Below are 57,671 nucleotides of genomic sequence, written 5' to 3'. Positions count from 1 at the left end.
GAGAGCGCGCTGCGCGAGCGGGTCAGCGACACGCTGCGCTCGCTCGTCGACCGCGGGTTCGTCGAACGGGAGGACATGCGCCTCGAACCCACCGCGCTCGGGCGGCTGGCCTCGAAGTTCTACCTGCGGCTCGACACCGCCCGGGAGTTCGCCGATCTAGCGGAGCGGGCGGACGAAGACGGCCTCGACCAGGACGGGATCCTGCGAGCGGTCGCGACCGCGGCGGAGTTCGACAGCGTCAGCGCCCGCTCGGACGAACGGGACGCCGTCGCGGCGGTGCTGGGCGAGACCGAGGACCTCGACCCGGGCGGCCGGAAGGTGCTGGCCATCCTCGAGTCGCGGATGCGCGGGACGACGCCCGGCGAACTCCAGAGCGATGCGTGGGTCATCACCCAGAACACTCTGCGCCTGCTCGCCGCGCTCAGGGCCTTCCTCGACCGGCTCGCGGGCGCCGGGGCCGCCAACCTCGCCTGCCGCATCGAGGCGCGCATCGAGAACGGCATCAGCGACGACGCGGTCGGGCTCACCGCCATCGACGGCGTCGGCTCCGGCCGCGCGAGCAAGCTCGCCGCCGAGGGGATCACCACGCCCGCCGAGGTCCGCGAGGCCGGCGTCTCCGGCCTCGTCTCCGCGGGCCTCTCGGAGGGCGTCGCCGAGCGCGTCGTCGAGAGCGCCGGCGACCTCCCGAACGTCGTCGTCGAGTGGGGCGAGTTCCCCGACAGCGTCGCCACCGGCGAGAACGACATGCGGGAGGTCACCGTGCGCAACGTCGGCGGCGACGCCCGCGCGGGCCTGCGCGTCACGGTCAACGATGTCGAGATGACGGCGAAGAACCGCTATCTCGGCAAGGCCGACCTCCCCGTCGGGGTCTTCGGCGGGACCGCCGACGAGATGGAGTACGCCGTCGAGGTCGCCTTCCCGGAACTGCCGCTCCACCCCGTCGTCGAGACCCGTACCGTCCGGGTCGAGTGACCGTCCGGCGCGCCCGCCCAGGCGCCGCGCCCTCGACTCGTCGGACTGCGCGGACCACCCACCCGACTCCGCGGGCCGACCGCGCCGACCGCCCGACCACCCCTCGAATTCGACCCGAGACGTGGTGTGCGTCGACACCTGTCGAAAGCATACAGGAACTGTCTTTTCACCACTCAGATTCGGTTTTAAATCTTCTAAGCGATTCTGGTTAGGTCGTAAAACGTTAGGCGGCCAACTGAAAGGTCGGTCCGGGAGGGGTAAAATCGGGTTGATCGGGAGAAATGGCGCGAAATCACCCTAGCGGTCGTCCCTTTATATGGGGTATCCGATGCAAGTGGGAGGTAGGTGACGAACGATGTCAAGCGCCTCCCCCTTCCGTCGGTCCGCCCCCGAGTTCCCCACGACCAGCGGCGTACAGCGTCTCCAGTCGCTCGCGGTCGGTTCGGCCCGGTTCGCCGGCTTCTGGTCGGCGGTCGTCCTCCCGTTCGCGATGCTCGCGATGGTCGTCTCCGGGTCGGTCGCCCAGCAGGCCCCGCTGTTCGTCGGGTTGCTGCTCGCCAACGTCGTCGCCCTCCGCGTCGGCCACGGTCACAAGCAGGAGTGAGCGAGCCCACGGTTCCCCTCCCGACACCGAATCGCTCCCTCCGCCCCCGAGAGACCGACGGTCCGGTCCCCGCGGTCACCTGCCGCCTCCCCACCGGCCACACCCGCCGCCCCTCTCGCACTGCCGCTCGCTCCTGAACTTTAAGTCCGAAAGCCGGGCCACGCCGACCCATGCACGACGAGGTGCGCGTCGTCGCGGGCGACTGCACGGCGACGTTCGACGGGCGAACGGATCGCGAACACCGCGGCGACGTGGTCACGGTGGTCAAGCCGGACAACACGGTACTGGTCCACGACGCCGACGGCTACCAGCCGGTCGCCTGGCTCACGCGAGCGGAGAGCGTCCAGTTCGTCGACGGCGTCCTCGACGCCCGCGAGGGCGACCAGCACCTCCGCGTCGAGGTCCACGACGAGCACGGCGCAGCTCGCCACCCCGTCTCGCCGGCGGGCGTTCCCGTCGGTGACTGCCCGACCTGCGAGGGGCGGCTCGTGCTCGCGGGCGGCTCCGTGCTGTGTCGCGACTGCGATGACGAGTACTCGGTCCCACGGGACGGCGCGGTGCTGGAGGAGACCTGCCCGGTCTGCGGGCTCCCCCTGCTTCGAGTCGAGCGAGGCGACACGTTCGAGGTGTGTATCGACCGCGACTGTCAGTCCATCGACGACCGGGTGGCCGAGCGCTTCGACCGCGAGTGGGACTGTCCGAACTGCGACGGCGACCTGCGGATCCTCCGCCGCGGCGGGCTCATCGCCGGCTGCGAGCGCTACCCGGAGTGTGACACCGGCTTCGGGATCCCCACCGGCGTCGTCGACGGGACCTGTGACTGCGGGCTCCCCGTCTTCGAGACGCCGTCCGGACGGCGCTGTCTGGACACCGACTGCGCGGAGACGTAGCGGCGGACCGGGTCACGCGGATTCGCCGTCGGCGCGGGCCAGCAGGTGCTCCCGGAGATCCGTGGGGGAGTTCGCCACGTAGTCGGCGCGGCTCCGGTCGGTCTCGTCGGCGGCGCCGTGGCGGAAGCCGACGACGTGCATCCCCGCGCGGCTCGCCGACTCGATCCCGTGGACGGAGTCCTCGACGGCAACCGCGTCGGCGGGGTCGACGCCGATCCGGTCGGCGGCGTGTTCGTAGACCGCCGGCTCCGGTTTGCCGGGCCCGTCCAGCGCGTCGGCGCTGACGACCGCGTCGAACGCCAGGTCGAAGCGGTCGAGCACCACGTCGATCCAGTCGTGGGGCGACGAGGAGACCAGCGCGAGCGTGACCCCGCGGTCGCGCAACTCGGCGAGCAACTCGTCGGTGCCGTCGAGCAGGCGCACGTCCTCGCCGTAGACGGTCGTCGCCGTCTCCTCGTACCAGCCGAGAAACGCTCCGCGGTCGATGTCGATCCCGTAGGTCCCGTCGAGGTACTCGTAGATCTCCCGGTAGTTCATGCCCGTGATCTCGTCGAGATCCAGGTCTTCGAGGCCGACCAGCGACAGCAGTTCCTCGCGCTCGTAGGGGTGCCAGTAGTCCTCCGAGTCGACCAGCACGCCGTCCATGTCGAAACAGACCGCGTCCATGCCCCGTGGTCATCCGGCGGTGTGGTGTGTCTTTTGGATACCCCTCCCAACCCGTGATCGCAGGTGCTTTCCGCGCCGGCAGGTTGCTCTCGTACATGCACGCGACGCTCTCGGGGGACGTGGTCAGGGCGGGCGAGCGGGCCCGCGAGCGGTTCTACGACTCCAGCGGCTACGGCCACCCGGTCGACGGGGGCGCGCTCGAACTCGCGCCCGTCGAGGCGGCCCACCTGCTCTACCGCGGCGACCTGGCGGCCGTCGAGGGGCCGGACGGCGCCGCGATGGACTTCCGCGCCTTCCTCAGCTCCGCCGCAGTCTCGGAGATCGCCTTCCTCGTCTACAAGGACCTGCGCGACCGCGGGTTCTACCTCTCGCCCGCACGCGAGGGGTGGAGCGACGCGCCGGCCGCCCGCGACGCGGTCGACGACCCGGCAGTCGACTTCGTGGTCTACCCCCGTGGTTCGGGCCCGTGGGACGACGAGGTGGCCCACCGCGTAGCCGTCGTCAGCGAGCGCGAGGCGGTGCCGGGGACTGACCTCGGGAACCTGGTGCTGGCCGTCGTCGACGAGGAGAGCGCGCTCACCTACCTGGCGACCGAACACCGCGACGTGTCGGGGACCAGCGAGACGGACCTGCCGGCGGGCGTCGAGGGCGACCTCCTCTCGGATCGGCTGTTCCTCTGGGACCCGCCGGCCGCACTCTACGACGAGGGGTTCTACGGCCAGCCGCTCGACGACCAGGCGGGCGACGTGATCCAGCTCTCCCTGCTCGAAGCCGCCTACCTCGCCGGCGAGGGAGTCCTCGACGTGGAGGGCGGGGCGGAGGCGGTGGTCGAGCGCGGTCGCGAGGTCGAGGGCGAACGGTTCGACCGCCGCCTGCGGGTCTACGAGTCGCTGCGCGAGCGCGGGCTCGTCCCGAAGACCGGCTACAAGTTCGGCGCCGACTTCCGGACGTACGCCGACGTGGCGTCCGTCGACGACCTGGGCCACTCCGAGTTGCTCGTCCGGGTGCTGGAACGCGGTCACACCTTCTCTCCCCGCGACCTGGCGCTGGACGTGCGGCTCGCCCACGGCGTCCGCAAGGAGATGGTGTTCGCGCTGGTCGACGGCGAGGACGCCGAGAACGCCGAGGACGCCGGCGACCCGGACGGTGTCGAGTGGCTCTCCGTGACGCGGCTGACCCCGTGACTGCTTTCGGCCGCTGAATTGGGACTTGGACCCGGACCCGGACTCGAACCGTCCCCTGCGGGGCCGGGCTACAGCGCGACGCGGTCGAAGTCGCTCCAGACCTCGAACGACGAGGCGTCGTCGAGTTCGTCGGTGTGGCGTTCGAGCATGTGTTCGGAGACGTTCGTGGCGACGACCCGGTCGGCGTCGAAGCGGCGGGCGCCCGCCCGGAGGTCGTCGGCGTCGCCGTGGAACTCGGCGCCGAGCACCGACCCGTCGAAGAAGAGCAGATCGGCGCCGGTGCAGAAGTCGGGCACCGAGTCGACGCTGTCCACGTCGGGCGCGTAGACGACCGTCGAGTCGCCGGTCGAGACGGCGTAGCCCTGCGTGGGGAAGGTCTTGGTGCCGTGGTCGATGGCGAACGCCCGCACGTCGAACGCGTCGGTGCGGACCGCCTCGTCGGGGTCGAGCGGGACGTACTCGACGTGGTCGAGGATGTGCGGGAAGGTGTCCTCGGTGAACGTCCGGACCGGTCGCGACCCGTAGACGGTGACCTCCTTGCCGAAGGTCGGGTGGTCGAACTCGGCCTCGTTCCGGACGTGGGTGTCCATCGCGGCCTGGTTGAGCTCGTTGATCCCCCAGTAGTTGTCGAAGTGGGCGTGCGTCGCGAAGAAGCCGTCCACGTCGTAGACCTCCATCTCGTGGAGCTGGTCGGCGATGTCGGGGCCGATGTCGAGGACGAGCCGCCGGTCGTCGACCTCGACCAGCACCGCCGGGCGCCGGCGGCGCTCGCTGGCGGCGCAGTACTCGCAGTCACAGAGCGGAGCGGGCACGCCGACCGCGTCCCCGGTTCCCATGAGGGTGACGCGCATGCACCCGTTTGGGCCGACCCGCCGAAACCCGTTTCGTGTATCAGATCCCGAACCGGTCCGGACCCCGACGCCGCCGGGAGCGCCCGGCCCGGCGACGGCGGTCGGTCTCTCCGCGGACACCGACGTTCGGTACCGATCCGCACGGTTCGAGGATTTTATTACGAACCGCAATCGATCGTCGACCGGAATCGGGGGCGTCAGCGACGGCGTCGTCCGCTGGCGCCCGTTCTCGTCGCAGTCGGTTGCGGGCCGCGGTTCTGCGTGCCCGCGGCGGATCCGCAGACAGTCACGCATCGGCGGACGTGTCCCGCACCGGCGCGACAGCCGCGGGTCGCGTCGTCCGCGGTGACGCCGGACCCCGCAGTCCCGGGACGTGACGCCGTTGCAGTTCGGACGTGACGCTGTCCGCAGTTCGAACGCGATGTCGTTCGCAGTTCGAACGTGACACCGTTCGCGGAGGTGACGACAGTGAACGTGCTCCTCGGACTCGCGGTCGCGGTCGCGGTGTTCGTCGGCGTGAACATCGGCGGCTCCTCGACCGGTGCGGCGTTCGGGCCGGCGACCGGCGGGGGCGTCGTCTCGATGCGCCAGGCGTCGACGCTGATGGCGGCCTTCGCGCTCGTCGGCGGGTTCACCGTCGGGACCAACGTCGTCGACACGCTCGGGACGGGCTTCGTCCCGGGGTCGTACTTCACGCCCGCAACGTCGGCGGTCGTGTTGCTGTTCGTCGGCCTGGGCATCCTGCTGGGCAACGTCCTGGGCGTCTCGACGAGCACCAGCATCACGGCCGTCGCGACGGTCGTCGGGATGGGCGCCGCGCTGGGCGGGCTCGACTGGGCGACCGTCGGCACCGTCGTCGTCTGGTGGCTCGTCGCCCCGGTCGTCGCCTTCTGGGTGTGTGCGTTCCTCGGCCGGTACCTCTACGACGACGTGGTGGGCCGCCTCGACAGCCTCGCCGGCGACCGCGACGGGCTGGTGGAACTGCTCGTGACCGGGATCGGCTGTTACATGGCGTTCTCGGCGGGCGCGAGCAACGTCGCCAACGCCGTCGCGCCGCTGGTTGGCTCGGGGGCGGTCGGGATGCTCCCGGGCGTCGCGCTCGGCGGCGCGGCCATCGGCGCCGGCGCGTTCCTGCTGGGCCCGCGGACGATGGAGACGGTCGGCGACGACATCACCGACCTGTCGCTGGAGGCCGCGCTGGTCGTCGAGACCGTCGCCGCCACGGTCATCACCGGCCTGAGCTGGGCGGGCATCCCGGCGAGCCTGGCGATCATGCTGACGACCTGCGTGATCGGCCTCGGGTGGGGCCGGGCCAGCCGCCGGGTCCCGCTGTCGGCGCTGGTCCGCCCGGAGGGCCTCGGCGAGGCCGAGCGCGCGACGTGGGCCAGCGACCAGCTGGACCTGTTCGACCCGCGGACGGTCAAGCGGGTGGTCGCCACCTGGGTCGCCTCCCCGACGGTCGCGGGGCTGGTCTCGTTCGCGACGTTCGAGGCCGCCCAGCGGCTCCACCTCGTCGGGTGAACCGCACTCCCGTCACGACCATGACCGGGTTCCCCTCACGACGCGACGAGCGCACCGAGCGCGAGACACAGTTCTACGTCGAGCTGGCCTACGGCCTGCTGTTCGTCGGCGGGTTCGCGTTCCTCGCGGTCCGCGTCGACCCGCGCGTGGCCGCCTTCGAGGGCGGGCTCGTCGTCGGCTACCTCCTGCGGGTCTACGAGAAGATGGCCATCTACGAGCGCGTCCTCGAATCCGCCGTCTCCGCCGAGGCCGAGAGTCAGGTCGCCGACGCCGTCGACGACCAGGTCGGCGACGCCGTCGCGGACGAACTCGACGACCGCGTCGAAACCGAGGTCGCGGCCGAAGTCGACGACGCCGTCGCCGAAGAGGTCGAAGACGCCGTTGCGGCCGAAGTGGAGGACGCGGTCGAGGCCGAAGTGGAAGAGACCGTCGAGACCGAAGTCGAGGACGCCGTCGCGGCGGAGGTCGACGCCGAACTCGACGACGCGGTGGAAGCCGAAGTCCAGGCGGAACTGGACGACGCCGTGGCCGAGGAAGTCGAAGCCGAACTCGACGATACGGTCGCCGAGGAGGTCGAAGCGGAGCTAGACCGGCGCGACATCGACGGCGACGGCGATGGCGACGCGGTGGACGCCGGCGGGAACGGCGCCGAAGCTACGGCCGACGGCGCGGAGAATGACGGGTAGCTCAGTCGCCGAACGGGCCGCCGCCACCGCCGCCGCCCATGCCGCCCATACCGCCCATGCCGCCGCCACCGCCGCCGCCCTGCATCTGCTTCATCATCCGCTCCATGTCGGCGTCGCCCATGCCCTGGAACTGGTCGAGCATCTGGCGCATCGCGTTGTACTGTTCGAGCAGCTCGCGGATCCGCTCCTCGGGCTTGCCCGAGCCGCGGGCGATACGCTCGATGCGGCTCTTGCCGACGACCCGCGGGTTCTCCAGTTCCTCGTCGGTCATCGAGTCCATGACGACCTCGAAGTCGTGCAGACGCTCCTGGGTCACGTCCATCGCGTCGTCGGGCAACTGGTCCATGAGCCCGCCGCCCATCCCCGGGATCATGTCCATCACCTGGTCGAGCGGCCCCATCTTGTTCATCGTCTCCATCTGCTTGCGCATGTCGTGGAGGGTGAACTTCCCCTCCATCATGTCCTCGGGGTCCCAGTCGTCCTCCTCCTCGCCCGTCTCCTCCATCGCCCGCTCGACGCGCTCGGTCAACTGTTTGAGGTCGCCCATCCCGAGCAGCCGGGAGATGAACCCGGAGGGCTCGAAGCGCTCGATGTCCTGGACGGTCTCGCCGGTCCCGAGGAAGGCGATCGACGAGCCGGTCTCGTTGACGGCCGCCAGCGCGCCCCCACCCTTCGCCGTCCCGTCGAGCTTCGTGATGACGACGCCGTCGATGCCGATCGAGTCCTCGAACTCCTGGGCCTGGTCCTTGGCGGACTGGCCCATCGCCGCGTCGAGGACGAGCAGGTCCCGGTCCGGCTGGACCTCCTCCTCGATGTCCTCGATCTGGTCGATGAGCTCCTCGTTGAGGCCGTCCCGACCCGCCGTGTCGACGATGCGCACGTCGGCGTCCTCGGTCGCTTCGAGCCCCTCGCGGGCGATCTGCACGGGGTCGTCGGCGTCGGGGTCGCCGTAGAAGTCGACCTCGGCGCGCTCGGCCATCTCCTTGGACTGGTCGTAGGCGCCCGGTCGGTCCGTGTCGGTCTGGATGATGGCCGGCCGGAGGCCCTTCTTGGAGAACCACCACGCCATCTTGGCGGAGGTGGTGGTCTTCCCCGACCCGTAGAGGCCGGCGAGCATGATGGTCTGCGATTCGAGGGGCAACTCGGTGGAGTCGCCGACGAGGTCGACGAGTTCGTCGTAGACGACCCGCAGCACCCAGTCGTGGGCGGAGGTGCCGGCGGGCGGCTCCTCCTCCAGCGCGCGGGTCTTGATGGAGTCCGACAGCTCCATCACCAGGTCCACGTCCACGTCGGCCTGCAGCAGCGACCGCTGGATGTCCTTGACGACCTCCTCGACGTCCTCCTCGGAGATGCGGGACTGTCCCCGGAGGTCGTTGAGCGTGCTCCGGAGCGACGTTCCCAGATCGTCGAGTACCATTTGCGAGCGAGTACGCGGCCGGCCCGGTAAAGGCTTCGCCCTCGGCGGCGCCGACGATCCGTCCCCGCCCGGCCGGCCCGGTCGTGACTTCGAACGGACACGTCCGTGGGTTAATGTGTGCTCGATAATAGCATACGATCCAGAACGTACCGATGGCTGTCATCAATCTGGACGGGGTGACCAAGACGTACCGCGGGACGACGGCGGTCGAGGACCTCGACCTCGAAGTGGAGGCGGGCGAGGCCTACGGCTTCCTCGGTCCGAACGGCGCCGGCAAGTCGACGACGATCAACGTCATGCTGGGGTACGCCACGGCGACGGAGGGCAGCGCGACGGTGTTCGGGCTGGACGCTGGGCGCGAGTCGACGGCCGTCCGCGAGCGGACCGGGATCCTCCCGGAGGGATACGCCCTCTACGACCGGCTGACGGGCCGCGAGCACATCGAGCTGGCGAACGACCTCCAGGGCGCCGACGACGACCCCGATGCGGTTCTGGAGCGGGTCGGCCTGGACGCCGAGGACAGGGACCGGCGCGTCGGCGGCTACTCGACTGGGATGACCCAGCGGACCGCCCTCGGGATGGCGCTCGTGGGCGACCCCGACCTGCTGGTGCTCGACGAACCGTCGTCGGGGCTTGACCCCAACGGGATGGTCGACCTGCGGGGAATCGTCCGCGAGGAACTCGACCGCGGGACGACCGTCTTCTTCTCCAGTCACATCCTCGACCAGGTCGAGGGGCTCTGCGACCGGGTGGGCATCCTCCGCGACGGCGAGCTCATCGCCGAGGACTCCCTGGCCGGGCTGCGGGGGTCGCTGGGCGCCGAGTCCCGGGTCGCGGTACACGTCGACGAGGTCAGGCCGGTCGAGTTCGACGACATCGAGGGCGTCACCGGGCGGGCGACCGACGACGGCACCCTCCGGGTACGCTGCCGCGACCCGGCCGCGAAGGCGGCGGTGATCCGCCGGGTCGAGTCGGCGGGCATGACGGCCGAGGACGTGACCGTCCGGGACCCGTCGCTGGAGGACCTGTTCGCCGCCTACACGGACCGGGAATCCGGGAGCGGGACCGCGGTCGCGGAGGGACGGCCGTGAACGCGCTGACGGTCGCTCACAAGGAGGTTCGCGAGGCCCGACGGTCGCGGCTGGTGTGGGCGCTGGTCGGGCTGATCGGGGTCGTCACCCTCCCGCTGGTCGTGCGGGCTTCGGAAGCGCTGTTCGCGAACTCATCGGCGGACCGCATGGCGCTCGTGTTGCTGAACGGCTTCGAGCGGCCGGTGGCCCTGGCGGCGATACTGGTCGGCGCGCTCGCGGTGGCCGCCGAGCGCGAGCGCGGCAGCCTGCGCGTCCTCTCGGGGGTCTCGCTGGCCCGGCGCGACCTGGTCGTCGGGAAGGTCCTCGGCCGGGGCCTCGTCCTGGCGGCGGTCGTCCTGGCCGCGAAGGCGCTGGCCGTCGCGGTGATCGTCGTCCGCCTCGAAGGGGTCACGCCGTCCGCGCTCGGGCTCGCGACCGTGCTGACGCTCCTGTTCGCGCTCGCGTACTTCGGTATCGCCGTCGCAGCCTCGCTGGTCACTGGCACGCGCCTCCGCGCGCTCGCGCTGGCGCTGGGCGTGTACGTCTTCTTCGCGAACTACTGGGAGGGGGTCGTCGTCCGGCCGGCCTTCCGGTTCCTGAACGGCCGCCCTCCAGTTCAGGGAGAGCTTGATTTCGTCATCGCGACCGACCCGGGGGCGATCCAGTACCTCCAGGTGCTCAACCCGAACAACGCCTACACCGGCGCGAACCACTTCCATGGGGCTATCGACTGGCTCTCGCTCGGCGTGCTGGTCGCGTGGGGCGTCGTCCCGGTCGCGGTCGGCTACCTCCGGTTCCGGAACCAGGACCTCGACGCCGGAGCGGGCGGCCGACTCGCGGCACTCCGCCGGCGGCTCGACGAAGTCTCCGTGCCCCGGCCGCAACTCCCGACGCCCTCGCTTCCGGTGTCGGTCCGGGACCGCCCGGCGCTGAGCTACGCGCTGGCGGACCTGGCCGCGATCGGACGGTCCTGGCTGGTCCCGGCACTGGTGGTCGTGCTGGTCGGCGAGTTCGTCCTGGCCGCGCTGCGCGTCCCGGGCTCGAGCGCGGCGGGGGAGGCGTCGCTCTCCGCGCTGGGGACGGCGTACGGGCCGCTGTTCGGCGAACTCGGGACGCCGTATCCGGTCGTCATCGCGACGGTCCTGCTCGGTGCGCTCGCCGTCGTCGACGAGACGGAGACCGGCCGCCTCAAGGTCGTGACCGAGTATCCGGTCACCCGGCGGGACGTGATCGTCGGGAAGCTGGCCGGCCGAGCCGCGCTCTACGTCGCCGCGGTGCTCGCCGGCGCCCTCGCGGCGGTGACCATCCTGTGGGTCCGGCCGACGACGGTCGACCTCGGGCCGCTCGCGCTGGGGGTCGCCGCCATGGTCGGGGTCGGCCTCTCGCTGTTCGGGATCGCGGTCGGCATCTCCGCGTTCGCTGGCGGGCGGATCACCGCCATCGGGGCGTCGTTCGGCGCGATCCTGCTGATCACCAGGCTGTGGCGGACGCTCGTCGGCGTCCCCTACTGGCTGGTCGAGGGGGAGTTCCCGCGGGGCGGCGACCTCGCGTTCGCCCCCGGGTCGCCGGCGGAGTGGTACCACTACCTCCAGTGGGCAAACCCCGCGAACGCCTACGGCTCGCTCGGGCTCGTCTCGGGCCCGCGCCGCCTGTTGCTGGCGGGCGTGCTCGCGTTCTGGTTCGTCGTCCCGGTCGCCGTCGGCTACTGGCGCTTCCGGTCTCGCGACATCGAGTGAGCGCGGCCCCGCCGGAGTGCGAGGTGGCGGACCGGTGACGAGCCGCGACCCGCTTCACTCGCCCTGGCACCCCGGGGACTGGCCTGTCACTGCGACGGACCGGACGGCGCGACCGTCCTCAGAGGTCCGCGGCGTCGAAGCGGAAGTACCCGACCGCGAGCGGGACGACCAGCCAGGCGGCGAGGACGGCGAAGCCGATCTCGGGGACGGCGTAGAAGGCGTCGATTCCCTGGCCGGTGAACGTCTGAGTCGGCAGCGAGTCGGCGACGCCGGGCAGCAGCGCGGTGAGGGCGGCGGTGTAGGCCGTCGACGGCGGCACCTGCATCACGAGGAACGTCCAGTCGGGCATCTGCCGGGGGAGCGCGAAGCCGTTGGCGACGTAGACGGCGGCGATGGGCACCACGTCCCAGAGGAACTCGAAGACGACGAAGAAGCCGATGGCCAGCGTCGTCGCCCGCGAGGTCGAGCCGGTCGTCGCCGAGATGCCGACCACGACCGAGACGTACACCGCCGCAAAGAGGAGGGTCACGGCCAGGAAGACGAGGACGGTCGCCACGTCCAGCGAGCCCAGCATGGCGAAGGCGAACCCGAAGCCGACGGCCAGTCCGACCGCCAGCGCCAGCGAGAGGACCGCCGTCCGGCCCAGTAGCTTGCCGAAGAGTACGTCCCGCCGGCGGTGGGGAAGCGCGAGCAGGAGCTTGACGCTGCCGATCTCCCGCTCGCCGGCGATGGCCTTGTAGCCGATCACGATGGCCGACAGCGAGACGAACAGGCTGACGATCCCCGCCGTGAAGAAGACCAGCCCGCCGAGCGACGGTTCGACCCCGGGGCTGACCAGCGCCGGGAACTCGACGTAGGCGTACGTGAGCGCGACCGAGAGGACGACGAAGACGGCCAGTAGCCCCCACAGCGCCCGCGACTGGACGGCGTCGCGGAAGTCCTTCTTCGCGATGGCGAGCGTGCTCACTGCGGAACCTCCTGTGTCTCGGTCGTGTACTCGGCGAAGAGGTCCTCCAGCGAGGACTCGTCGATCGCAAAGTCGCGGATCTCGACGCCGCGCTCGTCGAGGGCTTTGAGTACCTCGAACTTCGAGCCGTCGCGGGTCAGCGTCACCTCCAGCCGGTCGCCCGCCAGCGCCGCGCTCGTGACGTAGATGCGGTTGCGGATCGCCTCGGCGTCGTCGGCGTCGGCGCCGCCAACGTCGATTTCGAGCGTCGTCACCGTCTCGGTCTGGCCGCGCAACCCGTCGATGGAGTCGACGGCCACGAGCCGCCCGCGGTTGATGATCGCCACGCGGTCGCAGATCGCTTCGACCTGCTCCATGATGTGACTGGAGAAGAAGACCGTCGTCCCGCGGTCGTTCTCGGCCTCGATGATCTCCCGCATCTGCCGGGCGCCGTTGGGATCCAGCCCGGTCGAGGGTTCGTCGAGGATCAGGAGATCCGGGTCGCCCAGCAGCGCCATCGCGAGGACGAGCCGCTGGCGCATCCCCTTCGAGTAGCCGCCGGCCTTCCGGTCGGCCGCCTCGGTGATCGACACCCGTTCCAGGATCTCGTCGATGTCGGCCCCGGCGATGTCCTTCGAGTCGACGACGAACTGGAGGTGCTGGCGCCCGGTGAGGCGGTCGTAGACGTGGTAGGCGTCGGGGAGGACGCCGATCCGTCGGCGGACCGCCAGGCTGTCGGCCTGGGCGTCCAGCCCCAGCACCGTCGCCGACCCCGACGTGGGCCGGACGAAATCCAGCAACACGTCGATGGTCGTCGACTTCCCGGCGCCGTTCGGACCCAGGAAGCCGAAAATCTCGCCCTCCTCGACTTCTAGGTCGAGGTCGTCGACCGCCAGCACGTCGCCGTAGCGCTTGGTCAGCCCGTCGAGGTCGATCGCCGCCATCAGCCGCCGCCCTCCGCGCCCGCCGCGCCGTCCGCGCTCGTTGTCCCGTTCACACCACTACTCCACCACCGGGTACGATAAGTATTATTGAATTATTTACATATAACAAGGCGCTTACTCAAAGATCTTCGAGCGGTAGTGGGGCCCATCGGTACCGTCCTCGGGTGAATTGCCGCCGGTGTCAGGACGGGTCGAGCCGGTCGACCGGCGTGACGCCGAACGACTCGTCCATCGCGAGCGCCAGCGCGTCGCCGTCCAGGTCGATCTCGAAGCGGGCGTCGAGCGGGTCGGTCGAGCGCACGTCGGTCGTCCACGCCCCGGAGACGAACAGTTCGAACAGTTCCCACAGTGGCGTATCGAGCGGGGCGAAGCCGTGCTCGTCCAGCAAGGCGCCCGCCCGCGGGTGGAAGACCGCGGGGACTTCGATGGGGAGGTGGATCGTGAAGTCACAGGTCCGACAGACCGCGGCGAAGGTGTATCGGCCGGCGTCTCCGGGCGTCTCGTGACCCTCGTGGGCGTCCACCCGGCGCTCGACCCGGCCGTAACACTCCGGGCACACGTCGCCGCGGATCAGGAGGTAGGTGCTCCAGATCCGGTAGCCGAAGCTCTCGGCGACCTCGGCCGGCGAGCGCTCGCTCGCCTGACTCCGCGGGAACGAGTCCGACAGCAGCGCGCGGTCGCAGGCGCGACAGCGGACGACGAACCGCTCGTCGTCGAGGCGCGCTTGCAGGTCGCTCTCGCCGCAGCCGACGCAGGCACCCGGGATCGGGACCGGGTCGAACGACGGCGTCGTCTCGTACAGTCCCGACCGGACGGCGCGGACGATCTTGTCGCCGGGGTAGGTGAGGTGGTAGCCCTCGCCGGTCTCGGCGACGAACGGCCCCACCAGCTGCGAGAGGTGATAGGAGAACTGGGACGTGCTCTCGACGGGGACGGCGTCGTACAGCTCCGAGAACGTGAGTTCGAGGCCGTTCGTCCGCGTCGCGGACTCGCGGTCGCCCAGCGCGAGGAGGATCGCCAGGCGGTGCTCGTTGCCCAGCGCGGCCAGCGCGTCGGCCTGTTCGTCGGCCGGGCGGGACGTACGAGTCGCGTCCACTGTGTCGGCATCCGGATCGATTCCGTCGGCGTCGTCCTGCCCCATGGCGTTCTACCGCCGAGGACGCCGTCCGCCCGGTTAAGCGTGCGGGCCGTTCGATACGCTGTGTTTTCCGGGCTATATTGAGGTCCTCGTGCCGGGTCCCCTCGGATACGATCTCCACTGTGAGCGCTGTCGATTCGGGGTTCTACTGCAGAAGCGGCCACAGCGGACAAAAGCTCTGGGCCTTCGGTTGAACGACCAGTCGCACTGGACCCCCACCGACAGTCTTTTCAATATTCCGCGGAAAACAAAATACATGGCTGAATCGGCTGTTTCCAACGACCACCCGCTCGACATGATGCTGGCCGTGTCGGACCTCCTCCAGAGCGAGCGGCTCGCATCACTCTATGCCCGTGTCTTCGAGCATGGCTCCCCGACTGTCGAAGAACTCGCGGACGGAGTCGATATCTCTCAGACGACAGTGTACGAAGACGTACACCACCTCGTGGAAGTCGGCGCTCTGGAACGAGTGACTGAGAAACAGCCACATCGATACCAGATTCGACAGGTAGACGTGAACGTCACGGTGGGCGAAGAATCCGTCCAGATCACACCGACGCTCCTGGTCGCTCTCGGCAATCGTGACTCCAACGAGAACATCGATGTCTATCTCGACCGGCACGGCATCAGTGGCCTCGCGACCGCTGTCGAGTACGCCCGTGCCTACGTGCAGGACCGTATGAACGCCCGAATCATGGCTCGAGAGCAGGACATCACGGTCCTCGAAGCCGAGACGATTCTGCAAGAACTCCAGGAGATAATTCACGAGGTCGAACCGGAACTTCCCTCGACTGTCGATATGGACGAGCTCGACGCCGCCGTCGACGAGACGTAATTCAGCATGCCGTCCCCACTATTTCCAGCTACCGAGAGACATGTGGTCGATACGAATCTGTTCGTCCGATTCGAACGCTACGACACCGTCGATCTTCTGAGACGGGCCGTTGCTGAATACGATATCACCCTTCACATCCCGCCGCGAGTGTACGAGGAGTTGACACCGGACTTCCATCCCTACGATGTTCCACCCGTCAAGCGAGCTATCGAGGACGGATGGGTCGAAGTTACAGACGAAGTCGACTACTCGAACCCTGTCGTTTCGGCGACGATGGATATGGTTCGCAAATACATCGCCACCGCTGACGAACGACCCGAGCACGAAATCGAACAAGCGGACGCAGCACTGGGCGGTGTTACGGCGACGCTTCTCGAACACGGGACGGCGGAGTCGGTGGCGATATATACGAACGATATTCCGGCGTTTCGCGGACTCGAGCGTGCACTCTCCGAACACGGATACGAGAGTCACGTCCAGCTCGTGAAAGCATTCGAGTTCGCCCAGACTATCGAAGATCGCTACCAATTCTCCGAATGACCACGTACGGTCGCTGCACGGGACGTAAAGTTGCTGGGTTTTGACTCTCCGTCGTGAGGAAGAGTACTATCCTTTGCCGGTCTCGGCGACACCGTGGTTCGTTATCCAACGCCGCGCCGAGGCGGAGTCCTGATCTACGGATTGGCTATCTGTAGAGCGATATTCTGAGTCGAAATCACGGGGACGACACTCATATCGTTAGATGCGATACCGATACCTAGCGATGATGAAGTACGTCGACGAGACGGCCGCGAAAATCATGTTGGCGGCTCGGCCGGGCGACTCGATCCGTCGGGTCGCCCAGAAGATCGACGGCTCCTACTCGTGGGTCTACGACTGGATCGAACGGCTGGAGGAAGCGGGGTTCGTCCGACGTGACGACGGGGTATACGTCGACGACTACACCGTTCGAGACCGCTACCGCGAGCTGATCGCGGCTATCTCTCGGTCGGTAGCCTCGATCGACGAGGCCTACGTGATTCCACACTTCGCCGGAATGCCGTTCGCGTATACGAAGATCGACAGTGTCTACGTCTGGACACACGGGGGCTATCAGATTGCCCGCGGCCACGACGACTACCCGATCTTCATCCAGGTCGCTACTCAGGATGTCGACCGGTGGACGGCGTTTTTCGACGAATTCGGGCTGCCCTGTACGATCGAAGACCGGCCTGACCCAACCGACCATGACGGGACCGTTTCGTATGTCTTGTTCCCCACCTCGGGCGGTATCACTCGTGAGTGGCTCGACGGCAACCCGGTCATTCCGTTAGATGAGACGATCGAGCACATGATGGAGTATCGGGTAAATTACGAACCGGCACTGGAGATGATCGCCGACGAGTACGACCGCGATATTGATGCATCTCACGACGATCCACGTCTCAAATCAGGAGTCTCGGCGTGCGTGTCCGTCGTTTGAGCGACCTGAGCGGAGTCGGTAGCGTGCTCGTTCTCCGCGCGGGCCGTCGTGAGAGAACAGTCGCCGTTCGATAATCCGACCCTATCGCTCCGCTCGCGGCCGTCCCACCCTGGGGGGCTACACTCATAGCGTGGGGGGTCGCCCAGGGGTAACAGGCATTGAAGGGATACTTACCCCCGAACGGATCCTACCCGTATCTGAAGCGCTCACGGGGCGACCACCCGTGACTGTCCCCTCGATCACAATGACCGACACGACACACCACGACGCGACGCACGACCACGACGAACAGGGCCCCCAGCGGTACATCACGACCCAGTACGGCCACGGCGACGACGAGATCACGCTCGTCCACGACACCGAGAACGACCAGGCCTGGCTCCAGTCCGACGCCGCGGTCGCCGTCGAGCGGTAACCCGCCGCTACGGCCACCCCGGCACCCCTCCACGATTTTCGTCGCCTTCGGGGCGATTTTCTCGGCTTTCTCCCAGCAGCGACAGTTTGGAGGCGATCCGGCACGTCGAACTACGGCCGCGGGCGCGACGACAGCCGATAGCGACGGCGAAGTGACTCGGTGGGTGTGCACTGTTCAGCGCCCCGGCGTTGCGGGCCGGTGCGTGGCGCCGCGTCACACGCCGGCCCGGGAGTCGTAACGTATTTCAATTCAAACCTGCTACCCAAAACTGCCTCCGAAGCGTGTCCGGGTTAGGGTAGTGGTTATCCTTCAGCCTTGTGGAGGCTGAGACGTGGGTTCGATTCTCACACCCGGACTGATATTTTATCACCCCTAGAATATAGGCCGCTCTGGTACTAAGGCGAGCAAACCTCCCGATCTGTGGTCAGAAACATAACGGATATTACCATACCAGCTGGTGGCGCTCGCACTCTCATTGCTCACGAGAATTGGCTGGAGGAAGTTGCTCAGGACTGGTTCCGATCTCTGCACAGAGTGTTTCAGTAGCGATCGTTCCGAACTCCGCCTTCCGATGGCAGCTTGGGCAGAGTGAGATCACATTGTTGAGCGAGTGTGCATCGGAGAGTGAGTACCCGTCGGTATCGAGAAACCACCGTACTGGCACGATATGATGAACGTCTGGATTCCGGTCAAGTTTTTCAGCAGATATTCCGCAACTTTGGCATGTATGAGTATCGCGCTCTAGAGCTTCACGTCGGACTTTGTTCCATCCGGGGCCGTACTCTATGTTTCCACCCCCTTTCCAGTTCGGGTGATCTTCACCGGTGAAGTTCTCTGCCAGCCACTCTTGCCGACACGTTTCGCTGCAGACAGCGATCTCTGCCATCTCACTGGGCCATCGTTTGACTGAATCTCCGCACACTGCACAGGCGACTTGTTGTTTGCCCCCGCTCCAGTTTGGATTTGCATCTCCAGCCAGACTGGGTGTTTCCTGCCATGTCTCCGCTTCGACGCACGATCCGCAGTACTTCCCCTCCTTCTCTGACGGATAGAACTCGAATATATCGCCGCATATCTGGCAGGTCGTCGTTTGCCGTCCGCCACTGTAGTTTGGATTGTCTTCCCCTTCATACGAGACACCCTGGCTTCGGCAGGATTCTGAGCAGTACCGCTTTTCGTATTCTGAATAGAAATCCGCGCCACAGGTCTTACAGGACCGGTTTGGAAGCTTTTCCCCGTGAGATCGTGAATGATGAACCGCAACGCCCCGTTGGGAAGCGAGCACGCGTCCACACGTTGGGCATGTGTGTTCAGACATCAGCATCACCTGAGGAAAGCGCAGAGCCTAGGGTACTGTACCCCGAGCATTCCGCCGTCAGTTGTAACTCGATACGCCATTCGAGACAGACTAGACAGTAGTTCATTTGTTGGAACAGCGGACTACTTGAACGAGCCCGCACCCCTGCGGGGGCACGACAAACCGAACCGCGGCTGCACGTCGGTAGATTAGCACAGTGCATTCGGGCAGCGCTGAGGCGTTCTCGTATTTAAATCTCAGACTACATTGATAGGGCCGTCAAGCGAGTTGTCCTACAGCGTCGCGATCTCCGCGGCGAGTGTTCGGAGTTCGTCGTCGTGGGACAGCTCGGAGCACCACCGTTCCGGGAGCCCAGCCACACCGAAGCGCGCACCGGCGACCGCGCCAGCTACGGCACCCACGGTGTCCGTGTCGTTGCCCATGTTGACTGCCGCGACGATCGCGTCCTCGGCGCTGTCGGCAGTCAGCCCGTGATAGAGCCCAGTCTGGAGCGTGTGGACGACGTAGCCGCTCGACTGGAGGGCGGATGGATCGATACCGTCCGGGATGGCTTCGAGCGCGGTGACGAGTTCGTCGGGAGCTTCGCTCCCGAGGGCATCGAGTGCGACTTCGAGCGGTCGAGACTCCCCAGTGAGCAGTCCTGCGAGCGCCCGGTTGAAGATCGCACAGCCGGCCGTGCATCGCGGGTCGGCGTGGGTGATCGCCGACGACTGGCGACTCACCTCGGCGAGTCGGTCGGGTTGATCGGCGAAGGCGATGGCATACGGCGCACACCGCATCACGCTGCCGTTGCCGGCGTTCTGGCCTTCGGGGCGCGACTCCCAGACGGCCTGACCGGCCTCGTCCCAGCTAGCGCCGTCGCGGATCTGCCGGAGCGCATCCATCGTCATGAGCCCGATGTCGAAGGGGTCGCTCTCGTACCACTCGACGAACCGGGCGGCGATGTCCTCGGGGACGAACTCACCGTGTTCGGCGAGACTGCGAGCGATACAGAGGGCCATCTCCGTGTCGTCGGTGATCCGGCCAGCCGGCTGGCCGTGCGTGCCGTCGGCCAGCATCTCGGTGACGCGGCCGTGAGTCCGTTCTATTTGGGCGGCCGACTGGAACTCGACCGGCCGCCCGAGGGCGTCGCCACAGGCGAGTCCCAGGAAGAAGCCCGTCGCCCTGTCTCTCTCGACCATACGCAGTCGATCACGGCGCACCGACGTGGGTCTTGCCGTCCTCGTTCAGTACGTACCGGGTAGCCAGAACTTACAAACGCGTTCGTGCGGTGTATGTGCTGTGTCACTCGCGACTGCGAAGTCGATCGACGACCTCGCCGCGGAGGTCGCCGACGCCGACGTGACGATTTCCGCCGACGCTCCGCTGACGCTGGCGCTGGACCGTCGGGCGACCGAACCCCGGATCGGTCGGATGGCCGCCACGCCCCGCAGCCAGGCGACCGGCGAGTTCGCACCCGACGACCGGCGCGACCTGTTCGCCGAGTTCGTCAGCGGAACCGATCTGTCGTGGAAGACGGCGACGCGCGCACTGGAGTTGACCCTCGACTGCTGGGACCGGACGGGCGAACGGGACGGGATCTGCAACTACCCTGGCTTCGATACGCCCCCGATCCGGGCTGCCGTGGACCTGCTCGAATCGACGCCGAACAGCCACCGCACGCTCGCCGAGACGACGCTCGACCCGGGCCGGGAGATCGCCGTCATCGACGAGGGGTCGCTGAGCGCGCTCGACCGACGACTCCTCCCCGACGACGACGCGGCCTACCGCTCGGTCGATCCCTTCGCGGCGGGAACGACGCCGCTCCCCCCGACTCACCTCTATCCGTCCGCGACCGCGGTCGTCGAGGCGGTCTGTGAACACATCGACCCGGCGACCGCCGACCACGTCGGGGTCGTCCTCGACGAGGGGACGATCTACAGCTCCTTGCTGGAGGCGAAGCTCGAAGCCGCGAACGTCCCCTACCAGGGCGGTCCGGTCTTCGTCGATGACGACGAGGTCCGCCTCTTCCTCCGGCTGCTCCAGACGAGTTTCGCCGGCGACGGCCTGACCGTGGGTGAGGTCCGCCCGCTTCTCGTCGCGGCCGGGCTCGACGTGTCGCGTGAGTACGACGACCGTCGAGTGGCGACTGTCGACCGCGGCGACGACGAGGTATGGAGCCGGATCGAGCGCTTCCGGCGTGCCGTACAGGAGGGGACGTTCGCCGACGCACTCGATGCGTTCGAGGACCTGGTCGGGACGCGACGCGACCAGTTGCGGACGGAACTCCGGTCGCTCGGCCGGCTGGACGCCAGCGTGACCGAGCCGGCCGTGAACGAACTCGTCTACTATCTCCAGTCGTTCGAGGTACCCGTCGACCGGGAGAGCGAGGGCGTGTTGCTGGTCGACGCCGGTGCGACCGCGACAGTCGACCGCGAGATCGTCTTCTATCTCGGCCTCGGCGAGGGATGGGCCCGCACGCCGCCCGAGTACCCCTGGGTCGACGCCGAAGCCTTCGTCGACCGCGACTTCCGGCGCTTCCAGCGACTCCTGCAGAACGGCGACCAGCGATTCGTGCTCGCCCAGGCGACGATGGCCGGCGACGAAGTCACGCCCTGTCCCTATCTCCGGGAACTGTTCGACGACCGGACCGTCGACGGGTTCGACGACCTCCCGGACGTGACCGACCACACGGGCCAGGCGCGCGACGACAGCCGGGACCGGCGCTGTTTCGAGGCGCCCACCGACGCGGCCGAACCCGAGCCCGACCCGGTCGAGACCGTGAGCCAGTCGACGCTGAAACAGCTCGTCAACGCGCCGCGGGAGTACTACTTCGACGAGCTGCTAGCGTCGCCGACCAACCTGGCGATGGAGCGCGGGCAGGCCCTCCACGACGCCGCCGAAGTCTACGTCAACGCCCCCGCAGTCGTCCGCGAGGAGCGCGAGCGCGTCCTCGACGCGATGTGCGACCGGCTGGCCCCCTTCGTCACCGAGCCGCGCCTGCGGACGCTCAGGACGCGCCTGGACGTGGGACTGGACGTACTCGTCGCGTACCTGGACGGCTGCCCGTCGCCGCCCGCCGACGGCGCGTTCACCACCTACGACGACCCTGCTCACGACAACGACCTCGCAGAGACTCTCGACGTAGCGCTGGACGCGCACCACTGCGAGCGGTGGTTCACCGCGACGGATCTCGGCCTCCACGGGGTCGTCGACTTCCTGCAGGACGAGGGGACGCTCGTCGATTACAAGTCCGGGAGCGTTCGCGACGCGAGCACCGTCCAGCGGAAGGCGGCACTGGACCCCGTCCACGACCGGCCCGACTTCCAGGCGAAGGCGTATCTCGCACAGCACCGCCGGGAGCGACCGGGAAAGCGCCTGGAGTTGCGCTTCGTCCACGTGCTCGGGGCCGTCGACGAGATGGTGAAAGGCGCCGACCCCGACCTGGACGAGCTGGTGACGACCATCACCTACGTCCCCAGTACGTTCGCCGAGTTCGTCGCCAGCCGTGCGATGTTCGACCAGGTGACCGACTACGCCGACTCGAACGACCGCTGCAAGGTCCTCGATACGCTCGGCTACGAGCAGTACCGGACGTTCTTCGAGGCCCACGAGCTCCCGCGGGAGGGCGACGACCCCGAGCGCCGGGCGGCGATCAGAGAGTCCTTCGCGGCGCTCGCCGAATCGGAGGTCGGCTCCTACAAGTACGTCGCCAACGGCGTCGACAAGATCTTCGACGACCTGACCGAGCCGACGGGCTACTTCCTCGAGGACGACCTGGACGCCTTCGAGTCGTTCGTCGACGAACGGATCGCGGAACTCGAAGGGTATCACGACGACCGCTTCCCCGTCGCGTTCGACGACGACGGGCCGAACTGGGACCGGGTGGACCACCGCGACCTCATCCTGACGGGGGGGACGACCGATGCCTGAGCCCAACCCCCGCCAGCGCGACCTGATCGAGAGTCTCGACGGGCCACACCTCGTCGACGCTGGCGCCGGCACGGGCAAGACGTTCGCCGTCACCCGCCGCTACGCGAACATCCTCGACTCGACCGCCGCCGACCCCGACGACATCCTGCTGGTCACCTTCACGCGCAACGCCGCCGCGGAGATGCGAGACCGGATCGTCGCCCGGACCGACTACGACCTGACGCAACTGCAGGACGCCCCCATCAGCACGTTCCACGCCTACGCCTACCAGATTCTGCGCCGGTACGGCCACGAGGCGCCGACGCATCTCGGGCTCGACGAGCGGATCCCCCAGTCGCTGGATCTCGTCGAAGACGAGGTCCAGGAGCGGACGCGATTCCGGACCTTCGTCTCGCAGTTCGAGGACCGCCACCCCGAACACGAAGACGTGTTCGCGGCGCTGTCTGACCCGGCGTCGCTGCGGTCGCTGATCGCGGAGCTGGCCGCGAAAGGGGTGATCCCGACGACCGACGGCTGGTTCCGCGGGTCGGGGGCCCTGCTCGACGGCGACCGTGAGGCGTTCCTGGATGCGTTCCACGAGGCCAACGAACCCGTCGAAGGGGCGAACGGCTACAACCAGTCGGACGCCCGGAAGGGGATCGCCGGCCGCCTCGACTCGGAGATGGGGCCCTACGGGCCGGATGCGCCGGCCTACGACGACATCGTCGACTACCCGCAGGTGGACGAACAGTGGGTTGCAGCGGCGTTCGACGAGGACCGCTCGGCACTCCGGTCGTTCGTCCACGACCTGTACGTCGAGTATCTGGCGTTCGCACTCGGGCGCAACTACCTCACCCAGAGCCTGTTGCTCGTGCTCACCTTCGTCCTGCTCTGCGAGGACGACCGGGCCCGGGCGGAGGTCCGCCACGAGTACATGATGATCGACGAGTTCCAGGACACCAACGAACTGCAGTTCAAGCTGGCGTTGCTGCTGTCAGGGACCGACAACATCTGCGTCGTCGGCGACTGGAAACAGAGCATCTACGGGTTCCAGTACACGACCGTCGAGAACATCCAGCACTTCGGCGAGCGGCTCGACCGCTACCGGGCGGCGCTGAATCGCGACCGCGAGCGGGTTCCCTACGAGGTCGGCGACATCGAGCGGATCGCGCTCACAGAGAACTACCGCTCGACATCGTCGATCCTCGAGTTCGCCGAAGACAGTCTCACGATCCCCGCGACCAACGGCGAGGACCTCGACGTCGAGGCGATCGAAGCCGAGATGACGGACCTCGACGCGACCAACCACGTCGACAACTCCCGGATCGAGCTGGTCACGCACGAACGGGAGCTGGAACTGGTCCTCGACCGGGTGCAACACGTCGTCGACAACCCCGACTACGCCGTCGAGAAACACGACGAGCCGACGGTCGAGGATGAAGCATCGGACGAGGCCAAAGCCGAAGCCGAACGGGCACGCCTGGACACGCCCGACTACGGCGACATCGCGGTGTTCACGCGCAAGCGAGCGTTCGCGCGCGACCTGATCGAGGCCGCCGAGGACCACGACGTGCCGGTCGGCTACGAGGGCGGGATCGAACTGTTCGACACCGACCAGGCGAAGCTCCTGCTGGCCTGGCTGCGGATCGTCGAGGCCGACGACGACCGCGGCTGGGCGGTCGTCCTCGAAGAAGCTGGCTACACGCTCGCCCACGCCGAGGAGCTGCTCGACAGCGAGGCCTACCCCGAGGCGATGGTCACCTTCCGGGAGGAGCTCCGCGCGACCGAGACGCTCGGTGGGCTGGTGCGGCGCGTGTTCGACCGCTACGGCTTCGACGGCCCCTACGCCGACGGTCTCGTCGAGGAGCTGACGAACCTGCACGGGTCGACCGTCTACACGCGCGGCGAAGCCATCGAGTTCCTCGAGGCGAACCTCGACGCCGGTGCGACGCCGGAGATCGACGCCAACCCCGGCGAGGACGCGGTGACGCTCCAGACGATCCACAGCGCGAAGGGGCTGGAATACCCGATCGTCGTCCTCGCGAACCTCAACGAACGGGCGTTCCCTCACTACGGGCGCCCCGACGCCAGCCGGATCCGGTTCGACGATACCATCGGGCTGCGACAGACCCAGGTACTCGATACGTCTCCGGACCGCCCCCACGTCTTCGACAGCTGGCAGTACGACGTGCTCTCGGGTGCGCTTCCGTCCAGCTACGACGAGGAACGGCGGCTGCTCTACGTCGCGATGACCCGCGCGAAGCGCCACCTCCTGTGTACCGCCGGCGACGAACCGAGCAACTTCTTCACCGAACTGGACCGGGAGCCGACGACGGTCGACCCCGAGGTGACGCCGGTCGAACGGGATCCGCCGACGGAGACTGGGCTATCTGTTTCACCGCCGAACAGGGAGGGGCCGGTGCAGGCGGGCGTCCACGACATCATGGACGACAGCGTCTACGACGAGGTGACCGAGGGCGAAGGCACCGAGTTCGGGACTGCCGTCCACGACTTCGCCGAGGCGTACGCGCTGGGCGAGGACGTGGATCCGTCCGGCCCCGGTGCGGACGAGCAGGCGGAGATCGCGGCGTTCGTCGATGGGCTCTCGGGGACGGTGTCGCCCGAACAGACCGTCATCTGTCCGCTCGATGGCGACCCTCGGATCGTCCTGTCCGGGATCGTCGACCTGCTGCACGTGACGCCCGAGCGGGTCGACATCGTCGACTACAAGACCGACCGCCAGCGGGTCGCCCACGCGGAGTACCGAACACAGTTGAGTGTCTATCACCACGTGCTCTCGGCGGAATATCCTCACCGGGAGATCCGACCGATCATCTACTACACCGCCGACGACGAACGGGTCAAGATCGAGCCGCTGTCGGAGGCAGAACTCCGGGAATGTGCTGAACGGGCGTTGCTTCGATGACTGGTCGAAGATATTTTGGATCGAGCGGAGCGGGCGGAACTCGCCAATAGGGCCGGACCGAGCGAAGCGGAATTCGCCGAGTATCTGGAGACAGAAATCGTCGAGCGAGATCTCGGTGACCTCAAAGTACAAGCGACCGGTCGATCCAGACCAGTAAACTCAGGAGAGGTTCCCACCCCACTGGTTCCGCTGTTAGTGATGGGAAGCAGCGCCATTTCCGAGGATTTTAATGGAACTAGTAACAGTCCCTATCGAATCTTCAGGGCCCAGGCGAAACACATCGATAGAGGTGTGTGTTCCTCTGGAACAGTCTGCCAGAACACATCGATAGAGGGGTGTCTGTTTGTCAGACATCTCACTAGCTAACTCATCCCCTCTCTCCCACGGAAGTGCTGCTATTTTACCAAGGGTAACAGCGGAACCAGTGGGGTGGGTGTGTCGCTTGGGTCGTCGGGAATCACGTAGTCGCATACAACGCTACCAGTGACGGTCAAGAGTGAGACGTGGTCGCGGTGGAACGTCGCGGCGCGTTTGTCGTAGAACTGCTTGGTTTGGCTGTCCGTTTCCCTGAATTCAGCATCACCCTTTCAGCACATGCGTACATAAGTACGTCAATACGTTAATTACATCAGCACGCTAATTTCAGGCCATGCCGCTGAGCATCGACGACTTCGAATCTGGAGATTTACCATCGGGACCGAGCGTTCCCGAGCAGGTGATACGATACCTGCTTTCCAATAACGAGCAGGCATTCACCCGTGCCGAGATAGCGAGTGCAATAGAGGAAGCTCCAAATACAGTTGGGACTGCTCTCTCACAGCTCAAGGATCGAGAGCTCGTCCGTCACAAGGGAGAGTACTGGGCGATCACAGATGACATAGAGCGCGTCACCGGAGCCTACGATCTCCACAGTGCAAGCGAACAGCTAGACGCTGAAGATGGGGGCATCAACACCGAAGAATGGGACAACACTGCTCCTGATACGGTCCACCCCAGCGAACGCGATGGAAAGAGTGAGTGATGCACCCCGAACGTGGTGATGTCGTCCGGAGTGCAGACCCATTCAAGATCGGCTCAGACAAGCAACGGCCGTGGTTGATCATCAGCAACGCCGATCATCCGTTTGATGGCGAGCAATATGTGGCGATAGCGATCTCGACGAAAGAATACAGTGACTCAATCGCTCTCGATCCCGAGATATGGGAAGTCGGTGGGGTCCCTGTGGAATCGTTCGTTTCTCCGTGGGCGATCCATTCACCACGAACAGAGGATCTTGTCGCTTGGCAAGGTCGTGTCACGGATTCGTTCGTCGACCACGTGGTCGATCAGCTTGAATCGTATCTGCACTGATCAAATATCGTTAAGAAAGGTGCTACCTACTATCTGCGATATCAGACTTATTTTAACTCACAGTGTCCCCTAATCAATCTCTCGTGAAATGTGGGGGTCCCCTCAGTTGAGTTTATTTCTGAGTGCAGACTCTCGTGTATCGGTAGACAACTGAGTATCTACTCTGAAGACACGGCCCTCCACTGGAACGTGGTCGTATTTTCCTGAGATTCCCTTGGCCACACAGTTCATCTCGCTACTCCCATCCATAGGTCGATTCGTACTCAGCGTGTACATCCAGGATGCGCCGAACGCTCTCAGCGTGATTCTTCCTGCGCAGCTCTTCGTATGTTTGCACTTCTTCTCTGACTCTCTCGCGTGTCACGTCGACATCGGCCATCAGGATCTCTACCCAAACACGAGTCTCCTTGACTGTGAGTGAATGCCCGGTTGCGATGATGCAATCGTATGCGGCTCGGATATCGTCGGCATTGTTGAACACCCGTTGCAGTTCAGCAATAGCAGAATACGAGAGCGCGTTTTCCTCATATTCTCGGTCGGGAAACATCTCGTAAACACCCTCTGAGCGCTCGATTTGCAACGCGCTTGCCCCCTCTACGTCAATTTTCTCGGCGAGTTCCTCGGAGGAGAACCCGGATGTGGCCCGTGCCCTGCGGAAGAGTCGTCCCCACTCCCACTTCTGCGGGATGCCCGTATACCCATCTTTGACCTCCTGAACCTGCTGAGATAGCTCCTCGAATGAGATCGCTGCCGTGTCGTCGAACAAAGGATCTGGAGCTTCTGTCCCCGAGACCGGCCGAGTCTCTAGCGTTCGGTGATGAGTACAGCGCACTTGCTGCGGTCCGACATCCGTAACACTACAGTTGACGACGAGTGCTTCGTCTGGAGCCCCCTCGATACGCACACAGCGCCCATCGACGAGACTCGTTTCACCGCTTCGCAATCCTCCGAAGGTCAATCGATCACCGCTGTCGATGGAATCAAAGCCGAACAACTTTCGATGCACCTGGATGAAGCGCGCCGCTGGACCAAGGTCCGCAGTACTGGGAGTGGTCAGCGACTGATCGCGAAACTGGTGGAAGTATTCATAGCCATCGGCGGATTCGTCGGGTGCGACGATGATCTGGTGGTCGTCTCTGAGACTCAACCAGCCTGAATCGAACCCCCAGTGACAGCGCCGGCATAGGAGCAGCCCATTCGTCTCCCTATCCGGGCCACCGTGCTGGGCTGGATGGATATGTGCGGCTTCGGTCTCCGGGTGCCCGAACGGGGACTCCCGTCGTTGGCCACATATCGCACACTGGTTCGAGTAGAGGTTCCGAAGGTTCTGCTTCGTATTGGAGGAGAACTCGTCTGTGACCGTACTCACTGTCCAGTCGCCAGCCATACGCTACCCCGAGAACCCGACGATGGAAATATTGCTCGAGGAGGCTCCCGAGCGAACTGCCAGTCAACCGTTGTAATCCATTGTGACCAACCGATCCCCAATCTTCATCCACCAATCTCTACATGCACAGAGCATGCCGCCTGAGGATGGGGAGAACTCTCGAACCAGCGAACCCCCTTCAGATCCGATCTTCACTGCCTACCCAGTCGAACACAACGAAGACGACCGATACCCAACAGCAGTCCGCTTCCTCGGAGGCGCCAGTGATCGCTTCGCGAATCTCGTCGCGATGTGCCAGTATATCGCGACCGAAGCGCCCACGAAAACCGACCTCAGGTCTTGGTTCGAAACAGAACTCGACGCCCGCGAATCCACCTTCGACAAGCAAGTTCCCTTTATCGAAGATCTCGGTCTCATCTCACTCCCGGAAGCGACCGGCACTGTCTACCTCACCGAGGCTGGTGACCGATTCCTCGCTGCGCTCGACGAGCCGGGCGATCGGGAATACGAGATCCTCTTCGATGCACTCCGGACGACAGTCATTGGCTTCGACTATCTTCTCGCACGGGTCGCGGCTGGCCCCATTCCACTCGACCAGCGTGATACCATCCTCGCCGAGGCATACGTTGACTACCAACCCGACGATGCTGTCGCGATCAAACACTACACCTGGCTTCTGGCGATCGGCTACATCGAGAAACGAGACGGCGCATACGAACTCACCGACCGCGGCCGGCGCGCACTCGCGAGAGTCCAGCCGACCCAACCCGCGGGCAAGACCGAACCAGCTTCATCCGAAGGTCTCTATCTCGTTCCGGTCAATACTGACTGGATAGCTCGCTTTCGACAGTCCGTCGCGCAACCACATGACCTCTCCCAGTACGAAACCCTCCCGCCGGAACTGGCCGGCTACGACCAAGTTCGGATCTGGGGGACAACCGAAACTGACGCGACGAAGAAACAGGCTGCGATCGACCAACTCACCGGTGGCGATGTCCTCCTGTTCTATCACGACGGCGCCTTCATCGCTGGCGGTCGCGTCGACCGAGCGTTCGAGAATGCCGAGGCGGGTGCCCTGCTGTGGGGCGAACCTCGGAGTCGCCACTGCTACACCATCGAAGCATACACGACGGCAGTCCCCACAGTCGAACAGGTCTGGGAGTGGCTCGGATACGACGGTCGTCCGGTCGTACAGGGGTTCACCCGTGTCGCCGCTGACCGCGTGCAAACGCTTCGTGAGGAACAGGGACCCCTGCCGACTGTCCTCCTGGGCGGTGGCCCAACAGAGCAGTCTCCGATCGGGGATGAACCACCCACACCCAAAGCCATCGATACGTCTACCCTGACCGACGAGGCTCAAGCGTTCACCGAACAGCGCCGCCGGGTGCGCGACACAGCCTTCCGTCGACGCGTCCGTGCAGCCTATGGAAACCGCTGTGCGGTCTGTGGACGCCATCGAACCACTCCCGATGGTACTCCGGAAGTCGAAGCTGCCCACATCTATCCAAAAGGCGCTGGGGGCCGAGATATCGTACGGAATGGGGTTGCCCTGTGCAAGCTCCACCACTGGGCGTTCGACTCGGGATGGCTCTCGGTGTCCGATGACTACGAGATACTCGTCAACGACGCACCAGACCAGCCCGGCTACGCGGAGTTCAGTGAGCTCGAAGGGACGGAGATCCACCTTCCCGACGATGAATCTCACTGCCCAGGGGTCGAATTCCTGCGGGGGCACCGCCGCTTGCACGGCTTCGACGACGAGTGAGTCGGACGATTCGAACTTTGGCTCTGGAGCACTCTCGGTGTCTGACGAGCAGGCACCTTCAACACATCGCGGAGACCACCGTTTCGATGAATCGGTCGTGAATATTTAGTTCGCTACTGGAATTCTGGAACAAGTAGGGAAAGCAAAGTTTGTCAACGGCGACGGACTGACCGAAGCGGATTCGCCGAGTACCCGGAGACGGGAATCGTCGAGCGAGACTTCACCAATCTCTTCTGATCAGTCACGGAGTTGTGCGACCGAGCGACCGACTTCGCGGACGTGATCGGTTCGTTCGAGATCGAACTTCGCACCACTCAATTATTCGAGTTGGCGATAGAGAGGACGGTGTATCTCTTGCACCGAGTTACACTATCACTCCGCGGCACGGGTTTATTGGTGTTAGACCAGTGTCGTCTCTATGGACGAACTGACGGCGAATATCTCGTTCGACCGGTTCGCGGATATGCCGGAATTCTACGGGTCGGGTGCGGCGAAATATCGATTGGCGATGGTGAAGGAACGAGAAGACTTTCTCGACCTCTTCGAAGATGCCCGCCACGTGGATGCCGTGACGTACGCCGAGACGCCCGACCTGATGGTGAAGATGCTGACGGAGTACGGTATTGGGTCGTTAGATGTGTTGATCGGGAATGCGGAGGACTACGCAGATCAGGTGAACGAAGTGTCGACGGCACGCTCGCTCGTGCAACTGCGCCAGGACGGCCGTCTCACCGTTCGGCTGAAAAACCGGAAAACCGTCCACTCGAAGATCTACCGGATCGTCATGCCGGACGATACGGTAAAGCTCGTCCAGGGATCTGCGAACCTCTCGCGAAACTCCTGGGAGTATCACACGAACCAGATCTCTGTCTTCACGACCGAGGTTGGAACTGAACTGGACGAGGAGTTCAAGCAATTCATCGACCAGTACCGCGAGGGGTACAGCGACCAGACGCTGCTCGAGGGGCTAGTCGAAGCACTCGAAGAAGCGGATTCGCCGGAAGAGCGGGAAAATCGCATCGAGTACTGGGTCGGTAGTGGCGATCTCGACGTAAGTGACACCGCCGCGCTGAATCAAGATGCCGTCGAGGATCTGAAGGCTGTCGCTGACCAGATTACCGCTGTCGTCGACGACCCCGAGGAAGCCGACGAGACAGTCGCCTTCGTCGAAGAACCCGAAAATGCCGACCGCAACGTCGTCGAACCAGACGAGCCAACAGATGAAGACGGCTCAGACAATACTGCGGACGACGACGAGGAATCACCAGATGTAGGGCTTGTCGAATCAGACCACGAAACTGAGTTGACGGACACGCTCGATCGGCCACGGGTTCGGGCACCTGACGAGAAGATTCGGATGGGGACGAGCAAGGTAGACAAGGCAACGGCAGACGAGTTCGGGGCTGGGCTTCGTGATCGCGGCGCAACTGTCGAAGACCACAGTATCACCGCACCGCTGAGCGCGTACAATAACCAGGTCAAGGAATCGACGGCGATCCCGACGATGTCCGTCCTTCCCGAGGCCGAACAGGTCGTCATCGGTGAGGACGACGAGATGATCCTCGTTGCCACCGACGAACCGACGCCCGAAGTCCTGAATCACTGTCTCGAAACTATCGAGGATTACATCGAGACCGTCGAGAACCACGGCCACACGCAATCGGAGACGGCGGTGATGGCACAGATGTACGAGGCGTTCCTCTATGGATTCTGGGCGCCGTTCGCCAACCAGTACGCCGAAGCCCTCTCCTCACCCTCGCGGACGCTGGACAACGTCCTCCAGCATCTCTATATCGAGGGGAAAAGCGACGCCGGCAAGGACAAGCTCACCGAGTATATCCTCCGGCTCGTCTCGGACAATACGGTCATCTCGGGTGTGGACGCTGACGAGGTCGGTGTCAAGGAGGTTCGGGGCGTCCGCGAGTGGGATACCTGCTTCCCGTACGCCATCATCGACGCGGAAAAAGAGAAGATCCAGCGGTGGAGTCCGATACGGAACTACTGGGGCGACTGGACGCCGACCAGCGTCGACCAGCCGTGTTTGATCTTCACGACGAACGACGCGCTCCCCAAGTCGGAGTTCCGGAACCGGATGAAGATCCTGAGCATGGACGTTTCCTTCCCGTCGAACCCGGAGGACCCGGGATTCCGCGACGCACAGAAGGATCTCGCCGCCGTGCTGGAGCGACAGAACCCGATTTTCAGCTACGTCGCTCGTCGGATGCTGAGCGAGCAACCGTGGACCGATGGGAACGGTACTATCGAAGACGTCCGCCGCATCTTCCGCGAATTCTACGACGAAGCCGACCGAGACCAACCGGAGTACTTCCCTGCCGAAGAACCGGCCGAAAAAACGTACGATACCGGCCGGATCAAGTGGCAACGAGACATCCAGGGTGGCCGTGTCACGTTCGAGCCGGAACCGGATGCGATCACGGCTGATTTCGACCGCGAAGAGTACGAGGTGTACGACTACGAGAAACGGCTTCCCAAGCGCTTCATGTCCGAGAAGTCCTCCACCAGCGTCTACATCGGTGCGCCCGAGGAATTTGCCGAGTGGATCGGGTACTCCGTCGACGAACTACTGGACGGGACAGCAGAAACTGGCACGGATACCGGAGAGTCGAACGAAATGCAGGATGCAGCCGACACAGACGACTCTGGAGGATTCTTTTCCCGACTGTTCGGCGATTAGTGCAGGGCACGCCAAGTTGTAGTGGACAGCAGAGCATCAGGTACGCCACGATTCTTGAACGATGTGTTCTCGCAGATCAGAATCAAAACCGTCAATTGGAGGTTACTTTCTGCTACTCGGGCAGTTCTTTGCGGCCAGTTCGAACACACTCCCAGCACGGGAACTCGCCGATGCATTCCGAGCATTCCTCATCAGCACGAACGTCTCTCCCGTCCTGAAATGGGTCTGTATCGGGTTCCTCCTCCGTCGGCGAGGTAACGCGCCCACCGTCCGCCGCGACCGGCTGTGAGCCATCTGCTTCGCCAGCGGCATCGAGAAGTGGCCGTCGAATCGCGACCCCGACCCGGTGTTTGCACGCGCCCTCGTAGTGCTCGTCAGCTGGGCAGTCACAGACCACAGGAACGCCATCCTCGATTCGGACGAGATATTCGTGCTCGCTCGGGTTGGCGTGACTGCCGTTGCGAACGGTGACGCCACCTGGAGAGAGAAAACTCGAAGGCTTCGTACTGTGCGCGCTTTGCGACTCGGGTCGAAAAGTCCAATTGTTGCAGTGGATGCATGAATTTCAGGAGCACCCGAACGCGAGCGCCCCGCCCCTCGGGGCGCCGATAAACGAACGTGCGGAGCGTCTACCCGATTTCGTAGGTTGCAATCCCTGACCGCCCGCAGACTGGACACGAGTCGGTCGCTGATTCTACGGTTTCTCCACAGTGGCGACACTCGTGGATGCATTCGCCGCCCGATCCGAAGCCAGGCAGGTGAGCACGAATCCAGACGAGTCGCATCATCACCACCCACTGCGCGCTGTCTCGATCCGATCGCGATGGCCACGCACAGTCACCGGCGTCACGTCCGCGACCTCGGCGAGAGCTATCTGGGTAATCTCCACGCCGTCGTCCCGACAAGCGACTTCGAGACAGCCCGCTGCGAAGCCTGCGGGGTGGACACCGACGCCAGCACCAGCTTCCCATGCACGCTCGGCGAGCGAACGCGCAACCCCCTCGGTTTCCGGTGGAACGTCCATCGCCGACGCGAGCGCTGGGATGTACTCCCGTGGACGTTGTGGGGGTGTCGGCAGGTTCAGTTGCTCGTTGAGCACGTCGTAGGCGGTGATCACTCTGTCGCGGTCGACCTGTGCGACCGATACCACCTCACCGCGCGTTCGAGTCGCGTCCGTACATCGACACACCGCGTAAATCGAGGCTGCCGCAAACGCCTCGATCGACCGACCGGGCAGGAGGCCTTCATCTTGTGCCGACCGGAACAGCGCACTCGCCTGCTCGCGGTGATCACGATCGAGGTCGAGCGCGCCGACCATCCGCGCGATTTCCCCACAGCCGTGGGCGAGATTCTGTTCTGCCTTCGATCGCCACTTCGCCCGGGTGTGCTCGCGACGCAAGCGGGCGAGGTGTCGTCGTTTCTGTCCGGAGAGCGCGTTGCCGTTCCCATCGAATTTGTACCCGATCTCCGTCGACAGCCCGCGATCGTGTCGTGCCTCGGTGATCGGTGCGCCTGTGCGTTTTCGGTTGGTGTCGTCCTCGGCGAAGGTGCGTGGGCCGCGTCGATCGACACGGCAGCCCTCGACGACGAGTCCACAGTCGGTGCAGCGCGTTTCCCCACCGTCAGTGATGAGTCGCCCGTCGCATTCGGGACACTCGGTCGTCTGGATCGTTCGGCCACTCTCTTCGTCGAAGGTTCGCTCGAAGTGTTCTGTCGTAGCCATCGAAGGTCAGCGCGAGGCCTTGTAGTGCCCCCCGCACCCCTCAGGAGGAAATAAAAACACGCAGCTACGCACACCGGAGTTCGAGCGAATCCCGATGAATCACTTGACGACGTGCGGTCGTCTGACGATGAGCTCCTGTTTTTCGCCGACCCACTCGTCGAGTTGCTGCTCGAGATACTCGATAGCCTCGCCGTGCGTGAAGACACCCCGATCCAAGAGGTCGCCGGCGACGGCTTTCAGCGCGCGGAATTCACCCTGCGCGAAGCCATCACCCACGGGCTCGCCGTCGTACCATCGCACGGTTCTGAGCGCCCCGTTGCCGACCGTGGGCGCGGTTTCGACTGCAGCGCAGTCGTACTGGAGTCCGAACCAGTGGGTCCGGTAGGCAGTCACCGCGAAATCGCTGTCGACCACGTAGAACGCTTCGTGGTGCAAGAAATCCAGCTGTTCGGAGATAATCTCGTCGAGCGTGCAACGCGTTGCCCACGGGTCGATATCGACCGGGCGCGACGGTGACTCACGGCCGTCCAGAGCACCTTGAATCGCTGTCTCGGTCGTCGCTTCGAGGAGTTGGTCACAGATAGATTGGCTCGTCTCGTTCGGTTGCTCGCCACCGAAGGGTGTCTCGCTGGTGATGGCTTGCTTGAGCCTGAGATGCATCCCACCCCAGTGGGTGTAATGGCAATTGTAGGTACTATCCGGCCGTTCGTAGGCGGTGAGTGCGCGATGTCCCATTGGTACTCGCGAGGGACTCGGCAGTTCCCCCGCACCCCTCAGGGGGCGATAGAATACTGGTAGCACTTCACCCGATCTGGAGCAGACTGTTTCTCATCCGATATAGAGCTAACTGACTCAACTTATATTAAGATAGAACTCGAACTATGTTGTATGACCGAAGACGGATCGGACTCTAAAGGTCTGATGGAACGCCAGACCACGGGTGAAGACCGGGTTCGGATGACCGCCCGACAGCTGTCGGAGCCGCGAACGGCAAACTGGATCGCCTCCGAAGCGGGCTGGTCGCACGAACCAACCAAACGCGTCCTCGAACGCCTCGTCGACGATGGCATCCTTCATCGCGACGACAGCGGGACTCATACGACGTACTACCCTGACTATCGCCGCCAAGCGATGCAGGAGGCGATGCGTCTTCGAGACAGCGACCACACTGTCGAGGAACTCACGGACCGTCTCGCCGAAATGAAGACGCAGATCCGCGACTGGGAGGAGGAATTCGGCGTCGAGTCACCGAATCAGCTTCGCGGGACGCTTACTGACGAATCGCTCGACGCTGACGAAGAAGACCGTCGCCGTGAGATCGCCCGCGAGTGGGAGCACCTCCAGCGGCGTATCCAGATCGTTGGCTTTGCCATCCGCGAATGGGACTTTCTCGCTCCGACGACGGAGCCTGCCGAAGCCAACAGCTAACGGATGTCGGTCCCGCACCCGGGTGGAGACCCAAACGCCAACCTCTACGCTCAGCTGAAGCGAGACGTGCTCGACCGCGTGCCACAGATCACGACCGTCGAGTACGTTCCTGACAGTATCGAGGCCAAACAGCTGAGAGGAATATTCGACCCAGCCCGCCTCGATCCCCCGACAGGCCCCGATTCGCCCGAACTAACTGTCAAGTGGTATCGACAGGACCCACACGATTGGATCCGTATCAACTACACAGACCCGAACACAGGCTTTCACAGAGATACAAGGCGGAAGCCCACGGCTTGAACCGCGGGAGGAATCCGACACCGTTCGACTCAATTCGCGAGAGAGAGGAAACTGACTCCCCACCGCTCCGAGAGTTTATAACCAAACCCGAGTCAGTGTGTCCTACAGATGGGGGAGGTGATTCGCACGGTCGCAGTCAAACTCGAAATCCCTGACCAGCGGCGGACCGACCTCCATCGGACCAAAGATCAGTTTCTCCACTGTGCGAACACCACCGCAGCGTGGGCGTGGCGATACCCCGAGGACTACTGCGTAACCTCGAAACAAAAAGCCGAGAAGGCTCTCTACGAGCGACTTCGTGACGGGACGGAGCTGACCGCCAACCTCGTCCAGAAAGGCATTCGACGCGCTATCGAAGCCACCAAAAGCGGTGTTGCTCGTCTCAAGAACGGCGACAATACCAGTCAACCGCACTTCGACGCTTGGAGCGTCGTCTACGACAAACGCGCCGCGACGTTCCACCGCGACCACGTCTCGCTCTCGACAATAAATGGTCGCGTCGAGTGTGACTACGTGATTCCCGACGACCCAGAAGGGACACCGATCGGTGAATATCTACTGAACGAGGACTACGAGTTCCGTACGTCCACGCTGCAGTACGACCGGCCCACAGAGTCGTTCTACCTCCACGCACGGATGCGCCGTGTCGAAACTGAGGAACAACCGCGATCCATGAGTTCTCCATCCGATGCCGAGCACAGAACAGTCCTCGGTGTCGACCTGAACGTGGATGGCTCGCTAGCCGTGACATCGACGGGCGCGTTCATCGGGAACGCCGACGAGATGAACCATCGCCGCCGCGAGTTCGAACAAACGCGTGGGTCGATGCAACAGACGGGCACCCGGTCGGCGCACCTGTCGATTCAGTCGATGAAGGACCGCGAACACCGCTGGATGCAGGACCAACTCCACCGAGTGTCGAACCGGATTCTCGAGGAAGCCCGCGATCACAACTGCACGCACATCGCCTTCGAGAACCTGACTGACATTCGCAACCGGATGCCGGGCGCGAAGCGATTCCACGCCTGGGCGTTCCGGCGCCTGTTTCAGTACGCCGAGTACAAGGCCGAGATGGCAGGCATATCGGTCGTGCAGGTGAATCCTGCGTACACGAGCCAGCGCTGTTCGTCCTGCGGATGTACTCGCGAAATCAATCGGCGGTCGAAACACCAGTTCGTCTGCGGGGAGTGCGAGTACGAACTGAACGCGGATTATAATGCGAGCAAGAACATCGCTCGCAAGCTGTTGAAACGGCTCCACTCGGGGCAGATGTCTTCGAGTGGAGGCGCACCCTGTCAGTGTGCGCTCAAGTCAGGGACGCTGAGCCTGAACGGCGAGTATACCGCCTCCGTCGATTCGACGGCAGAAGGGGAGTCCACTGACAAGCCCACGACTTCAGTCGCGGGTCACTGACGCAGGCTGGCACCAAGACGAAGACCATCTCGATCTCGGACGAGCACACTTCCAGTACTCAGCCGCTGATACGGAGGACCGCTGGGGGATCACGTTCGAACACGAAACTCCCTCGCTGATCCTCTGGGAAATCGTCGAAACGCTCCTCGAGGACGTTCGTCCGACCTGTCAGTACGCGAACGAAGAAGTCTGACTCCCGGTACACCTTGAATAGTTCGCCGAGTAGACATCCGGCGATCGCGACGATGACTGGATCGATATCGTTCTTGGTGACGTCGACCGCGATCCCGCTTTGAGGACCTTAATTTCGCACCACATGCGGTGAACCGCCTGCTCAGTGTCTGTGCTGGCTGATTATGGGGCCACGATATGGTCCGGGGTCGTGGGTGACCGTCCGGTCGTGTGTCGGTCGTGATATCGTCTTCTCGGATCTCGATCGTGTTCGAGGAGAGGGGAGTCTCCGCAGCCGAGGCGACCGATCTGGGTACTCGATATGATATGTTACGGCTGGGTTCGAATTGGGTGTCCACAGTCAATCGAGTGGGGGTGGGTGGCACCCGGACAGAATTTCGATGACACCATACGTATATAATCGGGATAGGTCGAGTGGAGAGTGCGACCGCATGCGTGGGGCGAGGGGCTATTCTGGGGGTGTGCGTAGGCCGTTTCGGTCCCGCTCCACCCCGCCTGAACGGTCGATCGGGACGAACACCGGGTGCAGATTCGGGAATTCACCAGTTACAGCCCGGCCACACCACCGCTACAGAGGGAGTGTCTGGAGAACAAAGCGTAGAGTACACTGGTGAGTGGGTGGGAGGTCCGAGGGGGCAACAGCGTCGAAGAGTTGGGATAGCAACGGAGAGCAGCCGTTAGACGTTGGGATTCGCTTCGAGTCTCGACGAGACACCTATCAGGATTCAGGTATAGATTTTCGGTATGTCGTCTCCACCCCACCTGCACCCCGGGTTTCACTGCCGATCTCGATGTTCTGGTCTCATACTATTCGCCACTTCAACACCGGTGGGTAGCGCGTTCGCGGTGGTTTTCACGGGCTCCAGCCACAGTCGTCGGCCAACCGGTCCCGTCCCCCACATGATCGATTGTCTAGACGAGTCTTCGATACTATCACAAACATTGTAGCGGTGGGTCGTTGCTCCTGTATCATCGGGAGTACAATGTATCACCGCTTCATCCCCGGAATTTCGATAGATACCTGGGGCTGGGTGCGAATAGAGCGTCATCGTCTAAATCTGAAGATGTCGACGGGTTTCGTCGATCTCGAACGACGGTAACTGCCCCCGAGTAGGGTGGTGCGAAATCTGTCATTACCGAATTCCCGGCGATTCCTTCGCCAAATAATACTGCTTCGGATACGAATAGCGGGATCAGACTGGGACCTGAATAAAGGTAATACTTCTTAGTTAAATCGCAACGTCTGAATCCAATCTCTTGACGTCCCGATTGAGGTGAGAAAACATACGCAGATTGGTTGTAAAACTACGAGGGTCGATCTGGACTCGAATCCAGGATTCTATCAAACCATGTATCAGTCGATTCACTGTCGGCGAGGGGCGAAGTGTCGCTCACTCGTCGTGCGCCTCGAGGGCGTCGGTCCCAGCGACCGTTCGGCGATACGCGTAGCCAGGACCGTCCAGCGACGTTCGTTCGACCAGCCCGCGGTCGGCCAGAATCTCGAGTGGCTGGCCGACGTATGTCTTCGACAGTTCAGACTGGAGTTCGTCTGACGGCCGATACGTCTCTTCGGAGAGCAACGCCAGGAGGTCGTACTGGACTGGGAGCAACGCGGGGAACGTGACCAACTGCGTGATCCGCCGCCGGTCGTCCAGCGACTCGCTCGGTCTCTCGTAGCGCAGTTCGAACACGCCGTTCGACGGCGGCAGTTCCCATGCTTCCGCGCTGAGGTAGTATTCCGCGTCTGCGATCCCGCCGGCCTGCTCGTGGATCGGCTCGATATCGTGAAGCTCGTCCAGTTGGCCGTCACCATTCCGGTGGTGAACGACCTGATGCTCGTTGGGCAGTGTCTGGACGAACTTCTCGGGGTGGAAGCCACTGACGTGCCACAGCGTCGGGAGCTGATGACGGAGGAACCCCGTGAGTACCGGCTGGTAGGCCAAGCCGACGGTCTCGAGCGTCGCGTCGTCGGCGATCCCGGCCCCGACATCCGAGAGCGACGAGCGGTGGGCGTCCGTCGACGCCGCCGAATCCGTGTCCGACACTTGGAAGATATCGCCCCGCTGGAATGCAGTCGCGTCGACGGGCTCGTGGAAGACGGCAGTGACGGACTCGCTCATGATGGAACGGAACTTCGAGGAATCGGCCACCACGTCGACCAGCGGGTCGTCGGCGATGAAGGAGAACTCGAATGGGTGACGGCCGCGGCGGGTGTCGTTTGTCGGCGCGTCCTCCCGGATCGACCGACTGACGCTGTCGGGTGTCGTCGGGACCTCGCGCTCCATGAAATACGCGAGTGAGCGGCCGGCTGGTGGGGACCGGACCGCTAGGGGCCGTAGCGTGACCCCGCCATCGGTGGTCTTCGTGACGACCGCGTAGGTCGTCTGTTCGAGCGGGCGGGCTGCGTCGCGAGCCGCGTGGAGTGGGATCTGTACCGGCTCGTCCCCACTGGTATCGCTATCAGCAGCCGTGGCGTACGCACGCCGCTGTCGGGCGAGGATGTCCCGCGTCTCCGCGCCGAGTTCGGTATCGAGAGTGCAGTCCGACAGCGCCACACGACCCTCGTCGTCGGCGTCGGCGGCGGCAGCGACGAGCGCGTCTCCGGTAGTGGCCGCCTCGGGCAGTGCGTCTGTCGGGAGATACCGGATCGGGACGGGCGCGTCGTTGGGCTGCTGGCGGGTCGCCACCGCACCCGCCCCCTGCGGTGGCGCGTGCTCGATGTCAATCTCGTCCCACCGCCAGCACCGTGCGACACGGTGCATGGCCTCGATCGTGTACGTCCCGGCGGGGAGCGACACCCACTCCGGCGCAGTCAGATCCAGTTCGAGCAGGCCGTATTTGGGGGCGTCGTATCGCGTCCGGTACGGATAGTGGAGTGCCGCTATCTCGCCGCTACCGTCGAACTCGACGACCAGGTGTTCGATCTCCGAGAGCCACGACGGCGCGTCCGCCTCGTCGATTTCGACTGACGCGATCTCACGGCCACGGCTATGGTCCATCACCATGTCCTCCTCCGCGTTCGGATGATAGACCGTGTAGCGTGTGTAGCTGCGATTCCCCGACGGTCGGGACTGACACTCCGCGACGCCCAACCGAGGACGGACTGCCGGCGCCGCCATCCATCGGATCTCGGATACCGACTGGTCGACCCACTCGGCCATACGCCAGCCTTCACCTCGTCCTGGAAATTAGTTATGATTCAATGACGTGTTGTGCTTGGCAGACCGAGGCCCTATCGCTGCTACCGGATCGCGTAGGCGAACGGATGCCCGTATTAACTCTCCTGCCGGCCTTTTCGCGTCGGCTCGCGTGAGTCGCTGACTGACCTGAGTATCCGTCGAGATGAAGGGGTTGTATTCTCTTGTTGGAATCGTCAATGATTGGGTTGCCGACTGGAGCTGATCGGTGATGTCCGAGCGGATCCCGACTGTCGAAACGACCGCGACAGTCTGTCCCGAGTGCGGGACGCGGACCCCTGCAGGCCATCACGATGGTGAGCGGTGTGACGGGCTCGTTCTCGAAGTCGATGGAACGCTCACGTGTATCGAGTGCGGTGTCGGCATCAAGCGGTCCACCGCGTGTCCACAGTGTGGGACCACCCTCGACACTGGAACCACTCCAGCCATCGTCTCGCTCCGGGACCAGGTCGCCAGCACGGATATCGAGGCGAGCCTCACTCGGCGCTTGCGCAGCAGCACGGCGACCTCCGTTGAGAACGATGAGATGCTCTCAGCGATAGCCAGATCACACGCGGATCGCACCGTCGAGAGCGACTACTTCGATTCGGAGTCTCAGGTGCCGAGCCTCTCCGAAGAACTGGACCGAGAATCACTCGCGACCGGCGGGTATCAGCTCTCTACGGTAGAGGGGTACCCCACTGGACGGACATCCGACGCTATCGCGAACGAATTGTACGACGAGTTTCTCTCGGATTTCCTCGCTCGGCAGACGGAGTTCACTCACATCGGCGTCGGGGCGCGCTGGAATCCACGGGGAGGCGTCCACGCCAGCGTCATCGCTGCCAAGCGACTCGCACAGCTACCCGGTGATATCACACCATCGCGGCTGGAACGAGAGATCCACACCGCGACAAATAACCGGCGGAGGGAGCACGGATGCAGCCGACTCTCGTACGACACACACCTCGCCAGCATCGCAGCGAACCACAGTCGAGCGATGGCGTCGGAGCATTTCTTCGCACACGAGGCGCCCGATGGAACGACCACGGCCAATCGATATCAAGAAGTCGATTACAGTGGCAACCGAGCGGGAGAGAACATCGCGAAACAGTACGCTACGACCACCGGTGACGCGGAATCCGTCGCTGCTGATGTCGTCGACGGGTGGATGGATTCCCGGGGGCACCGAGAAAACATCCTCGAAGGCGGGTTCACGAACGAGGGGATCGGCGTGTTTCAAGCGAGCGACGGTGCCCTCCTCGTAACCCAGAATTTCAGCTGAACTGTGGTGCTGTTCCAGACTCTATCGCGGCCGACAGAAGGCTCCGTAATCCAATTTCCTCAAACACAGGCCGCAGTCAAGCTGACCTGTGAGAATTAGTTCAGTTGTCCGAATCCAGCTCCCTGACATTGCTCCCCAAGTCGTAACAAAGCCTTTACCAGATGAACCGGAAGATGTGCTGTCAACAGGGAATCTTCGGCGGGTTAGCTGTCATCTACGACGAGGTTTGGGTCAGTTCGGGTTCGCGGTAAGCGTTCACGGAACGAATGACGAACGGAAATTCAGTAAATTCGATGGCGAACGAGACTACGGCAGTCGGGTCACGCACGGGTGAGTCGTTTAGTGAACTGTCGATCCTGGCCGATACTGGCCACGAGAACATCCCATCACTCGAACAGGACGTGTACCATCACCGACAGATCGAGGGTGATCGGACGGATGTCGAGATCGTCACCCGGGCGCTGGAACTGGAGATGAACGTCGTCCTCAAGGGCCCGCCGGGGGTCGGGAAGAGCTTCCTCACGCGGTACATCTGCGCGATGACCAACCGGCCGCTGTACCGCGTGACGCTCTCCGAAACGACGTACAAGGAGGACCTGCTGGGTCATCTCCATCTGGTGAGTTCCGACGGCGGGGACACGGTCACGGAGTGGATCGACGGGCCGCTCACCCGGGCCGTTCGAGCGGGTGGGGTCCTGTTGCTCGACGAGATCAACGCGGCGGACGCCAACACCGTGGCGGCACTGAACGCCGTGATGGAACAACGGGCGACGCGTTCGCTCACCATCCCCCAGACCGGCGAACAGATCACGCCCCACGAGGAGTTCCGCGTCGTCGCAACGTCCAACCCGGGCTATCAGGGTACATACGAGCTGAACGACGCCTTCGAGGACCGGTTCCGGCACGTGAAACTCTCGTACCTGCCCCAGTCGGTCGAAGCGGACCTGATCTTCGACCGGACGGACCTGGACAGGGGGAAAGAAGCGCAGATCGCCGAGCTGGTGTCCTTCGCGAGTCGGCTCCGCGAGGCGTACATGGACGGCGAGCTCTCGACGCCGATCACGACGCGAGAGCTAGTGCGGATCGCCCGGTTCATGGAGGACGACTTCATGCCGCTGCAGGAGGCGGCGCGGAGCGAACTCGTCGCCCGCGTCGACGAGTACGACGAATCGCTCGTCCGAACGCTCATCGACAAGCGACTGTAGATGCACCTGACAGAGGAGACCAGCACCGCCGACCTCGCCGCGCTTTCGACGCCCGAGCGGGCGTCCCGGGAGCGCCGCCGCGAACTCGAACGCCTCGCGTCGCTCTGTACGGACCGGGGGACGAACGTGACTGTCGCGCTCGACGAAGACCGAGCGCTGGCACGACCCGACGAGGAGGGACACGAGGAGGCGTACGAGATCCTGATCCCCACGGAGAAATACGAGCAGTACGGAACCGACCTTCCACAGGGGCTCTGGGACCGGTCACTGCAGGTCGCGTTCCTGTTCCACGAACTCGGCCACGTCTACTACTCGGATTTCGACCGGTTCGGCGAGTGTCTGGAGGCCGTCGGCGGCCGGTGGCGCGACCTGTTCCGGACGGTGTACAACACGGTCGAGGACGCGGTCGTCGAGACCCAGGTGGCCAACGAGTTCAACGTCACCGGCGATTTCGTCGTCCTCAACGAAGTGCTCGCCGAGCGGGCCGACCGCCGACACCGCCAGTACGTCGAACTGTTCGACCTCGAGACGGTCGACGGCGACCCCGTCCAGTCCTACACCGTTTTCGAAGCGCTGGCGGTCGGGCTGCTCGACCGTGGGTTCGTGGACAGCGGGCGGTTCGAGGCGATCGTCGACCCGGCGACCGAGCGGCGTGTCGTCCACAACGGCCGGCGAGCGGCGCTCGTCGACCTGGTCCCGGCGATGGACGACTACGTGACCGAGATGCTGTCCGAACCCAGCGGGACGAGACGCGTCGACCGGGCGCGCGAGTTCTTCGAGACCGCGCGATCGACGTTCGAGTCGCTCCCGCCGCTGCAGCGCACCCGACTCCAGACGGCACCGGTCCGTCCCGCGGATGCGCGGGCACGGCAGGACTGGGGGGTCGAGCCAGCGGACGAACTTCCCGATAGACGAGCGGCCAGCGAACACGTCACCGGCGACCGACGGGGCGAGCGGGTGACCAAGCCTGGAACCGGGCAGCGGGCCGAGGCCGGTGACACGGACGACCGCCGCCCCCCTGGGACGCTCGAAGACGAGACTGTCCGCCGCGTCGCTCGACAGCGAACACGGGCACAGGCCTCACGGGGAACCGCGGGGCGGTCACCACTTGAGCAGGAAGCACGGCGACTGCTCGGGATCGTCGACGACACGACGGACCTCGAAAAAGTCGTTGTCGTCGATCCGGTCGAGGAAGGGGATACGGAGCGGTGGACCGCGGCCGTCGATCGGTCGCGCAAGCTCCAGCAGGACCTGGCGACGCAGCTCAGACGCGAGCGGCGACCCCGGGACACGGGCGGGCACCGCGCCGGTCGCCTCGACGGTCGACGACTGGTCGCGGCGACCCGCGGAACCCAGCGCGTGTTCACTCGCCGCGAGTCCGGGACGACGAAAGACTACTCCTGTCTCGTCGTCCTCGACCGGTCGGGGTCGATGGACGGCGACCCGATCCGAACGGCCGAGACGGCGACCGCGCAGCTCGCACACGCGCTGTTCGAAGTGGGGGTCGACGTCTCGGTCCTGTCGGTCTGGGAGGGCCACCCCTGTCTCGAAGTCCCGTTCGGCGCACGCCCCGCGGACCACGTCGACCGGCTGATGACCGAGCGCGCGAACTGGGGGACGCCGCTGTCGACGGCGGTCGCGGTGAGTCGACAGCGGATCGACCGCGGCGACGGCTCGTACCCGTTCGTCGTCGTCGTTACCGACGGTGAACCCGACGACCCGGCGCGGTACCGGTCGGAGCTCGAAAAGTGTACGTTCCCGGTGTTCGGCGTGTACATCGGGGCGGAACCGGGAGCGCACACCGAGTTCTTCGACCAGATCATCTACGCGGATACGGACTCGCTCGAACGGACGCTCCAGCGACTCGTCAGGACGCTGCTCTCGACGGAGGCCTGACCCCGTGACGGGCGAATCACCGAGACAACTGCGCGCCGCACTCGCGACCGGACGGTCGACGCCCGACGACGTTATCGACCGCGCGCTCGCGCACCTCGACGCCGAAGCCGACCCGGTACGCGAACAGGCGCTCCGGACCCTCGTCGCGGCGACGGAGACGCGTCCGGACCGCGTCATCGACGTCGTCGACACGGTCGATTCATCGTTACGTCCGGGCCGCGCACTGACCCCCGAGGAACTGGCCGCGCTGCGCGATCTCGCCCGCCGACGGCCGCGCGCCCTCTCGCCGCTGGCGGGTTCGCTCGGAACGGCGCTCTCGAACCCTGACGAGTCAGAAGTCCGTCCCGCGCTCGCTGCTGCGCTCCTCGGTGACATCGGCGGGGCTGCGCCAGGCGTCGTGAAACCGGCTCTCGGACCGCTCGTGGGTCTCACCGGGAGTGCAGTGACCGACACCGCAGTCGAAGCGGCGTGGGCGGTGACGAGAACCGCGACGGACGAACCCGCGATGCTCCGTCCGGTCATCGCCGGTCGGGTCTGGGATCTGGACAGTGACGACCCCGCGACTATCGTCGACGCGCTCGAAACGCTCGGCCGGGTCGGGTGGTTCCTTCTCGACCACCTCGCCGGTCTCGACGAGGTCGCGGCGCGTGTCGACCACCCCGTATCCGATGTCCGGGCAACGGCGATTCGAGCGCTGGGGCGTATCGCGGACATCCAGCGAACCGCGACGCTCGGCGTCCCCCGTCCGGACCGTGTCAAACCGTATCTCGACCGGATCGCCGCTCGGCTGGCGGATCGGGACTCCGGCGTCCGAGGTGCGGCCGCGATCGCGCTGAAGCAAGTCGCTCGCCAGGACTCCAGCGCAGTCCGCGAATACCGCGACGACCTCCTGCGGGTGACCGATGACGACGACTGGGAAGTCCGCCGCGCCGCGCTCAAAGCAGTTGAGTATACGTTCGACCCTGGCACCTTCGATTTACACCGGTTACAGGAACGAGTCCTCCCGTGTCTCGCCGACGGCGACGGCGACGTCGAGAGGGCTGCGATCCGCCTGCTCCTGACTGTCGTCGAGGAGATCCGGACGGACTCCCCCGACATCACGACCCATATTGTCGACGTGCTGGTATGGGCTCAGTTCACGTCGCAAGGCCTCTTCGAGACCCTGAACCCGCTCTACGAACTCGAAGACCGCGGCATTACGCTCCCCGACATCCCGCGGTACGTGGAACTCGCCCGAGCGACCGCCGAGATGGGCGGCGTCGCGGACCAGCAGGCGACGGCGAAACTGTGTGGCGTTATCGCTCGCCAGTCACCCGACCACCGGCTGGCGGCGATCGGGATACTACAGTCGCTCCTCGCGGACGACGAAGGGGCGCGCAGACAGGTGCTCGAGGAGTTCGAGACGCTGGTCGAAGCCGATCCGGCCGTTGCCCCCCTGCTCTGGCACGTTACCGAGAGTGTCTTCAAATACGACCCCGCAGTAAGAGACGATGCGGCGCGCGTACTGACCGCGTGTGACACGCGGAACCCGGCGTTCCTCGGCGACGCTATCGAACTGCAGTGCCGATCCCTTCGAGACGAGCTGGAGGGCGACGACGAAACCGAGGACGAAGACGAGGGCGGGAACGGTGACCTGGACGATCTGTTCGGCTCCGGACCGAGTGGGGCTTCGCTGGAGCCGTTCGTCGACGCGTCACCACAGCTCGTAACTGACGCTGCGCTGACGCTGCTCGACTCTCTCCCGGCCGGACATGACTCCACGGAGTCCAGCGCGGAACTCCTCGCCCAAGCCGTTGCGAACGGCGGCACTGTCGACCAGGAGACTGCCGAAACCCTCGAGGATATCATCCGTGCCGAAGACGCGTCGCCGTCGGTCGTCGCGTGGCTCTCCACGGCCCTTCTCCTCGGCACAGCGGACACGGAGAGACGCGACCGGGCTATCGACCGGCTTCACTCGTTCGCCGAACGCGACGAAGACACACCGATCCTCGGCTGTCTCGGCCTCCTCGCGGGCGACACACCGAGATTTGCCGCCCGTATCCTGGTGAATCACCCGCCGATCGCTACGCTGCCGGAACTGAACGTCGAGGCCCTGACAGAGGCCGTCACCGCTCATCCCCGCCTGTATCTCCGCTGCCGAGGCCGTGAATCACCGTTCAGCGCCCGTCCGGTAGCCCCGGGATACGCGAACGACACGGGATGGCTCGGCGACCTCGTCGAGACCGTCCCCCAGACGATCCCTGCGGCGAAGTGGCTTCGAGACGGGTTCTGGAGCGACGACGGCGAGGTCACGGCGAGTCTACTCGAAGCCGTCGGCCGTGATGCTGCCGTGTCGGGCGACGGCGAATCTGAGGGCTGGACCGCGCACCCGAACCCCGATGTCCGCCGTGCGGCCACCGCCCTCGGCGAAGACGGCGCTGAACCTTCGGAGCCCTCCCTCGCCCATTTCGAGGGGGCCGGAGACGCCACGATGGAGCGGGTCGACGAGATAGCGACGCACCTCGCGGCGACCGACCCCGACCACTGTCGGCGCGCAGCCGAGTTGCTCGTGACTGTCGGCGCTCACGATCCAGAGCTTCGACCATACGTTCGCCAACAGCTCCTCACAAGTACCGTCACTCTCAGCGAAGTAGCAGCCCCCGACTCAGTTCTCGGGGCGCTCGTAACTCTCGCCCCCGAGTCCACTGGCGGTTCCGCACTGGCGTCCGAATCGATCCCACTCGGTCCTCTCGATCGAGACACGCTTTCCCCGGTGATACGGCAGTACGCGCGGTTCGGGACGCCGCCCGTCCGAGACGTTGCACTGTGTACGTTGCGCTCGCTCCCGGCCGAAACGGTCGATTCACCGGTCGAAGACGTACTCGTCGAACGACTGCGCGACCCGGACGCCCTCGTCCGCGCGCAAGCCGCGCGAACAACGGCTCACCTCGCCGGCGACGGACTCGATGTCACGACGCCGCTCGTCGACGCGGTCGTAGACGCGCTCGACGGGCCGCGACACGTCACGATCGCCTGCTGCGAAGCGCTGGGTCACTGCGGAGCCGTCGACCCGACCGTCACTGACCGCGCCGTGTCGGAACTCGAAATCCGGCTGCGAGCCCGCGAACGAGGCGTCCGACGGGCCGCAGCCGCCGCGATCGCCCGCATCAGTGATGTCGAAGCCGGCGCGCTCGCACCTATCACAGGCACGCTCATCGAGCGGTTCTGCCAGGACCGTGTCGTCCGGGGCGAACTCCTCCCGGCGATAGCGACGCTTCCCCTCGACGAGATCCCGAGACGCGACCGTGTCGCCGAGGCGGGACTCGCGGTACTCGTCGAGACAGACCGTCCGCCAGTCAGCCAAGCAGCCGGGCGCCTCCTGACCGCCATCGTGGACGAAGCTCCCGGGTCGGTACGCAGACATCTCGACGCCGTGTCCGACCGTCTGGAAGACCAGTACGACGACGCGATCATATCTGGTCTCGCTGACGTCGGGGTAACACCGCTCTCGCTGTACTGGTTGCTTCGAGTCGTCGGCACCTGTACACGGGACGATCCGCGCATCGCCGACCGGTTCGACTGGCTGATCTCGGAGGCAACTGACTCCATGGACGGTTCGGCTTCTGGCGGAACGTACGGAGTGTCCAGCGACGACCACGTCACCGCACGCGCCCTGGCTCGGGCTACGGCACGCGTGGCGGCGCTCGGTGGATTAGACTGCTACAGGACGGTACTCGAACACTGGCCCCGAGACCCGACGAACCCGGACCCGGAACCGGCAGAGACCGCACACTTCCTCACGGTCACGGACGAAGCGTCCCGCACGGACACGCTGGAAACGTTCGTCGAGCACGCGTCGTCGGATCGCGTCGACTCCGTCGTCGCGGAACTCCTCGATCACGAGATAACGCTCAATCGAGACGAGGCGATCTTCGACTCCCTCACAAAGTTACTCCCCCTCACAGGGGACAAACGGCTTCACCGACGAGGTATCTCGGTCCTGCTCGACGCTAGCTACGACCGAAGCTGGGGGATCCGCGTCGATGCCATCGAAACGCTGACCGAACTCGGTGAGACAGATGTCGTCCCTGCCGACGAAGTCATCGCACACCTCTTCGATCTGTTCAGCGATGGGACTCGAGTCCGTGAAACCGTCGTCGAAGCGGTGGTAAACCTGTTACAGCACGCGGAACTCGACCCCGAGACGGCGCTCACAGCTTCAGTCGAGTACTACAGTGCGTCGCGCGACCGGCAGAACGTGCGAACGGCGGCGATCCGTCTCGTCGGTGAACTCGGAACACGGTACCCTACCGTTCGTGACCGGGCAGTGACGACGCTTCTGGAAGCCGCCTCGGACGATGACCGACAGGTTCGCCGGCAGGCGGCCGACTGTCTCACGGAACTGGAAGCCGTCGGGCGGGACCCACTCCCGCCGTATCGAGACCGTATCGAAGACACCTAGCTGTTGCGATAGGACCGGTTTCGGCTCGACTGTCCTCTCCGGCGGCGCGTTCCGCGGCGGCCCGGTCGGGGAACCGCTCGCCGCAGGCGAGGTGATCTACGGGGCGATCGGTCGCCAGTGGCCGGTAATCTAACAGTCAGCTAATCGAGCGAGACCGCGATCTGGTCTATACTTTGTCACTACCCTCATCTATAAGTTGCTAAATTATAATGTGTCGTAGGATGGCTGTTCAGGACGACTTTATCGATTTTCCGGATGTCGTTGTCGGTATCGGGGGTGCAGGGAAAGGCGTCGTTTACGACGCGTTGAATACGGATTGGATTCTGGAGGCGGGACTCGATAACCACCAGGGAAGCGGACTGTTCGACGCGCACGTGCTCGAGACTGACCAGAGTCAGAGATCAACCGACCGAGACCGGATCGACGAAATTTCACGACGGATCGAAGAGACTGCACAAGCTCTCGAACAGGGGGGCGTTTCCCATCGGCTGGAGTATCTCGATCTAGTCGATGCCGCAGATGCGGTCGCAAATACAGACCTGCTCAGACAGGACCAGGTCGCCCAACAGGTCATCGATTCCAGTGAACTTTCGACGTGGTGGTTGACTGCCGACGACGCCGAGTGGGATCTCGAGTCGTTCGCCCACGGAACGATACGTAAACGGGCGATCGGCAAGGGACTGTTTCACGCCGCGAAAGCGCGCGACGGGATGGACAGCTTACTGTCCTCCCTCAACGCGGGCGAAGACGTCGTCATTGTCGCCGGGCTGGGCGGGGGCACGGGATCCGGTGTGGCGCTAGATCTCGCGCGAGAAGCGGCGGCTGGAGCGAGTATCCACCTGTTGGGACTGCTCCCGTCTCGGGATAGCAGCTCGGACGCACTGATCAACGCCTATGCGACGCTTTCGGAACTCGAATACTGCTTTCTAACCGATCGATCCCCGTTCGAGAGCGTCGTGCTCGTTGATCCGCCCGGTGACGACTGGAGCGAAACGACGACGGTCGCAGTCAACGCCTTAGTCGGACACGCCAATCTATCACGCGGAACTCGACGGCTGAACCCCTCCCTCGATGTGGGTCCCCCCAGGCATGCTCCATTTACCGTTGCGACTGCTGGCATCTCACAGTACACGACCACGTCAATTGCGGAGTATGAGGCGGTGTTTATTCAATTCCTCGAGGACAGGACCGAGTCTCTCGACCACGAGTTACAGTTCTACGGAGCGCTCGAGGAGGAATTACCGAAGTACCTCGATGCATACGAGACGGGTGATACCGGCGTGGAAACGGTCTTCGACGAGGAGCAACCGGAGCACCAGAACGTGGTCTTCTCTCGATTGCGGGACTCGGAGGTGTTTGACCTGGTCGAGCGGATTGAACACGTCCGTTCGCTACTCGAGGATGAGCTGCCCGAATCGGTCGCGACCCGTGCGATCGAAGACTGGCTGCACTGGTTCGATCAACTCGAGAGTAGTGTAACCGCGCCCAAATCTGATCTGTCGCCGTCCGAAGAGCGTCGCAGGAAACTGCGGATTATCTACGACAGGGATCCGGATATCTCGCCGGAGAAGTACGACGACATCGCGTCGCGGAAGTTGACGAGTTGCCTGAATACCGAACTCGAGGCTATCCGAGCGCGCGCTCGCCTAGTAGCGAGCGCACGGCTATTCGAAGCGGACCGCCCTCAGGATCTGCTCCGGACGATACTCGACCGCGAGCGTGGTCCCATCGTGCCGCAGCTGTTCGATGCGGAAGACGAGCTCCGCGACCGACTCGATGAGCTTTCGGACCGAGCTACAACGATCGAGCAAACTCGAGACGAGGTGGCCCATCTCGTCGAAGACGCTTCGCAAGACTGGATAGCAGACGTGCATACCGATCTCGAGTGGGTAGCCGCGTTCGAGAGCAATTACCGCAGGCTGGAAGAGCTACATACCGCGTTAGAAGAAGCGCTCGAGCGCTTCGCTCACGATATCACGCAAGCCAGCTCTCCGGAAAACAGCCCGGAGCTGGAATTCTCCCAGTTTCAGGAACTAAACGACTTACGGCGGAAACTGGGTATGGAACCGATAGACGAGACGCGTATCCGGAACAACGTCGAAGCAGTCAGAACAGCTAAGGAGATAGCTATCAGATTCGAACAAGCGCACCTGCTGAAACGGTGGCTACGCAGGGACGAGTTACGCGACCAATATCACGACGCTATCCGGGGGATTCAGGACGACCTGTTCGAAGTCGAACCGAACGAACCGTTCGAAAGCCGATTTCGCTGTCGGTTCGTCGGTGGCTTCGACGTATCCAGGGTTCGAGATGAGTACGAGAAACGCATCGATCGAATCCTCACAGCGCTCGATGAACGTCGCGAAGCGCTCCGGCACGAACTCGTCGACAGGGGTCCCGACGAAGTAGATCGTGTTCAGTGGCCGCCCGATGCCGAACGAGTCGACCTCGACCTTGAGTCGGCCATTGAATCACTGGAAACGGTCTCAGACATCGAATCCGAGATCCGGACGATTGCGGAGCGTCGCCTGCGTGCTCAGTGGGTTGAACCGTTTGACGAGGCGCTCGACGCTACCGACGACCGGCTTGCCGATCTCGAACAGCGACTCGAATTTCTCCGGACCGTAGAGGAGATCAATCAAACGCATGCGACCGAGTTCACGCGCCGAGATGAGGATCACTGGGAGCACATCCGTTCGGAACTCGACGCGGTGTTGTCGACGGACGATATGGGTATCGTCCGGCAGATATCGCCCGACAATCCGGAATGCCTGATCCAAGCGTCGTCACTGGATGATGTCGAACTACAAGACGAAGACCGAGAAGCCCTGGAGGGGGCCGTTACCGACTCTGTTTCCGCACAGGCCAGCCGACTCCCGGTCGTGGAGGAGACGTATCGCTCCGGGGGAGAGCGAGTCGATCACCACCGGGTCGAATCGGTATACCTGAGTCCCGGGTTCAAATCCGGCGGCCCGCTCGACGACCTAGAACTGTCCGAGGTCGGGGGGCCTCTGCGCCAGCGGTTCGAGGCCGACGGGGACACGTATCAGTCAACTGCTCTCCCCGATGGCCCCCCGTGGGGTGTATCCGCGATGACTTTTGTCGGTGGCGTCGCCCTGGACGCTCTCGAACCGGTCGCCGGTTCGGGGGGGTACAAACAAGCGTACGAGAAAGCCCTCGAACGGGCGGGCTCGCCACTACTTCACCACGCGTACGGGGTGGACGGTGACGATACCCGGTTCGTCGAGGAGGGTGACGGGATGATCGTCGCTCGGAAGTCGTTGCTGGACCTCACTGACGAGCGGGACCTGCAGTTACTACGAGACCCCGATGTTGCCGACTCTCTTCTCGGGGATCACTATCGGTTCACACCGTTCCATAGCAGCGTTACGACCGGATCTAAACAGTAGACGGCGTCTACCATGCGAACGTGACAACGCCCGCCTACTCTGTTTCGACCGGTGTCACGCTCCTGTAACCGGTATCGCTGTTTTGAAGTAGTAATCTGATTCTCACACAACTGAATGGATCGGGGACCGTTCCACCTACAGTGGGAATATCTTTGTCGGTGAATCGTAGATTGTTCGCAAACCACGAAGACGCCCGACAGTAACACCATCGATCCGCCGTTTACAATGACCTCACAGGAAAGCCAGGGCGGGGAACTGATACCCCACAGGAGACGCGAAGATTTCGATTACGCGGTCCCGGAGAGCGTGCCGCCATTTCACGACACGGGTCAGTTGGAGCGAGTGAAGGCGGTCGTTCGGAACGCCCGCGAAGCCGAGAAACTCCCGCGGTTCTGGTTCACCGGGCCGACGGGGTGCGGGAAGACGACGGCGGTCCGTCGTCTCGCTCGGGACCTGGACGCGCCGCTGTTCACGGTCCAGGGGCTGTACGACATCCGCGAAACCGACCTGTTGGGTAGCCCGACGATGCTCGACGGGACGGTCTACTGGCAGGACGGGCCGGTGACCAGGGCGCTCAGATCGAGCCAGCAGCGCCGGACGGTCCTCCTGTTCGACGAGGTGAACCGGGCTCGACCCGAGGCGAAAGGTATCCTGTTCCCGATCCTCGACGGGCGCGCCAAAGTTCACACCGGGCGAGGGAACGAGATCGTCGAGGCCGACCCGTACAACCTGGTCGTCGTCGTCACGACCAACGAGGGTCCGGAATACTTCGTCGAACAGCTCGACCTCGCCGAGCAGCGCCGTTACGGCAGTAAGTTCGAGATGACGTACCTCGCGCAGTCGGACTTCGAAGCCGCGGTCGAACTGTTCACGAACCGGACCGAGGTTCCCGGGCCGCTCGTACGGGTCGTCCTCACTGCGGTCAACGAGGTACGCGACACCGCGACGCGCGCGGGGTCGTCGGTCGAGCGGGGGATCCCGACGGCGCTGGTGCTCGAGTGGCTGAAAACCGCCCGAATCTACGACGACGAGGGGGTCGACGACCCGATGATGACCGCCTTCCGAGACGCGCTACTCCGGCCGTTCTACGACGAACCGGACGCCGTCTCCACGGTCGTCTCCACGGTCAGGTCGTACGTCCAGAGCGCCCCGCTCGGCGAGGACGCCGCCAGGGAGTGGGTGGCGTCCGACCTCGCCGGCCGCGTCTCGGGCGACGACCGCTCGACGCTCGTCGAGAACGTGCTCGCCGGGAGTGCGATCGACGAGGACGACATCTGACCGATGGCCGCGGGCGAGGACGGTTCCGACGTCGGGCGGGCGCAACTACGACGCGTGCTCGAGAGCCTCGGGTCGGTGTACGGTGACGACGAAGTCGATATCGGCTTCGACGACGAGCTCAGGGTCGAGGAGCGGCGGACGTGGGACGACGGGGCGTCACACGAGTTCGTGCTCCCGGCCAGGGTCGACGAGTACCTCGACGCCGACCTCTCGCGCGACCGGGAGTACGAACTGCTGCTCGACACGGTCAACCACCTGTCGTACTGTCGGCGGGTGGACAGCTGGGACCGGACCGAGTCGTTCGCGGCGGGGACCGCCCATCCGGAGCCGATCGCGACGTTCGTCCACCGGATGGTCGAACACGCCCACGTCACCGCGGCCCGCCTCTCGGAGTACCGGGGACTCGCGGGGGCGTACGCTCGCCGGATGGAGGCGACGTTCGACGAGCGACCCCGCGTGGACGGGCTCCGGGAGGACGCCGCGCTGCTCGAAGGCGTCCGCGAACTGGCCTACACCGGGCGAGTCGCGGGGCTGGAGTCGGCCCCGGAGAACGTCCGCGGGACGCTGTCGTACGTCGGGACGGAGCTCGACCGGGTCCGCGATCCCGGGGCCTCCGCCGAGCTCCGGGACGAGGTCGCGAACCGGGTGCTGGAGACGGTGGTCGACCGGCTGTACCACCCCCGAACGGCCGAGCGACACCTCCGCGAGGACCTGGATCTCCCCTTTCAACACGCCTCGACGCTGGCCCCGGAGACGGACGCCGAACCGCGGGAGACCGGGTCGGAGGAGTCCGACGAGCCGACCACGGCGAGCGACATCGTCGAGCTGATCGGGACGGTCCCGCTCCTCCCCGTCGTCCTCGCGGCACCGTACCTCGGCTTCGAGGACGCGCTCGAATCGTTCTACAGGCCGCTCCCCCAGGGGCCGTTCAACCTGCTCTTCGTCCTCTATCCGCTCCTGTTCCCCGTCTTCGTCGTCTGGGGAACGTGTCGGTCCGTCACGAGACGGTTCGGCTACTGGGAGCCGATAGTCGACCGCGCCTCCGGGGCGTGGAACGCCATCACGGACGCGACCGCCTGGCTCCGAGCGGGCCTCAGGGGCGGGGTCGAACGGGTCCGGAGCGCCGTCGACTCGACCGCAGGCAGGGCCGCAAGCGCCGTAAACGCCCGCCTCCCCGGCGGTCGGGAGGTCGATCTCGACTCGCTACTGACGGGGTACACTCTGCTGTTCGTGTTGCCGTACGAACTCGCCGAGTACGTCGTCGGTGAGGAGCACGTCGACCCGTTCCTGGAACCGTTCGCGGACCGGGTGCCGTCCGGTGGGATCGCGCTCGTCCCGTATATGCTCTTCCTGCCGCCCCTGGTCGGCGCTCTGTTCCCGGTATTCCTGGTCTGGCTGTTCGTCCGGCTGGCGGCGCTCGCCGCCGGCGTCTGGGAGCCGCTCGTCGCTCGCGCGGGAGCGCTCTGGCGTGCCGCCGTGGCGACGTTCGGTCGGCTCGGGAACGCGGTTCGGGAGGGGCTTCGCCGTATCCCCGCGCTGATCGGATCCACTCTGCGTCGAACGGCCGAACTACTGCGCCGGTGGTGGAACGGGCTCGTCTACGCCGCTCGACGCGGTCTCGCGCGTGCCCGCGGCGACCACTGGAAACGCGATCTCCCCGAACGCCTCGACGAAGACCGTCTCGCGGCTCAGATCGGAAACGACACGGACGCCGTCGCCGAACCCGAGCGGAGCGAGACCAACGGTTCCGGCGGGAAAAACGAGCGCAGCGACGAGGACGACCCCGGAAGCGGCGACGGGGACGCGGCAACGGAGTCGGCGCCCGGGGACGCGACGACCGACGGCGTCGAGACCGACGAGGGAGACGTGGTCGCCGAAGCGGCCGAGCCGAACGAACGGGCGGACGACGCGTCGTCCGCTTCCGAGGCCCCCGTGGAAACGGCCCCGGCGGGGACAGGTGAGGCCGAGTTCACCGAACGGCTCCTGGCCGACGCGGAGCGCCGGTCGGCATCGTCTCCGGGGGAGGTGAGCATCGTGGACGTCGAATACGAGGGGAGCGACGGGACGGTCATCGACGAGGCACTGAGCGACCTCGCGAATCTGGACCGCCGGACGAGCAGCGAACTGCAGGGACTCAGGGCCGACCGCGACGACCGGATCGGCGAGCACGGTGACTCCCAGGAGGTGCTGGACGCGATGAGCGAGCGGGGGCTCGACGAGACGATCCGGGAACTGCTCGCGCAGTTCCCGCCGGAGGAACGCCGCGAGGTGCGGGCACACACCGGCCATCGACTCGATTTGCCGGCGGTCGCGCGGTCGGCGGGCGGACGCCTCCCGAACGACGGCCTGTTCACTCGCCGCCGTCACACGGAGACCGGGTCGCGGTGTCTCGGCGTGGCGATCGATCTCAGCGGCAGCATGGACGGGTTCGAGGCGAAAGTCGCCCTCGCGGCGCTCGCCAGCGCGGCCGATCTCCTCGGTGACGAGTTCGTCGCGGCCGGGTTCCACGGGCGGGACCGCTCGGTCCCGCTCGTGACCGGACCGAACGAACCGTTCGAGCCCGCGCACCTCTCCTCGGTCGGAACCGGCGGGAAAACCCCTCTCGCGGACGGGATCCGGGAAGGCCGTCGACTGCTGCGTGGCGCGAACGCGAACGAACGGATACTGCTGGTTGTCACGGACGGCGCACCGAACGTCGGCCTGTCGGACAGTTCGGACCCGAAGTCGGACGCCCGCGAACAGATCGAACGGAGCCGACGGGACGGGATCGGGGTCATCGGGGTCGGCGTCGACTCGGCGTACGGGATGTCGGACCTCTTCGGTGACGACGCCTACGTCGAAGTGAACGACCGGGCGTTCGCGGACCGGCTGTTGGACGTCTATCGCGACCAGGTCCTCCGAACGCAGCGGCACTGACGGCCCCGACTTCGACGGGAACCGGTGGTCAGTCAGCGGTGTCCGGCGGTGTCCAGACGTAGATCCCCGCGGCGCACTCGCAGGGGGTCCCGCAATCGGGGCACTCGCGCTCGTCGTCGAGCGAGCGGTAGAAGTCCTCGACAGTGTCCATCCGCTCGAAACCCATCTTCTCGAAGAGGACCGACGAGTCGACGGTGTGGGGTCGGAGCCACGCCGTCCCGATGGCCGAGTCCACGCCCGCCTTCCGGGCGAGTCGGAGTCTCGCGTGCATCAGAACCGTTCCGATGCCGTTGCCTTCCCACTGCTCCCGGACCGCGCTGGCCTGGAAGATGGCGACCT

At 64.7% G+C, this 57,671-nt stretch carries 41 protein-coding genes, 1 tRNA gene and 2 pseudogenes (2 of these 44 cut by a window edge); 30 read left to right on the top strand and 14 right to left on the bottom strand.

Annotation, left to right across the window (positions count from 1 at the left end):
- The 3 genes from ACMGFG_RS10350 to ACMGFG_RS10340 all read left to right on the top strand — a co-directional run.
- Positions 1 to 972, top strand: partial view of a DEAD/DEAH box helicase gene (locus ACMGFG_RS10350; protein WP_436930266.1) — the 3' end only. It extends 1,371 nt beyond the left edge of the window; only the last 972 of its 2,343 coding nucleotides appear in the window; the start codon falls outside the window, past its left edge; the stop codon is at positions 970 to 972.
- Between the two features lie 355 nt (positions 973 to 1,327).
- Positions 1,328 to 1,576 (top strand): DUF8028 family protein, encoded by a 249-nt coding sequence (locus ACMGFG_RS10345; RefSeq protein ID WP_436930260.1) that lies wholly within the window; start codon positions 1,328 to 1,330, stop codon positions 1,574 to 1,576.
- 170 nt (positions 1,577 to 1,746) lie between these two features.
- Positions 1,747 to 2,466, top strand: coding sequence for a DUF91 domain-containing protein (locus ACMGFG_RS10340; protein WP_436930259.1), 720 nt, complete (start codon positions 1,747 to 1,749; stop codon positions 2,464 to 2,466).
- Positions 2,467 to 2,478: 12 nt separating this feature from the next.
- Here the strand turns inward: ACMGFG_RS10340 and ACMGFG_RS10335 are convergent, their stop codons facing one another.
- The gene (locus ACMGFG_RS10335) at positions 2,479 to 3,132 is read right to left on the bottom strand and encodes an HAD family hydrolase (RefSeq protein WP_436930258.1); all 654 of its coding nucleotides are present in this window, start codon (positions 3,130 to 3,132) and stop codon (positions 2,479 to 2,481) included.
- Between the two features lie 95 nt (positions 3,133 to 3,227).
- Between ACMGFG_RS10335 and endA the strand changes: the two genes are divergently transcribed.
- On the top strand, positions 3,228 to 4,316 hold the full coding sequence (gene endA, locus ACMGFG_RS10330) for a tRNA-intron lyase (RefSeq protein WP_436930257.1): 1,089 nt from the start codon (positions 3,228 to 3,230) through the stop codon (positions 4,314 to 4,316).
- Positions 4,317 to 4,384: 68 nt separating this feature from the next.
- Here endA and ACMGFG_RS10325 read toward each other — a convergent pair whose 3' ends face one another.
- Entirely contained in the window at positions 4,385 to 5,167 is a 783-nt protein-coding gene (locus ACMGFG_RS10325) for an MBL fold metallo-hydrolase (RefSeq protein WP_436930256.1), read from the bottom strand.
- A 468-nt stretch (positions 5,168 to 5,635) separates the two neighbouring features.
- Here ACMGFG_RS10325 and ACMGFG_RS10320 point away from each other — a divergent pair, with 468 nt between their 5' ends.
- Both ACMGFG_RS10320 and ACMGFG_RS10315 read left to right on the top strand, forming a co-directional pair.
- Positions 5,636 to 6,688: an inorganic phosphate transporter gene (locus ACMGFG_RS10320; protein WP_436930255.1), complete on the top strand. Its 1,053-nt coding sequence runs from the start codon at positions 5,636 to 5,638 to the stop codon at positions 6,686 to 6,688.
- Between the two features lie 20 nt (positions 6,689 to 6,708).
- Entirely contained in the window at positions 6,709 to 7,374 is a 666-nt protein-coding gene (locus tag ACMGFG_RS10315; RefSeq protein ID WP_436930254.1) for a hypothetical protein, read from the top strand.
- A gap of 1 nt (position 7,375) precedes the next feature.
- Here the strand turns inward: ACMGFG_RS10315 and ACMGFG_RS10310 are convergent, their stop codons facing one another.
- Positions 7,376 to 8,791 (bottom strand): signal recognition particle protein Srp54, encoded by a 1,416-nt coding sequence (locus ACMGFG_RS10310; RefSeq protein WP_436930253.1) that lies wholly within the window; start codon positions 8,789 to 8,791, stop codon positions 7,376 to 7,378.
- A gap of 152 nt (positions 8,792 to 8,943) precedes the next feature.
- Here ACMGFG_RS10310 and ACMGFG_RS10305 point away from each other — a divergent pair, with 152 nt between their 5' ends.
- Positions 8,944 to 9,882, top strand: a complete 939-nt coding sequence (locus tag ACMGFG_RS10305) for an ABC transporter ATP-binding protein (protein ID WP_436930252.1) — start codon at positions 8,944 to 8,946, stop codon at positions 9,880 to 9,882.
- The gene (locus ACMGFG_RS10300) at positions 9,879 to 11,597 is read left to right on the top strand and encodes an ABC transporter permease subunit (RefSeq protein ID WP_436930251.1); all 1,719 of its coding nucleotides are present in this window, start codon (positions 9,879 to 9,881) and stop codon (positions 11,595 to 11,597) included. The genes ACMGFG_RS10305 and ACMGFG_RS10300 overlap by 4 nt, the downstream gene beginning before the upstream one ends.
- 118 nt (positions 11,598 to 11,715) lie before the next feature.
- On the opposite strand, the gene ACMGFG_RS10295 is transcribed toward ACMGFG_RS10300, so the two are convergent.
- From ACMGFG_RS10295 to ACMGFG_RS10285, 3 genes are all read right to left on the bottom strand, one after another.
- Complete coding sequence (locus tag ACMGFG_RS10295; protein ID WP_436930250.1) at positions 11,716 to 12,564, bottom strand: ABC transporter permease subunit; 849 nt, start codon at positions 12,562 to 12,564, stop codon at positions 11,716 to 11,718.
- On the bottom strand, positions 12,561 to 13,487 hold the full coding sequence (locus ACMGFG_RS10290) for an ABC transporter ATP-binding protein (RefSeq protein WP_436930249.1): 927 nt from the start codon (positions 13,485 to 13,487) through the stop codon (positions 12,561 to 12,563). The genes ACMGFG_RS10295 and ACMGFG_RS10290 overlap by 4 nt, the downstream gene beginning before the upstream one ends.
- Positions 13,488 to 13,668: 181 nt before the next feature.
- Complete coding sequence (locus ACMGFG_RS10285; RefSeq protein WP_436930248.1) at positions 13,669 to 14,628, bottom strand: ArsR/SmtB family transcription factor; 960 nt, start codon at positions 14,626 to 14,628, stop codon at positions 13,669 to 13,671.
- 253 nt (positions 14,629 to 14,881) lie between these two features.
- On the opposite strand from ACMGFG_RS10285, the gene ACMGFG_RS10280 reads away from it, so the two are divergent.
- The 5 genes from ACMGFG_RS10280 to ACMGFG_RS10260 all read left to right on the top strand — a co-directional run bounded on the left by ACMGFG_RS10280 (position 14,882) and on the right by ACMGFG_RS10260 (position 17,693).
- Complete coding sequence (locus tag ACMGFG_RS10280) at positions 14,882 to 15,460, top strand: DUF7437 domain-containing protein (RefSeq protein ID WP_436930247.1); 579 nt, start codon at positions 14,882 to 14,884, stop codon at positions 15,458 to 15,460.
- A gap of 42 nt (positions 15,461 to 15,502) precedes the next feature.
- Positions 15,503 to 16,000: a PIN domain-containing protein gene (locus ACMGFG_RS10275; RefSeq protein ID WP_436930246.1), complete on the top strand. Its 498-nt coding sequence runs from the start codon at positions 15,503 to 15,505 to the stop codon at positions 15,998 to 16,000.
- Between the two features lie 226 nt (positions 16,001 to 16,226).
- Complete coding sequence (locus ACMGFG_RS10270; RefSeq protein WP_436930265.1) at positions 16,227 to 16,922, top strand: helix-turn-helix domain-containing protein; 696 nt, start codon at positions 16,227 to 16,229, stop codon at positions 16,920 to 16,922.
- Positions 16,923 to 17,166: 244 nt separating this feature from the next.
- Positions 17,167 to 17,337, top strand: a complete 171-nt coding sequence (locus ACMGFG_RS10265; protein ID WP_436930245.1) for a DUF7331 family protein — start codon at positions 17,167 to 17,169, stop codon at positions 17,335 to 17,337.
- Between the two features lie 284 nt (positions 17,338 to 17,621).
- A tRNA-His gene (locus tag ACMGFG_RS10260) sits at positions 17,622 to 17,693 on the top strand.
- Between the two features lie 116 nt (positions 17,694 to 17,809).
- Here ACMGFG_RS10260 and ACMGFG_RS10255 read toward each other — a convergent pair.
- On the bottom strand, positions 17,810 to 18,223 hold the full coding sequence (locus ACMGFG_RS10255) for an HNH endonuclease (RefSeq protein ID WP_436930244.1): 414 nt from the start codon (positions 18,221 to 18,223) through the stop codon (positions 17,810 to 17,812).
- A gap of 704 nt (positions 18,224 to 18,927) precedes the next feature.
- Positions 18,928 to 19,836, bottom strand: coding sequence for an ADP-ribosylglycohydrolase family protein (locus tag ACMGFG_RS10250; protein WP_436930243.1), 909 nt, complete (start codon positions 19,834 to 19,836; stop codon positions 18,928 to 18,930).
- Between the two features lie 100 nt (positions 19,837 to 19,936).
- Here ACMGFG_RS10250 and ACMGFG_RS10245 point away from each other — a divergent pair, with 100 nt between their 5' ends.
- The 4 genes from ACMGFG_RS10245 to ACMGFG_RS10230 all read left to right on the top strand — a co-directional run bounded on the left by ACMGFG_RS10245 (position 19,937) and on the right by ACMGFG_RS10230 (position 26,822).
- On the top strand, positions 19,937 to 22,567 hold the full coding sequence (locus ACMGFG_RS10245; protein ID WP_436930242.1) for a PD-(D/E)XK nuclease family protein: 2,631 nt from the start codon (positions 19,937 to 19,939) through the stop codon (positions 22,565 to 22,567).
- Complete coding sequence (locus ACMGFG_RS10240) at positions 22,560 to 25,472, top strand: UvrD-helicase domain-containing protein (RefSeq protein ID WP_436930241.1); 2,913 nt, start codon at positions 22,560 to 22,562, stop codon at positions 25,470 to 25,472. The genes ACMGFG_RS10245 and ACMGFG_RS10240 overlap by 8 nt, the downstream gene beginning before the upstream one ends.
- 649 nt (positions 25,473 to 26,121) lie before the next feature.
- Positions 26,122 to 26,493 (top strand): cyclic nucleotide-binding domain-containing protein, encoded by a 372-nt coding sequence (locus tag ACMGFG_RS10235; RefSeq protein ID WP_436930240.1) that lies wholly within the window; start codon positions 26,122 to 26,124, stop codon positions 26,491 to 26,493.
- Complete coding sequence (locus ACMGFG_RS10230) at positions 26,493 to 26,822, top strand: type II toxin-antitoxin system PemK/MazF family toxin (protein ID WP_436930239.1); 330 nt, start codon at positions 26,493 to 26,495, stop codon at positions 26,820 to 26,822. The genes ACMGFG_RS10235 and ACMGFG_RS10230 overlap by 1 nt, the downstream gene beginning before the upstream one ends.
- Positions 26,823 to 27,057: 235 nt before the next feature.
- Here the strand turns inward: ACMGFG_RS10230 and ACMGFG_RS10225 are convergent, their stop codons facing one another.
- Complete coding sequence (locus tag ACMGFG_RS10225) at positions 27,058 to 28,209, bottom strand: HNH endonuclease (protein WP_436930238.1); 1,152 nt, start codon at positions 28,207 to 28,209, stop codon at positions 27,058 to 27,060.
- A gap of 133 nt (positions 28,210 to 28,342) precedes the next feature.
- On the opposite strand from ACMGFG_RS10225, the gene ACMGFG_RS10220 reads away from it, so the two are divergent.
- A complete protein-coding gene (locus tag ACMGFG_RS10220) occupies positions 28,343 to 29,974 on the top strand; it encodes an HNH endonuclease (RefSeq protein ID WP_436930237.1) in 1,632 nt (543 codons plus the stop codon).
- A gap of 418 nt (positions 29,975 to 30,392) precedes the next feature.
- A complete protein-coding gene (locus ACMGFG_RS10215) occupies positions 30,393 to 32,669 on the top strand; it encodes an Aq_aa27 family P-loop NTPase (protein ID WP_436930236.1) in 2,277 nt (758 codons plus the stop codon).
- A 112-nt stretch (positions 32,670 to 32,781) separates the two neighbouring features.
- On the opposite strand, the gene ACMGFG_RS10210 is transcribed toward ACMGFG_RS10215, so the two are convergent.
- The 3 genes from ACMGFG_RS10210 to ACMGFG_RS10200 all read right to left on the bottom strand — a co-directional run bounded on the left by ACMGFG_RS10210 (position 32,782) and on the right by ACMGFG_RS10200 (position 35,127).
- Positions 32,782 to 33,066 (bottom strand): SWIM zinc finger family protein, encoded by a 285-nt coding sequence (locus tag ACMGFG_RS10210; protein ID WP_436930235.1) that lies wholly within the window; start codon positions 33,064 to 33,066, stop codon positions 32,782 to 32,784.
- A 390-nt stretch (positions 33,067 to 33,456) separates the two neighbouring features.
- Entirely contained in the window at positions 33,457 to 34,392 is a 936-nt protein-coding gene (locus ACMGFG_RS10205) for a transcription initiation factor IIB (RefSeq protein ID WP_436930234.1), read from the bottom strand.
- Positions 34,393 to 34,491: 99 nt separating this feature from the next.
- The gene (locus ACMGFG_RS10200) at positions 34,492 to 35,127 is read right to left on the bottom strand and encodes a DUF6735 family protein (RefSeq protein WP_436930233.1); all 636 of its coding nucleotides are present in this window, start codon (positions 35,125 to 35,127) and stop codon (positions 34,492 to 34,494) included.
- 153 nt (positions 35,128 to 35,280) lie between these two features.
- Here ACMGFG_RS10200 and ACMGFG_RS10195 point away from each other — a divergent pair, with 153 nt between their 5' ends.
- From ACMGFG_RS10195 to ACMGFG_RS10180, 4 genes and pseudogenes are all read left to right on the top strand, one after another.
- Positions 35,281 to 35,820 (top strand): DUF7342 family protein, encoded by a 540-nt coding sequence (locus ACMGFG_RS10195; RefSeq protein ID WP_436930232.1) that lies wholly within the window; start codon positions 35,281 to 35,283, stop codon positions 35,818 to 35,820.
- 3 nt (positions 35,821 to 35,823) lie between these two features.
- Positions 35,824 to 36,090 (top strand): annotated as a pseudogene (locus ACMGFG_RS10190) (hypothetical protein); the annotation flags it as partial.
- Positions 36,091 to 36,228: 138 nt separating this feature from the next.
- A complete protein-coding gene (locus ACMGFG_RS10185) occupies positions 36,229 to 37,533 on the top strand; it encodes an RNA-guided endonuclease InsQ/TnpB family protein (RefSeq protein ID WP_436930231.1) in 1,305 nt (434 codons plus the stop codon).
- Between the two features lies 1 nt (position 37,534).
- Positions 37,535 to 37,726, top strand: a pseudogene (locus ACMGFG_RS10180) (hypothetical protein); the annotation flags it as partial.
- Between the two features lie 1,390 nt (positions 37,727 to 39,116).
- On the opposite strand, the gene ACMGFG_RS10175 reads toward ACMGFG_RS10180, so the two are convergent.
- Positions 39,117 to 40,724: a hypothetical protein gene (locus ACMGFG_RS10175; protein WP_436930230.1), complete on the bottom strand. Its 1,608-nt coding sequence runs from the start codon at positions 40,722 to 40,724 to the stop codon at positions 39,117 to 39,119.
- 409 nt (positions 40,725 to 41,133) lie between these two features.
- On the opposite strand from ACMGFG_RS10175, the gene ACMGFG_RS10170 reads away from it, so the two are divergent.
- From ACMGFG_RS10170 to ACMGFG_RS10140, 7 genes are all read left to right on the top strand, one after another.
- Positions 41,134 to 42,186, top strand: coding sequence for a CAP domain-containing protein (locus ACMGFG_RS10170; protein WP_436930229.1), 1,053 nt, complete (start codon positions 41,134 to 41,136; stop codon positions 42,184 to 42,186).
- Positions 42,187 to 42,479: 293 nt separating this feature from the next.
- On the top strand, positions 42,480 to 43,391 hold the full coding sequence (locus ACMGFG_RS10165; protein WP_436930228.1) for an ATP-binding protein: 912 nt from the start codon (positions 42,480 to 42,482) through the stop codon (positions 43,389 to 43,391).
- A complete protein-coding gene (locus ACMGFG_RS10160) occupies positions 43,392 to 45,287 on the top strand; it encodes a vWA domain-containing protein (protein WP_436930227.1) in 1,896 nt (631 codons plus the stop codon).
- A 4-nt stretch (positions 45,288 to 45,291) separates the two neighbouring features.
- Complete coding sequence (locus ACMGFG_RS10155; protein WP_436930226.1) at positions 45,292 to 49,728, top strand: hypothetical protein; 4,437 nt, start codon at positions 45,292 to 45,294, stop codon at positions 49,726 to 49,728.
- 221 nt (positions 49,729 to 49,949) lie between these two features.
- Positions 49,950 to 53,138, top strand: a complete 3,189-nt coding sequence (locus tag ACMGFG_RS10150; protein WP_436930225.1) for a tubulin-like doman-containing protein — start codon at positions 49,950 to 49,952, stop codon at positions 53,136 to 53,138.
- Between the two features lie 342 nt (positions 53,139 to 53,480).
- The gene (locus ACMGFG_RS10145) at positions 53,481 to 54,416 is read left to right on the top strand and encodes an AAA family ATPase (protein ID WP_436930224.1); all 936 of its coding nucleotides are present in this window, start codon (positions 53,481 to 53,483) and stop codon (positions 54,414 to 54,416) included.
- 3 nt (positions 54,417 to 54,419) lie between these two features.
- Positions 54,420 to 57,332, top strand: a complete 2,913-nt coding sequence (locus ACMGFG_RS10140; RefSeq protein WP_436930223.1) for a hypothetical protein — start codon at positions 54,420 to 54,422, stop codon at positions 57,330 to 57,332.
- 28 nt (positions 57,333 to 57,360) lie between these two features.
- Here the strand turns inward: ACMGFG_RS10140 and ACMGFG_RS10135 are convergent, their stop codons facing one another.
- Positions 57,361 to 57,671: the 3' portion of a GNAT family N-acetyltransferase gene (locus tag ACMGFG_RS10135; protein ID WP_436930222.1), read on the bottom strand. It continues 280 nt past the right edge of the window; only the last 311 of its 591 coding nucleotides appear in the window; its start codon lies beyond the right edge, outside the window; it ends in the stop codon at positions 57,361 to 57,363.

The sequence above is a fragment of the Halosimplex halobium genome, from assembly GCF_051414055.1.
In the GTDB taxonomy this organism is placed as follows: domain Archaea; phylum Halobacteriota; class Halobacteria; order Halobacteriales; family Haloarculaceae; genus Halosimplex; species Halosimplex halobium.
The sequence above is the reverse complement of the archived record's forward strand: the minus strand, read 5'-3'. Positions and strand labels throughout refer to the sequence as shown.

Excerpts from the sequence above, each read along its gene's own strand:
- ACMGFG_RS10270 (WP_436930265.1), top strand. The coding sequence starts at position 16,227 with ATGAAGTACGTCGACGAGACGGCCGCGAAAATCATGTTGGCGGCTCGG.
- ACMGFG_RS10240 (WP_436930241.1), top strand. The coding sequence starts at position 22,560 with ATGCCTGAGCCCAACCCCCGCCAGCGCGACCTGATCGAGAGTCTCGAC.
- ACMGFG_RS10335 (WP_436930258.1), bottom strand. The coding sequence starts at position 3,132 with ATGGACGCGGTCTGTTTCGACATGGACGGCGTGCTGGTCGACTCGGAG.
- ACMGFG_RS10345 (WP_436930260.1), top strand. The coding sequence starts at position 1,328 with ATGTCAAGCGCCTCCCCCTTCCGTCGGTCCGCCCCCGAGTTCCCCACG.
- ACMGFG_RS10230 (WP_436930239.1), top strand. The coding sequence starts at position 26,493 with ATGCACCCCGAACGTGGTGATGTCGTCCGGAGTGCAGACCCATTCAAG.
- ACMGFG_RS10175 (WP_436930230.1), bottom strand. The coding sequence starts at position 40,724 with ATGGACCATAGCCGTGGCCGTGAGATCGCGTCAGTCGAAATCGACGAG.
- ACMGFG_RS10340 (WP_436930259.1), top strand. The coding sequence starts at position 1,747 with ATGCACGACGAGGTGCGCGTCGTCGCGGGCGACTGCACGGCGACGTTC.
- ACMGFG_RS10195 (WP_436930232.1), top strand. The coding sequence starts at position 35,281 with ATGACCGAAGACGGATCGGACTCTAAAGGTCTGATGGAACGCCAGACC.
- ACMGFG_RS10170 (WP_436930229.1), top strand. The coding sequence starts at position 41,134 with ATGTCCGAGCGGATCCCGACTGTCGAAACGACCGCGACAGTCTGTCCC.
- ACMGFG_RS10255 (WP_436930244.1), bottom strand. The coding sequence starts at position 18,223 with ATGGCAGAGATCGCTGTCTGCAGCGAAACGTGTCGGCAAGAGTGGCTG.
- ACMGFG_RS10140 (WP_436930223.1), top strand. The coding sequence starts at position 54,420 with ATGGCCGCGGGCGAGGACGGTTCCGACGTCGGGCGGGCGCAACTACGA.
- ACMGFG_RS10185 (WP_436930231.1), top strand. The coding sequence starts at position 36,229 with ATGGGGGAGGTGATTCGCACGGTCGCAGTCAAACTCGAAATCCCTGAC.
- ACMGFG_RS10315 (WP_436930254.1), top strand. The coding sequence starts at position 6,709 with ATGACCGGGTTCCCCTCACGACGCGACGAGCGCACCGAGCGCGAGACA.
- ACMGFG_RS10225 (WP_436930238.1), bottom strand. The coding sequence starts at position 28,209 with ATGGCTGGCGACTGGACAGTGAGTACGGTCACAGACGAGTTCTCCTCC.
- ACMGFG_RS10200 (WP_436930233.1), bottom strand. The coding sequence starts at position 35,127 with ATGGGACATCGCGCACTCACCGCCTACGAACGGCCGGATAGTACCTAC.
- ACMGFG_RS10290 (WP_436930249.1), bottom strand. The coding sequence starts at position 13,487 with ATGGCGGCGATCGACCTCGACGGGCTGACCAAGCGCTACGGCGACGTG.
- ACMGFG_RS10235 (WP_436930240.1), top strand. The coding sequence starts at position 26,122 with ATGCCGCTGAGCATCGACGACTTCGAATCTGGAGATTTACCATCGGGA.
- ACMGFG_RS10325 (WP_436930256.1), bottom strand. The coding sequence starts at position 5,167 with ATGCGCGTCACCCTCATGGGAACCGGGGACGCGGTCGGCGTGCCCGCT.
- ACMGFG_RS10280 (WP_436930247.1), top strand. The coding sequence starts at position 14,882 with ATGGCTGAATCGGCTGTTTCCAACGACCACCCGCTCGACATGATGCTG.
- ACMGFG_RS10305 (WP_436930252.1), top strand. The coding sequence starts at position 8,944 with ATGGCTGTCATCAATCTGGACGGGGTGACCAAGACGTACCGCGGGACG.
- ACMGFG_RS10160 (WP_436930227.1), top strand. The coding sequence starts at position 43,392 with ATGCACCTGACAGAGGAGACCAGCACCGCCGACCTCGCCGCGCTTTCG.
- endA (WP_436930257.1), top strand. The coding sequence starts at position 3,228 with ATGCACGCGACGCTCTCGGGGGACGTGGTCAGGGCGGGCGAGCGGGCC.
- ACMGFG_RS10215 (WP_436930236.1), top strand. The coding sequence starts at position 30,393 with ATGGACGAACTGACGGCGAATATCTCGTTCGACCGGTTCGCGGATATG.
- ACMGFG_RS10165 (WP_436930228.1), top strand. The coding sequence starts at position 42,480 with ATGGCGAACGAGACTACGGCAGTCGGGTCACGCACGGGTGAGTCGTTT.
- ACMGFG_RS10310 (WP_436930253.1), bottom strand. The coding sequence starts at position 8,791 with ATGGTACTCGACGATCTGGGAACGTCGCTCCGGAGCACGCTCAACGAC.
- ACMGFG_RS10285 (WP_436930248.1), bottom strand. The coding sequence starts at position 14,628 with ATGGGGCAGGACGACGCCGACGGAATCGATCCGGATGCCGACACAGTG.
- ACMGFG_RS10265 (WP_436930245.1), top strand. The coding sequence starts at position 17,167 with ATGACCGACACGACACACCACGACGCGACGCACGACCACGACGAACAG.
- ACMGFG_RS10150 (WP_436930225.1), top strand. The coding sequence starts at position 49,950 with ATGGCTGTTCAGGACGACTTTATCGATTTTCCGGATGTCGTTGTCGGT.
- ACMGFG_RS10220 (WP_436930237.1), top strand. The coding sequence starts at position 28,343 with ATGCCGCCTGAGGATGGGGAGAACTCTCGAACCAGCGAACCCCCTTCA.
- ACMGFG_RS10250 (WP_436930243.1), bottom strand. The coding sequence starts at position 19,836 with ATGGTCGAGAGAGACAGGGCGACGGGCTTCTTCCTGGGACTCGCCTGT.
- ACMGFG_RS10205 (WP_436930234.1), bottom strand. The coding sequence starts at position 34,392 with ATGGCTACGACAGAACACTTCGAGCGAACCTTCGACGAAGAGAGTGGC.